The organism is Streptosporangium sp. NPDC049248 (assembly GCF_040678965.1).
GTDB classification, from domain to species: domain Bacteria; phylum Actinomycetota; class Actinomycetes; order Streptosporangiales; family Streptosporangiaceae; genus Streptosporangium; species Streptosporangium fukuiense.
The window spans coordinates 193,253-234,685 of the sequence record NZ_JBFAQY010000011.1; the positions used below are offsets into that span (position 1 = coordinate 193,253).

The following is a 41,433-nucleotide window of genomic DNA, read 5'->3' on the forward strand; positions in this document are numbered from 1 at the left end:
GGCGCGCTGCCCGCCCTCGACTGGACGTTCAACACCACCCACGACAGCGCAGGCGAGCCGTGGGCGAAGATCCTCACCATCTACTACCAGCCGGGCCTGGACGCGCTCACGACGCTCATCAACCTGTCTGAGCAGTCCGTCGTCGACTTCTGCGTGCAGGGCCGCACCCTGCACGTCTACAACGCAGACACCGAGCTGGCCCGCGACCGGACGACAGCACCCCGCGTGGACCTGCTGCTCGGCCGCGACATCCTCAACGCCCCCGACACCGGCACCCTGGAGGACGCCGCGTCCGCCGTGCTCGTCGTCGGTGACGACGGGTTCCGCCAGTCGTACGTCAACAACACCGCAGCGTTGCCGTGGGGCCGGTGGGAGAACTTCATCGGCCAGGGCGGCGTGTCCGACACCGGGACCGCGTTCCTGCTCGCTGAGTCGTCGCTGGCACGCGCCGCGAAGGAGCGGGTGCAGCACACCCGTGAGATCACGCCGCATGCGGCGCGGTGGCTGCCGTGGAAGGACTACCAGCCGGGAGACAAGGTCATCGCGCCCGCGAGCGGCGGCACGCTGGCTGCGCTGCGGGTCCGGCAGATCACCCTCACCAAAGACGCTAACGGCGTGGTCGGCGGCAACGTCGTCCTCAACGACAGGTTCCTGGAGCAGTCGATCCGGTTCGCGCGCCGCACCGCCGGGATCGTCGGCGGCTCGACCGCGTCCGGAGGGTCGGGCGCGCAGCCGGCGCCGCAGACTCCGCGCGGCCGAACGGCGGCCAAACCGGTGGGCCTGATCGTGGATTCGATCGCGTACGTCGATGCGTCGGGGCACGCGCAGGGGCAGATCACCGCGACGTGGGGGCCGGTGCTCCTGGACGTGAACGGCGAAGCGGTCGACATCGACTCCTACGAGCTGTTCATGCGGGACAACGTGATCGGCGCGCCGTGGTTCCTCATCGCGACGACCGAGCCCGACGACACCACGGCGACGTACTCGCCGCTGCTCGTCGGCCAGGAGTACGCCTTCAAGGTCCGCGCCACGTCCCAGGGCGTCAAGGGCGTGTTCTCCGACTCCTACGCCGTGGAGGTTCCCGACGACACGACGGCGCCGCCGGTGCCGACCGCGCCCACGCTGGAGACCCGGCTGGGTGTGATCCACGTGAAGTGGGACGGTCTCGGGGTCGGTGCTACGGCGATGCCCAGCGATTTCCACCGGGTGCGGGTCTGGATGCAGGACCCGCTGGATCCGGGGGAGTCCGAGGTCGGCTACCTGCAAGCGGCCGGATCGATCGTCGTCATCGACCAGCCGTACGGTGCGGACCGCGAGTTCTGGCTGACGAGCGTCGACCACGCCGGGAACGAGTCCGCGGCGAGCGCCACGGCGACGATCGCCGCGGCGGCCTTGGTCGACACCGACGTCATTGGGGAGATCATCGACGGTGAGCACATCATCGACGGCACGATCATCGCCTCCGACAAGGTCACGGCAAGCACCATCACCGGGGCATTGATCCAGGCCCTGCAGATCGACACCGGGCACCTGGCTGCGAACGCGGTCACCGCCAACAAGATCGCCGCCGGGGCAATCACCGCTGCGAAGATCGACGCGCACGCGGTCACGGCCGCGAAACTGGAAGCGATTCTCGCCCTGGCAACCCGGATCGTCGCCGGGGATCCGATCGCCGCCCGGGTGGAGCTCAACTCGACCGGGCTGGCCGCCTACGACGCGGGCGGCACCCAAACCGTTCTGATCTCCTCGACCGGCAGCGTAAGCATCGTCGGACAGCTTTCCTCCGGGACGACCGGCAACCGGCTCGTCATCAACCCGGTCGGGGCGACGCAGCCGGAGATCAGGTTCCATCCGGGCACCGGCACAAACTACAGCCGCCTGTACTCCGACGGGTCGATGTACGCGGGTGAGGCGACGATGGTCATGTCGTCGGGCACGAACGGGGCGGGCACCTCCCGCTCTCAGATCGTGGTGTCGGCGACGGACCTGCGGGTGCACATCTTCGACCCGACCAGCGGGTTGGCGGGCGGTGGCTACCTGTTCGCCAAGCCGGCCGAGCTGGAGGTCGGCTACAACGACGCCTCGGCGAACCTGCACAGGTTCCGGTTCACGTCGGCGGCTGCGCAGTACGCGGGTAAGTGGTCGTACTCAGGCAGCGGGGCCGGGCTGATCATGCTGTCGGCGACGATCAACACGAACACCGGCTACACCTACCCGTTCGGGGTGACGTTGCTGTCGACGCCGTTCATCGTCGCGATGTCGGACTACAACGGCGACAACCGGGCCACCGTGCGGAACCGCACGACGACGAACTTCGGGGTGCAGGTCTACGCGGCCACGACGGTGTCGACCACGTTGATGGTGTGGGCGTGGCGAGCATGAACAGCGGGAGGTGGTGTGGCGGTGCAGGAATGGGCTGTGATCGGCGTGGAGGAGACCACGGACGGCACTGGCCGTATCCCGCTGTGGGTGATCGTGTATGAGGTGCCCGAGGAGGTGTCGGCTGACCGGCGGCAACGCTACATCGTGCCTCACGACCTGCTCGAAATACGGGCGGCCGAGTACGGCCTGTCGAGCGTGGACGACGTCCTGGACGTCATCGTGCATGAGCCGATGCTCGGCGCGGCCCAGGCCGCGGGGGACCTGCCGATGCTCATTCCGGGGGCGGTCGACGCAGGCACAGCTCACGCGCAGGTGACGGAGCAGATCGCGGCGTGCAGGAAGAAACACGGCCGGGTGGCCATGCCCGACGTCAGGCAGCGCACGGCGCGAGCCGAGACGCCTGCGCACCCGCTGCAGAAGATCCGTGACAGCACGCGCATCGACCCGATCCGGACGGCGTCGATACGGCTGGAAATCGACCGACACCGGCTGGCGCAGGAACAGCCCAGCCATTAACCAAGCTCACAAGGGGGAAACAGTGTTCTTCTACATGAACGTAGCGGATGACAATGGCAGTCCTGCTACAGCAGCGCTCGATACGGCGGCCAGCAGTTACTACCGGCAAAATTCGACAGACCTCAGCAACTATGTCCAGTACCAGCCGGGCGTGCCGCCGATCGTCTACACCCCGCAGTTGTTCTTCATCTGCGTACGAGCGCAGCGCAGCGGCCAAAACCCCGAGTGGGCGGTCTATGCCTTCATCTCCAGGGACCAGCCCGGCTGGCCTATCAACATGCATGACACCGTCCTCGCGCCCACGGCGCAGGACATCGCACAGGGGCTCGTCAGCGCGGGACACACGGTGGCGGTGCGACGGTATGACGATTTCCATGTTGCGTTCACCGCGGCGACTGTCCCGCTGGTCTGAGACGCGGGGGTGCGCATGAGCAGCGACTTGACGGTGGACCTGCAGCAGATCGTGGCGGTGCTCCGCCGGAAACACACTGCGGTGGTCGACGAGCTGACGTACGAAAACGCGGTTCTGGCCGCCGCCGTCGAGCAGCTCCAGGAGCGTGCCGGCCAGCTTGAGCAGCAGCTCACCGAGATGAGGGGGCTTGGTGCCTGACATCATCATTCCCGGCACCCCGCAACGGTACGGGCTGCGGCTGGTCGTCTACTCCCCAAACGGACCGCGCCTCGGTGTGCTGCCCGCGCACCTGGGATGGGAGGCCGGGCTGCCGCTGTCCGACGTGTCGTCGCTGCGGCTGGCCTACAGCTCGGCCGCACCCGGCGCCGACCTGCTCGCGCAGCCGTGCGAGATCGCGATGGAGTACTCCGTGCTCGGCGGGGCCTGGATCGAGCCGGAGAACGGCCGCTTCCTGCGGATCAAGCGGTCCGGCGACGACGCCGACCGGACCGGAGCTTGCTCCTACGACATGCCCGGCTACGCCTGGATGCTCAGGAAAGTCGTGTTGTATCCGGCGCTCGGCATGGTGGACGGTAAGCGGCCGTTCGCCGCGGTGAAGCCGGGTGTGATCCTGCGGGCCCTGGTCGACGAGGGCAAGGGGCGCGGCGCGGTGGCCGGGCTGACGGTGAACTTCACCGCGACGCACGACTCGGCCGGCCAGCCGTGGGCCATGACGCTGTCGCTCGGCGTCGAGCCGGGTACCGACCTGCTCGCCCTGCTGATCAACCTCGCGGAGCAGGGCGTCATCGACTGGTGCATGCAGGGCCGGGAGCTGCGCGTCTACAACGAGGGCACCGCCCTGGCCGCCGACCGCGCCAGCGGGCCCGCCCCCGTGGAGCTCCGGCTCGGCCGCGACATCGACAGTGCGCCCGACGACGCCACGCTGGAGGACGCCGCCTCAGCGATCCTGATCATGGGGGAGGAGGGCCTCCGTGTTGAGGTGACCAACCACGCCGCGACGATGCCGTGGGGGCGGTGGGAGACCCACCAGAGCCAGGGCGGGGTGTCCGACACTGGTACGGCGCAACTCCTCGGGCAGCACGCGCTGGAACGCGCGTCCGGGGAGCGGGTGCAGCTCACCCGGTCGATCACGCCGTACGTGGCGCGGTTCCTGCCGCTGGCCGACTACGCCCCAGGTGACTACATTCGCGCGCCGGGCGACCAGGGCGTGATGACCGCGCTGCGGGTGCGGCAGATCACCCTGACGGTCGACGCCTCGGGCGTCATCGGCGGCAACCTGACGCTGAACGACCGGTTCCTCGAACGCGACATCCGGCTCGCCCGGCAGGCGGCGGGCATCCTGGCCGGCGGTGTCTCCTCCGGCGGGTCCGGCAGCGATCCGACTCCGGAGGGCAGCGACCGGGTACCGGCCGCTCCGACCGGGCTGCTCATCTCACCGGCCGCGTACCTGGACGAGGAGGGGTATGCCCACGGTCAGATAACCGTGAGCTGGAGCCCGGTGACGACCGACGTCAACGGCACCGCGCTGGACGTGGACGGGTACGAGCTGATCGGTATCTCCCCGCCGGGGACCGGCGCGACGCGGGTCCTCGCGACCACGCAGAGCACGACCGTCACCTACAGCCCGCTGGAGCCGAAGACGCGCTGGCAGTTCGGCGTGCTGGCCACCAACGGCGGAGTCCGGGGCGCGGTCACAGCGTCGACGGAGATCGTCATCCCCGACGATGAGACGCCGCCACCGGAGCCGTCGACTCCGGTGGTGGACTCCCGGCTCGGTGTAGTGCGGGTGGCGTGGGACGGGTTCACGTCTGCGGGCACCGGCATGCCGAAGGACTTTGCGCGGGTGCTGGTGATGATGCGTGACCCGCTCGACCTCGACGACGAGGGCGCCGCGGTGGAGTGGCTGGACCGGCCGGGTACCGCCGTGGTGCCGGGCCTGCCATACAACACCGACCGCGAGTTCTGGTTGGTTGCGCTGGACCGGTCGGGCAACGTCTCGGGCGAGTCCGCGCGGGTGGTGACGCAGACGCACCCGCTGGTCGACACCGACATGATCGGCGAGGTGATCGACGGGGCCGAGCACATCATCTCGGGGTCGATCCCAGCCGAGGCGAAAATCGTGGCCGGGTCGATCACGGCCAGCCTGATCCAGGCGTTGGCGATCCAGGCCGGGCATATCCAGGCCAACGCCATCACGGCCGACAAGATCGTGGCTGGCGCGATCCAGGCGGCGCACATCGCGGCGAACGCCATCACGGCCGACAAGATCGTGGCTGGCGCGATCACCGCAGGCAAGCTCGACGCTGACGCCATCAACGGCAAAACCATCACCGGATCCATCGTGCGCAGCGCGGCGACCGGCCGCCGCTTCATCCTGGACTCCTCCACACTTGACCTGCGCTTTTATCCGGGCGGCAGCAGCACGAACTACGCCCGCCTGTACGCGGTCGATGGCCTCTACGCCGGCGAAACCACAACGTTCATCACCTCGGGCACGAACTCCGGGGGTACGGCTCGCGCCGAGCTGCAGGTAGCGGCCGGGCTGATCCGGCTGCGCATCCGGGACGCCTCCGGCACCGGAAGCTACGGCGGGGGTCTGGACATCGCCCAGTCCTACGGCCAGTACGGCTACACCGATGGGTTCGCCTCGACCGAGACGTACATCTACACCAACGGCACCGGCCGGTTCTACCTGCGCGGACGGGTCTGGGACACCGCCACAGCCAACCCCTACGACGCCGTGCACGCCGGGTCAGGCACGGTCCCACCGGACTACGGCGGCGTGACGATCAACTACGGGCCGTCCATGGCGTCCAACATGGGGCCGGTCGCGGTGATCCGCGATGGCGCAACCACCGCGAACTTCTACTGGTGCGAGGACCTGTCCAACCAGAGCAGCTTCTCTTTCGCCTGGTCAGCAGGCGGCGGAGTGTGGTCCGGCAAAGGGTTCTACTGGTGGTCGCACCGCCACTAACCAATGAATAGGGGGTAGCCGCTGTGGCGGAAATCTGGACGGTGTGGGACGCGGAGCTGGCTCACACCCCGAGCAGTCTGACTCAGTCAGGCGGGGAACGGCCCGAGCAGCGCGGCGCTCACGACGGCGCGGAGCCGCTGTGGGGGGTGTCGCGGGTACGGCCGGACGGTGTGGCCCACATGCACATCATCCCCCACTCCACGTGGGAGTGGCGGTGCGCGGAGTACGGCGTCGACCCTGACGACATGGACACACTCCTGGACATCGTGCTGCACGAGCCGTGGATCCCGGATCCGAACGATGTGCTGTCGCTGGCCAATCCCGCCGCTGCGGCGGTGCTGGAGGATACGCACGGCCTGCCGACCTGCTGGACGCCGGCCGTCAGCGACACCGTCCGGCTGCAGGCTCAGCTCGCGCGGGTGGAGTCGGTTAAACGGCACCGGGTGCGGATGGAGCCAGAGACCCAGCAGGTACGCCAAGGCGTGCTGGCCTACGTCGGCGTGGACAAGGTCGCGCCCGCGGATCCGCTGGAGCCGATCAAGAGCCTGACCAGGCTGGATCCCGTGCGGGTGGAAAGCCGCCGCCTGGCGCTGAACTGGTATCGCGACAACCTGCAGAAGCCGGCCAGGCCAATGTGGGACAGCAAGCCTGCGGGGGCGTTCGTCGGGCGGAAACCTTGGGGTGGTGTCGCGTGACCGGGATCACTTGGGTGGACGGGTTTGTGATCATCGGGATTGTCGGTACTGCGATCGTGCTGATCTGGAAGGCGGCGGCCGGGACGCTGGCCCGGCTGCGCCGGATATCGCACTTTCTCGACGACTGGAATGGCGAGGCCGCCCGTCCTGGCGTGCCGTATCGGCCTGGATTCCCCGACCGGCTCCAGCAGATCGAGGCCGAGCTGCGGCCCAACCACGGCAGCTCGCTGAGGGATGTGGTGGATCGGCTGGAGCGCAGCGTGCGCCGGGTGGAGGACGGGTTGGCCACGCACCTGGATCAGCATCAGCTCGCCGGGACCATATCGATCGTCAACAACACGTCCGCGGCCGCGGACGGCGCTGGAGGTGGAGATGCCGACGGTCAGGGTTGAGCGGACATCGGACATCAAACGAGGAGGGCGGGTACCAGCATGAGCATCAAGCTCGTCAGTCGCCGCGCGTGGGGGGCGAGGACCCCTACGGCGGCGTATACGAAGATTCCCGGCACGGACGGCGTGAAGGTCCACTACACGGGCGGCCACGTGCCTCCGGCGATCCTCAAGGATCACGAGGAGTGCGGCAAGCTCGTCCGGCAGATCCAGTCGATGCACATGGCGGGTGCGCGCGAGCAGCCATACATCGACGTCGGCTACAGCCTCATCGCGTGTCCGCATCGCCGCGTGTTCGTCGGCCGCGGCGTGTACGCGCTGCCCGCCGCGAACGGGGCCGGCCTGAACACCGGCCATTACGCCGTGCTCGCGCTCGTCGGCAGCCTGGGGTTCACGGAGCCCAACGACGGCCTGCTGCACGCCATCAGGGACGCGATCGAGTACCTGCGTGAGCGCGGCAACGCGGGCAACCAGATCAAGGGGCACCGGGACGGCTACGCGACGAGCTGCCCAGGTGGCCCGCTGTACGCCTGGATCAAGAAGGGCGCCCCGCGCCCGAAATCGCATGGTGACCCTGAGCCCGTTCCGGTCGTTCAGAAGAAGCCCAAGACCACGGAGGCCCTGGTGAAGAACCTGCCTGTTCTCAAGCCCGGTGATGAGCACCGGCACGTCAAGACGCTGCGGGGGCTGCTGTTCGCTCGCGGGTACGAGCCCGCGAACTTGCACAGCACCACGTACGGCAAGGACGAGGTCGACCTGATCGAGAAGATCCGGGCGTTCAAGGACGCCAAGAGGATCCCTTCGGGTGCGGACGACCTGATCTGGGACGCCGCGTGCTGGGAGGCCGCGCTCACCTGACGCTAGCGCTACTGCTGGCGTCTTCTGATTCGTCCCGCCGTGGTGGCGGGCCTGTCCCTTGAGGAGGGGCACATGCACTCTGATCCCCAGCCCACGTACACGCAGCCGGTTGAGGCCAAGGTCAAGGCGATGACACTGGTCAGCTACCTGGCGGGTATCGCTGGTATGGCGGTGCTGCAGACGGTCGCTGACGACCCGTCGATGATCTCGTTCCTGCCCGACTGGGTGGAGATGATCACCTTGCCGCTGCTGCCCACCGGCCTGTCCGCGCTGGCCGGGTGGAAGGCCAAGCACACGCCGCGGCCGGATCTGCCCCTGTCGCAGCGGTAGGGACTCCGCGAGAGAGCTGATTTTTCCCATAACGCGGAAGGTCTCGCGTCTATCCAGACTAAGGTGGTAGCAAATCAAGGCGCCAACCTTGTTGTAGCGTCCAGGACGGGTCATACCTGCCAAGACGTCGAACGAAGAACGCCCCATCCTCCCGCCTCGGGAGGATGGGGCGTTCTTCGTGTTTCACCGGTTGCTGATGCTTACTTCTGGGCTGGGGCGACCTTCCGGTGGCCGCCGCGCGGGCGGAGGGTCACCCTGGCATCGACGAGAATCTTGCGGACGTATCCGTAGCTGCGGCTGACCTCATCGGCGACGGTGCGGATGCTTTTACCGTTGCCGTACAGGCGGACGATGTTAGTGCGGAGCTGGTGGAGCTGCTCGTCGGTCTGCTTCATGGCTCTCCCAGGTAGGGGGTGTGATTGCCTTATCTTGTCGCAAGCACTTTCGATAGTGCGATACCCGCCCCCTTCGAGGGGGCGGGCGTTTTCGCTGGTGCTACACGGTCGACCCGAGGAACTCCTGAACAGCAGGAATGTGCTCGTGGGCGCGCAGTTGACCGTGCAGCTCGGCCAGCGTGCTGGAGCCCCGCGCGGAGTCCACTCCGCCCATGTGCTCCAGAACCTGGTGGGCGCTCTCCAAGGCTGCGTCGACGTCGCCGAGCGCGAGATGAGCTTCGGCCCGCCGCGCCAGATAGATCGCTGTGCCCCGGGCTTCTTTCTCCGTGTCGTATGGGTCGTCGGACGTCACGGCGGCGTCGAAGTGCTGTAGTGCCCGCAGAGGCTCGCCCAAGGACAGTGCTGCACTGCCCGCGACCTGGTGAAGTTCGCCGAGCGACACCCAGTACATGGCGGGCAGATCCTCAGCGGACGGGCCTGCGCGGTCATAGATGGCGAGTGCGGCATCGACCGCCCGATAGGCTGCGGTCGCCTCGCCGGCCTTGGAGTGGGCGCGTGCTTGCCGAGCGTGGAGTATGGCCAGCACCCTCGGGGAGTTGATCTTATGAGACGAGGCCAGGGCGCCGTTGACGAGACCGAGAGCACCATTCGGGTCACCGATGGCGTAGCGGAGGTTAGCCCAGAATGCCAAGATGATGGCCCCGATGGTGTCGTTGCCGGCGCTGGCCGACGACCGCATCGCGGCGTAGAACTGCCTCTCGGCCTCTGCGTTATGCCCAGCGTCGTAAGCACACCATCCGGCCAGGCGTGACGCCTCAGCCGCTAAGGCGTACAGGTCGCGGCCGATGACCTCGGTATATGAGGAGTCCCGCAGAATATTCGTGATCAGGCGCAGTTCGGCGGTCGCGGCGTCGTACGTCTGAAGAGAGCCGACTTGATCGTCCAGATGACGCAAAGCGTCCAGCCGGGTGTCGAACAGGGTGATGACCTGCTGACCAATGCGGCGGCCGGATGTGCTGGCGGTAGCTGACGGGGCAGCGGCCCATTGGGTAAGCATGGCAGCGAGTGTGCTTGTCGATGCGATCAGGAAACCCCGTCGATCCACTGGTCCCCCCACGTTGTCCAACGCTTTCACGGTACCCAGTGGAGTCCACGGAGATTCCAAAATGGTGTCATCGTCGGAAAAAGCCAGTAATAACCAGTCTGGCCAACCACGGCGATGGACCTCCGCTCGGTCGACGCCGAACACGTCGGCCATCGCGATCTGCACGGTTGTCCTCGGCACGGCCTGTCCTGAAGTCCAGCGGGAGACTTTCTCTTTTCGTGTGGCAATTGCATTGCCTCCCGAGGCGCGGTGACGGGCGGAGACCCGTTTCAGGAACGACGCCGCAGTCCAGTGGTTGCGGTCGAGCAGCACGGTGAGCGGATGACGATCCACTACGGCATTCATGCGATCTCCCTCCTGCCCCGAGGGTGTAGTCCCAGTTTCGTTCTTGGCCAGCGAGATGCCAAGGATCATGCCGATAAAAAGCAACGGTAGGCAACTAGAAAGCAACTCAAAGCATCGGTTGACCTCTTCTCGGCCACCAACGCCGAGCGTTCACTAGCAAATGCGACCGCACGACATCTAGCGGAGGTGTCCTCAAACAGCGGTCGTGGCGGCGCCCCGCCTCTGGTCCTCAGACGGGGCGCCGCCCATCTCAGCCCAGGTCCATCAAGGGAGGAAATGTCATGAGGCATGTCCTGGTTACCGGCGGAGCAGGATTCATCGGGTCCCGCCTGTGCGAGACGCTACTCGAACGCGGTGACCGCGTCACCGCGCTCGACAACCTGTCGGCTGGCCACCTGCCCGCGGTCGACGACCTGCGCATGGTCGACAGGTTCGTGCTGCTGCGCCACGACGTCACCGAGCCGTTCATCGTGTCCGACTACGTGGACGCCGTCGTGCACATGGCGACACCCAACGGGCTGGCCGCGATCCAGCGGCGCCCCATCGATACGCTCCGCGCCAACTCGGCGGGCACGATCAACGCGCTGGAGGTGGCCAAGCGCCACGGTGCACGATTCGTGCTGGTGTCCACTGGAGACGTCTACGGCGACCCGCTGGAGCACCCGCAGCGAGAGACCTACCGGGGCAACGTCGACCCTGGCGGGCCGCTTTCGCCCTACACCGAGGGCAAACGGTTCGCTGAAGCCGCCGTGGCCGCTTACCTGAGCCAGTACGGGCTGAACGTCGGAGTAGTTCGCCCCGCCAACATCTACGGCCCCGGCATGAGCTCCACCCACCCGGGGGTGGTCGCGAACTTCATCGCCAAGGCCATGCTCGGGCAGACGCTGACGCTGCAGGGCGGCGGCACCCAGACTCGGACGTTCTGCTACGTCGATGACTTCGTCGCCGGGCTGGTCGCGATGCTCGACTCCCCTGTGATCGGCCCCATCAACCTCAGCTCGTCCGAAGAGGTCAGCATCCGCGAACTCGCCGAGCTGATCGTCAAGGCGGTCGGCACCAGCGCCATCGAGGTCACCGCCGGACGCGACCAGGAGTCCGCTCGACGCTGCCTGGATATCACCCGCGCCCACGAGCTCCTGGGCTGGGAGCCGCAGGTGTCGTTGTCGGAGGGCATCGAGCGCACCGTTGCCTGGGCCCGCACCACGTACATCGGCTGACCGGCATGCCCATGGTTGTGATCCCGGCCGGCTGGCGCACCGCCGCCGGAATCGAACCCGAAGCTCTGCGGTGCGACGCAACGACAGTAGGCGAAGCCGTTACCTGGCTCGTGGAAACCTACCCCGAGTTCGGCCCGCGAGTCCTCAGCGGACCGGACCGGTTGGCGAGCTGGATCAACGTCTACGTCGACGGGCACGACATCCGCGACCTGGGCGGCCTGAACGCCCTGGTGCTGCCCGACAGCGAGATCCTGTTTCTACCCGCGATGGCAGGGGGCTGACATGACGTCCTACAACCCCCCGCCGGGCATGGTGGCCATCCCCGGCGGGCAGGTGCTCATTGGAGCGCCACCGGAACATCTGGACTGGCTCGTCGGAGCGCAGGCGTATCCGCGCCAGTGGTTCGCCGACGAAACCCCCCAGCATCTGCGGCAGGTGCAGCCGTTCTTCCTGGATCGCCACCCCGTCACCAACCGGCTCTTCGCGCAGTTCGTCGAAGTCAGCGGGTACGTCACCGCAGCCGAGGAGCGGGGTTTCGGCCTGGTTTACGGCGCCAACTACTGGGAGGAGCGTCCCGGTGCGAGCTGGCGCCACCCGACCGGTCACGCTAGCAACCTCGCTGGCCGCTGGCAGCACCCGGTGGTCCACATCGTGCGCCGCGACGCTGAGGCGTACTGCGCGTGGGCGGGCAAACGCCTGCCCACCGAGATCGAATGGGAGTACGCGGCGCACGGTCCTCACTGGCGGCCCTGGCCCTGGGGAGAGACGTTCGACGCCTTACGCGTCAACTGTGCCGAGCACTGGGCTGGCCGGCCGATCGCCGACTTGGACGACTGGCGGCGGTGGTGGAAGGACTACCGTGACCGCCACGGTGAGCAACCTGGCACTACTCCGGTCGGTGCCTTCTCACCCCGTGGCGACTCGCCCTTCGGGCTCGCCGACATGGCCGGAAACGTCGCCGAGTGGACCGCTAGCACCTACCAACCGTACGACGTGGCCGTGGACGTGGACCCGATCCTGCACCACGCTCACGGACGCTCTGTAACCGTCCGTGGAGGCGGATGGATGCACTTGCAGTTCCAGGTGCGAACCACCGAACGCATCGCGGGCGATGCCGCCTACAGCACGTGGGCGGGCGGGTTCCGCTGCGCCGCCGACCTCACCATCTGATGTGATTCCCCCGGCTTCCCCTCCGATCACCCCTAGGCTGCCAACCATGCATGCAATCGTCACTGGCGGTGCCGGATTCATCGGCTCCCATATCGTCGACGCCCTCCTCGATCGCGGCGACACGGTCACCGTCGTAGACAACCTGTCCCGAGGCCGCACCGCTCGTCTGCCCGCAGACGTCGACCTGCGGACGATGGACATCACCAACGCCGACGCGATCACGTCCGTGGTCGCTGACACCCACCCTGAGGTGATCTTCCACCTGGCCGCGCAGATCGACGTGCGGACGTCGGTCGCCGATCCGGCCCACGACGCCGCCGTGAACATCAGCGGCACCATCAACCTGCTGGAGGCCGCGCGTACGGTCGGCGCCCGGCTGGTGTACGCCTCCACCGGGGGTGCCCTGTACGGGCAGAACGCCCCTCTGCCCTCGCCTGAGCAGACCCTTCCGGAGCCCGAGGCTCCCTACGGGACGGCGAAGTACTGCGCTGAGCAGTACCTCGCCCTGTTCAACCGTCTGCACGGCACCCAGCATGCCGCGCTGCGGATGGGTAACATCTACGGTCCCCGCCAGGACCCTGCGGGCGAGGCCGGAGTCATCGGGATCTTCTGCGGACGCATCTTCGCTGATGAGCGACCCACTATCTTCGGCGACGGCAAGGCGACCCGCGACTACGTGTACGTGGCCGACGCGGTCGCTGCTTTCCTCGCCGCGGGGGACCACGCTCGTGGCGGGGTGTGGAACATCGGCACCGGCCGCGAGACGAGTGTCCTGCAGCTGGTCGAGCACGTCTGCCGGAGCGCTGGCCGCGACATCGAGCCCGTCTTCGCTGCCTCGCGGGCCGGGGAGCTGCAGCGCAGCGTCCTGGATGTCGCGGCCGCCGAGCGGGATCTCGGCTGGAAAGCCACCGTGCCGATCGACGAAGGCATTCCTCGCGTGTACGCATGGGTTGCCGACGGGCAGTGCGATCGAGCACGCCGGTAGCCCAGCGTTTCCAGAGCGAAGGCCCCCGGCTGGAGTGCCGGGGGCCTTTGCTATGCCCCGGATGCGGCCGAAACCATACACGATTGCCCCATCGCCTCAGCGGGAAGAATCGGGACCGGCCAGGAGGGATCCGCTCGCCACTCAGGCCAGTTGGCCCCGAACACTCCGTGGCGGCTCTCGATCATCGCTACCACCTCGGCGCGGGCGGCCTGCACGCCGCGGTGCTCGGCGTCGGTGATGATGCCCATTCTCCGGCTCTGGTCGTATTCGCCCTGATCTTTCCAGGTCCACCGCGATAGGTCGGGTTCCACGACCAGATCGAGGGCCAGGTCGAAAGTGTCGATTCCCTCGGTGGTGCGCTGGCAGGGGCGTTGAAAATTGACGTACCAGCGGTCCAGGCTGTGATGCTCTGCGTTGAAGTACAGGTTGACGCTGAAGAACGCGCCCTGGGTGGTGATCGAAAGCCAGATGGTGTCTCGCCATGTCCAGCGGCCCAACTCCCACTGCCGCGCGGCGTAGGCGCGTAGCGCTGCATCACGTGATGCGGGGTTACCGGTTTGCAGCCAGTCGATCCATGTGGTTGGAACGAGACTTTGAACGCCTGGCCAGCAGGCCAAGGCGATTTCGCCGCCAGTGTCATGGATGACCCGGTGGGGCATGGCCGTCAACACTCTGCCGGCGTAGGTGTCGCGCCGGATCGCGGTGGTGCCAGTAGGAAACCGGTCTGCTGCGAAGATCGTCATGGGCGCATGATCGCACGCTGAGCAGGCAATACGTCCAGTACGGCTCGCGGCGCGCGAGCCGTACTGTCCAGTTCTTAGGGGAGTTGGGTGAGGGGCATGTTGTCCGCCTTGAACCGCACCCGCCGCTCGTTCGCCACCCGGTGCAGCAGCTCGACTGGCCGGGCCTCGCCATCGCGGGTGACTCGCTCGGCGGTCAGGACCGACGCCCCTGCCCGTAGCCGCAGCGCCTCCACCTCGTCTTTCGTTGCCGTCCGGGAGCCGATGAGTTCCCGGACCCGCGCCGTCACAGGATCGAGAATGCCCGCGGCGATGAGCGCAGCCCAGACGCCGCCGACGACCGTACTAGTGCCGGCCACGGGGGTGTCCTCCACCACGGCGAGCGGGTAGTACGCGGTGTCGAGCATGACGTCCTGGTCGTCCAGGGCCGCGCGCCGGTCACGGCGGACGACGGTCGTGCCGATGCTGATCTGCAGGGCTTGGGCGACGTCGCGGTCTGCGGGGACGCGGGTGACGGAGGTCGCGTGCATGGTGCCAGTGCGCCCGGCGCGTTGGCATGCGGTCTGCCACGGGCCTTGGCCGTTGCCGGGTGGGATGGCCAAGGCGAGGTCGACGTAGACGGGCCGCAGGTCTTGGACGACTAGGCGTCCTCGGACGACGTTGCGGCTGATCAATCCCTCGTCGGAGAGGATTCGGGTGGCGGAGGCCAGGGTGGCGGTCGACGTGTTAAACGTGGCCAGCAGTTCGGCCTGGCTCGGGAGGGTGGAGCCGGGTGGGTAGGCGCCGGTCGCGATGAGGTCGCGGAGCTCGTCCGCGATTTGGCGGTAGCGCACGGGGGCCACGTCGCTCCTCCTGTCGCTTGTCGTCTTGTGATCGCATGCTCTCATAAGTGCGATTGACAAGTGCTCGTGATCTGTTGCATGCTGCTCCCAAGTAGGCCAGTTATTTAAACAACTGATCGTAGCTGGGTATGAAAAAAAGCGACCCCCGGACTGCTGTGGGTACCCAACCCGCACCGGAGGCCGCCGACTCCCAACCAACCCAATCAGTGAGGAGACCGACCATGAAAGGCCCGCGATGGAGAGTATGACACGAAAGAACCGTCTCAGGCGGAGCCTTGCCCCGCGTCTCCGCTTCCTCGCTGACCAGATCACCGAGAAGGGCCTGTGTACCCGCCCCGGAGCCGACCCGGGCCACTGGTTCCCCGAAAAGGAGCCGGGCGGCAACGCCGCCACCAAGCGACGCGCCTACGAGCAGGCCGCCGCCGCCCGCTGCTTCGGCTGCCCGGTTCGCGCCGAATGCCAGGAGGCGGCGCTAGCTGAGGAAGCCGACCTGGCGTCGAAGAAACTCAAGCCGCACGGCATCCGGGCCGGACTTGCGCCCTGGGTCCGCGCCGACATGATCCGCAATGACGCTAGCGAATCTGCTAGCGAGAACGAGGAAACCGCCGCCTGATGAACATCACCCCCGTGTTCGAGTACGTCACCGACAACCCGATCAGCTCGGCCGTCATCGCCGGCGTCGCGGTGCTGGTGCTGGGCTTGACCTACCTCGTCGGCCGCAAGCTCCTGGGCGGGATCGTCCGCGTGGCGCGCCGCTGGATCGCCCCCCGGCCCGCCGAGGACATCCTCACCATCGTGGCCGCGAGCATCGCGACGGGCGTCTCGGCGCAGGGCATGTGGCGGTTCTCCGGTGACGTGCTCGGCTTCGACGGGCTGTTGCAGGTCGGCCTGTTCGCGTTCGTCGAGGTCGCCATGGTGACCAGCGCTGTGCGGGCTCGCCGGAACATGAGGGAGAACCACAAGGCCGGTGTTGACGGCCTGGCCGTGTGGGCGCTGACCGGCCTGTCGGCGGCGCTGTCGGCGATGGACGCGCGCAGCTTCGCCGAAGCGATCTTCCGCATGGCTGCTCCGCTGGTCGCGGCGTGGCTGTGGGAGCGCGGCATGTCGATTGAGCGGCAGCGGCTCACGGGCCGCACCCGGATCAACTGGCGTCTCACCCCTGAGCGGGTGCTGGTCCGGGTCGGCCTGGCCGAGTCCTCTACCCGTACCGCGTCCGAGGTCGACGCCCACCGTCGTCTCACCCGGGTCGCGTTGGCGGCGAAGCGGGCGAGGGCGCTGCGCGAGGCCGGCGCCTCCGACCGCAAGCAGCGCGGCGCGCTGACCAAGCTCGACAAGGCGATGGACCGCGCGGTCGAACACACCGGCCTGGTGCAGGACCTGGCGATGCAGCAGCGGATGCTTGCCCAGATCGGCGCGCTCTACAACACGTCCGCACTGACCGAGCTGCAGCCGCGCTCGTTCTGGCAGCAGCTCGTCGACGACGCGGCTGCGCGGGCCGAGCGCGACCGTGCGGGTGCGGCCGCGGTGGCGGTCTTGGAGAACTTCGCCAACGGCCGCAGTCCGGTTTTCGCTCCGCTTCCTGCTATCGGTTCAGCTGACGTGAATGGTGCGGGGCGGGGTGACACGACACCTCCAGTGTCGCCTTCGGACACGACATCGGACACGACAGGCGACACGACATCCGGAGGCGACAAGCGGGGGCGACAGCCGCGCCCGCCGCGCCGCACTGTCGCCGCCACCCGGAGGCGACACGACAGCACGACAGCCCGGACACGACAGGGCGACACCGGAGGCGACAACGCCCAGCGTGTCGCGAAGGTGGCGCGGTTGCTGACGCGACAGCCGACACCGCAGCAGGGCGACATCGCCAGGCAGCTTGGCGTGTCCATGCGGACGGTGCAGCGCGACATCGAGCGCGCCAAGAAGGAAGGGCTCCTGTCGCCCGGTGACACGACACGACAGGCGGCAGACGACACGACAGGCGGCGCCGCGCCGGACACGACATGACACGACACCGCGAAGGACACGACATGAACCTCGCCCAGCTCAGCATGTGCACGCCGATCTGGCAGGCCGACACCGACGTCACCTCCTTCACCGCGTGGCTGCACTACAACCCGGCCGACCCGTGGTTCGTGCGGATCCACGTCAGCGGCGGCGTCGTCTCCCTGGACGTGCCCCGCGACGTCCTCTTGCAGGGCCTGGAGCAGCCGGCCGCCTGTGAGGACCTGAAGGTTCAACCGTCCGGAGGCCCGATGTGGACGCTGTGGACGCTGCGATGGAACCCCGAGGACCCGCTGACGTTCCGCGTACCGACCGACAACGTCCGCGCCTACTTGGAGGAGACGTTCAAACTCGTCCCGCCCGGCGCCGAAGAGTCCCGGATCGACTGGGACGCCGAGATCGAGGTTCTGTTCGAGGAAGCCCCGGAAGGTGACGTTCCGTGACTTGGCTGCCGGGGTGGTCCGTCACCCACACGGCCCTGACCAGGGCCACTGCGGACGGCCCAACGCGCGCCCGCGCTGCGCAGCGCGCACGCCCGCGCATGCGCCCGCGCGAGGCGCAGCCTACCAAACATCACAGCCAGTAACTAGAAGGAGTTTTCGGGTGGCGAGGGAACGCACCGGCCCGGAGGAGCGGAAGACCGGCCCGGAGGAGCGGAAGGTCTTCCACACTGACCGGATCAACAGCGAGCGCAACGGCGTGCGCCGCATGTGGTGGGCCGCGTGCTGGGTCGCCTCCGAGCTGAAGTACCTCGCCAAACGTGACCCGGCGAAAGCCCATGCGGACGGCCTGCACCTGGCCGAGCAGATGGGGGCCGTCGCCGCCGACCTCAACAAAAAGCACCTCGACTACCTGAACGCGCAGAAGGGAGGCCGTAGCCGTGTATGAGATCGCACTGCCCCAGGACGACGAGGCGGACAACGTCGTCGTCGGCCAGTTCGGCGGAGAGAACCCACCGGCTGAGCCGCCCGCCGAGGTACCCGCCGATCAGGTGTCACCCGGCATGCAGCTCGTCGTCCTGGCCCGGCGTGAGCTGGTGCCCCGCGTCAAGCAGGGATTCAGCGACGCCGTGGTGGGCGAGACGCTGCTGGCCAAGCAGCCCGCGTCGATCCTGACGCTGGTCCGCCAGTACCTGATCGAACCGCCGCCCTACATCCGAGAAGCGCTGATTCTGCGGGTGCCCTACGCCCTGTACGGCATCCCCGTGATCACGGTCAACGTCGTCGGTCAAACCCTGTTCCTGATCATTCGCTACCCGAGCCTGCTGGCCGCAACCGCGCTGATAGCGGGCGTGGTCGTCCTGGTCGGTTTCATCCTCGCCTGAAGAAAGGTCATCCCCTCATGTTGGAAATCCTCGGCGGCCTGGTGCTCGTGGCGCTGTTCCTGACGCCCGCCCTGCTGCTCAGCAAGAAGAAGACCAAGAAGAAGTGGCCCGGGTTCGTCGCGGGCGGGCTCAAGCTGGTCGCCGGGCTCGGCCTGATCCCGCTGACTGTGTGGCTGGTCGACCTGCTCACCGGGTTCGGCCTGCCCAAGGTGGCGGTCGGCGTTGTCGCGCTGCTCGGCCTCGTGGTCGCGGCCTTCGTCGTCGCGATCGGAATGTGGGACGGCAAGATGGACGACCCCGAGCAGTGGAGCATGTTCCTGCTGGCCTGCCTGCTCGTCGCCGTGCTGATGACCGGCGACGAGACCATGAAGTACATCAACGAGCAGTTCAACGGCACCACTGACACGATCAAGGCGAAGATCCAATGAGCGCCGTCATCTTCGCCCTGGTCCTCGCCGGTCTCATCACGGGCGCGACCATCACGGTGCGGCGGCGGCCGGTCTACCGCGCCGCCGCCCGGGGCGCGTGGAAGGCCGGCGCCCGGCAGACCCGGCAGGAGTTCCGCGCCGGGTACGCCCGGACCCGCACTGTCTACGACCGGGCACAGAAGAAGCTCCGTAAGCGCGGCACCCGCCGTGCCCGCGTCCTGTCGTTCGTCCTGGAAACCCTCGGCGTGACGCTCGTCACCGCTGGCGGCGCCGTGTACGGGGCGGCCGTGACGATCGGCGCGGCCGGTCGCGTGGCGCGGGAGGCTACGCGCGGCGCCCGCCGCGAGTACCAGTCGTACCGGGACGCCGTCGAGGTTGAGGCAGTGGAGGTCACCCCCGCTTCTCCGGAGAAGCCCGCCCCGGCCGACCCCGCGCCCGGCCAGCCCGAGACGCCAGCGCAACCGCAAGCATCAGAGCAGGCCGAACCCGAGCAGGACCCGGCCGCCCCTCAACCCCCCAGCACCACCCCCGACCCCGGCGCGACGCCGGACACCACCACGGAAGGAAGTACCACCATGGCTCAGAGCGAGGCCAGCGGCCTGACCAGCTACTCCCAGGCTCACGCCGACATGGCGGCCGAGCTGCAGGACCTCATCAACTCCTCCCAGTCGCTCGCCGGATCGATGAGCGACGTCCTGGCCGACCACTCCGACCTGATCGGCGACACCGCCACCCTGCAGGACCTGCTCGTCCAGGCGCAGAACGTCGCCCAGCAGCTCGCGGACCGCGCGGCCGCCGTCGCCTCCAGCTAACCCCTCGACCGGCCCTGACCGAAGGAGTCCCCTCATGGCCAGCCACACCACCGGCCCCGCCACCGCCCCTCGCCCGATCCCGAGTGTCACGCGCCGCGTCTGGCGACGCGCCAGGCACCACGAGCAGGCCAAGGTCGCGTTCGTCTGGCCGGTGGTGTGGCTGGCCGCCGCGCAGCTCGCCGCCGTGGCCTGCCACGCCTGGCTGGGCTGGAAGCTCGCCGTCGTCCTGGCCGCCGCGGTGTTCGCCGTGGTGCTGGTGCGCTGCACTCGTCGCGGGCAGAAGGCGCCACTGATCCCGCTGGCGGCCGGGACGGTGTGGCTGCTGCTGACCACGGTGGCCGGGCCGTACGGCTGGCCCGCGCTGCTGCTGTGGGTGCCGGGCCTGGCCTGCTCGATGCCGTACTGGTGGGCGCGGTGGGTGGCGATGCACCGCACCGACAAGTCTGCACCGGCTCTCACCCAGGGGCCGGTTGACCAACCCGAGGAGAAGCCTGTGGAAGATGACACGCCCGTGGAAGAGACGCTGGCCGAAGAGGTACAGCAGTGGTGGGCGGCGACCGTCGAGCCGAACCACGCCGCCTACAGCGGGACCCGGCTGGGGGCGGTCGAGCCGGTGCCGTCCGGGTTCGCTGCTGACATCGTGGGCGTGCCGGGCAAGACGCAGACGCATCTGCTGATGCAGCAGAGGGGCGTCATCGCGTCGGGGCGGAAGAAAGCCTTGGACCAGATCGCCGTGGAGGATGCCCGCGACGGCGACTACTCCGGTGCCCGGCTGACGATCATCGACCGGGGCGACAACCTGATGGAGGCGAGGTATTTCGAGGACGAGATGCCTGCCGTCGACTGGGAGACCGGCTTGTTCCGGTGCGGCACGTTCTTCGACGTCAAGCCGGTCCACTGGTCGTTTTGGACGACGACGGGCGGCGCGCAGATGGGCATCAACGCCGGGGGCACCGGCGCCGGGAAGTCCGCGTTCGGCGCGTTGAAGATCGCTGTGGCGCATCAGACCGAGCACGTGGGGGTGATCCTGCTCGACAACCAGGACGGGTCATCGCAGCCCGAGTGGAACGGCCTCACGCACGTTACCCGCGAGGGCGTGGACGCGGTGTGGGAGGAGATCCAGGCGTACGACTATGTGATGGGCCGCCGCGCGCACTACATCGCGCACGCCAAGTGGGTCGACGACAAGGGCCGTGAGCGCACCGGCAAGCCGTTCCTCATCCCCGGCGACCCCGACCTTGGCGGGATGAGCCTGCTGTATTTCGCGATCGAGGAGCTGCCGATGCTGGTCAAGCACCCCGACTACGGCAAGCAGGCCACCGATGTCCTGGCGAACGCCGTGAAGACGTGGCGTAAGCCGGGCGGCGCGGTGGATGTGTTCCTGCAGAACCTCGGCCTGGAGGAGTTCGGCGGCACGAAGGCGTCGAACGCGTTGCGGTCGAACCTCGTGTCGGGTGGCAGCGTCGCGGCGTTCCGCACCGGCTCGTCGGTGGATCACGGCATGGTCGGCCTAAAGGCGGATCCGTCGAAGCTGCCGGAGTTCTTCCAGGGCACCACGAACAAAACGCACGGTCTGGGCTACATCAAGGGCGTCGATGCCCGGCCTGGCGCGAAGTGGCGGTCGTTGACGTTCCGCGACCTGTACGAGGTCGCCAATCGTCCGGCGGTGGGTGTGATCGATGAGATGACGCTCGGCTTCCGCGAGGAATACCAGGAGCTGCGCCGTCGTGGCCGCCAGGTCGAGACGACGCAGCGGCCGGCGTCGCTGGGCGGCGACTGGACGTCAGCGGATGTGGAGGCGGCTGTCGAGCAGATGCTGAAGGCCGGGCCGAAGGATCTCGGCACGCTGTGTCAGGCCGTGAGCAGGCAGCTGACCGGGGTGAAGCTCGGCGAGATCCCCGCGGCCGCGCGGGCGCTCACGAAGGCGGGGGTCGTTCGGCAGAAGAATGACATCTTCCACCTGATCAACGCTTAGAGGGGATTCGATGACGACCGTTTCGACTCACGCAGCCCGGCGGGCCATCCGTGAGATGTGGTGGGCGGTGGTTCCGACGCTGTGGCTGGCGGCCGTGCTGGTGACGGCTACGGTGTGCCGCCCGTCGCCGGGGTCGGGGCTGGTGGCGCCGGTCGTTGTCGTGGTGGCTGTGGCGGTGGTGGTACTGGTCGGCCGTCCGGTCGGGGCGGTCTTGGTGTTGTTCCATACGGGGCTGTTCGCGATGTTCACGTGGGGCGAGGTCGGCGGCCTAGTGCTGCTCGCGTCGACTGTCGTCGCCTTACGAATGCTTCCTTTGCCCATCGTTCCAACCAACCCAACCGAGAGGACCGATCAGGATGATCACCAAGAGGCTGGAGTATGACGAGTCGGTGCCTGCGGAGGAGGTGCTGTCAGTGCCATGCACTGAGGAGCGCTGCTCCGGCTGTCAGGACGAGTGGTGCGGACACGACTGCCATAACCGCTAGCAGTTTCGCTGGCGTAATCTCCCAACAACCCAAGGAGGAAGGCATGAGCGTAACCAGTCGCGGTATGCGTTTCGCGGTCACCCTGGCCGTTCTCGGCTTGGCGGTGGCGTGATGCTGGCTGAAGCGTTCATCGCTCACCTGGTGGGCGACTACGTGCTCCAGTCGCACTGGATGGCGACGGAGAAGGTCAAGAAGTGGTGGCCAGCCATCGCGCACGGCCTGACGTATTCACTGCCGTTTCTGCTGATCACGCGGTCGCCGTGGGCGCTGCTGGTCATCGGCGGGACACACATCGTCCTGGACCACTATCGCGCCGCGAAGTACGTGATCTGGGCGAAGAACCTCATCGCTCCCCGCGCCTTCCGAACCCCCCGGAAGAACGCCTCCGGCAATCAGGGTTTCGCGGCCGAGGTGCCGGGCGGGCTGGCGACGGCTCTGCTCATCGTGGTCGATAACACCATCCACCTGGCCATCAACGCGGCCGCGCTGACCTGGCTGGGGTGATAGTGAAGCTCTGCTTCCACTGGATCGGCGCAGAGGAGCGTCGGTGTGGCGCCACCCCTGCGAGGTTGTTCTCGCAGGGGTGGCGCTGCGCGGAGCACACCCCGGCCGCGATAGCTGGGGGGGCGGAGCCTGGCGCGGGCCGGTACTGCGCTCCGGCGCGGTGCTACTGCAAGGGGTGCCCGTGGTGGAGGCCGTACAACGCCTACGCGTCGCTGGCGGATTCATGGACGACAGACGCACGGCATATCTCGGAGGGGAAAAAAAGAGCTTCGCCCCAACGTCAGGCTGAGGCGAAGCGGACAGTGCAGGAGCAGAAGGACCGGAAGCGGCGGCTTGGGTAGTGACGCCAGCATGATTGCTAGCGTCAGGCGGCAACTTTCGCGCGCCTACGCTGGGCGACGATCATGATTTCGAGGTCGTCGACGGAGAGGCCGCCAGGCCGGTGGGCGCGTTCGGCTGCTGTGCGGGGGCTCAGGGAGTCGCGTTCGGCTCTGGCGAGGGCGAGGAGGCGACCCGCTGATGCTAGCGATTCAGCTCGCGTGATGCCCGCTACGGAAGAGAGGAGGGGAGCGGTGGTCATGAGTCGATGATAGAGCGAAGGTCCTAGACTCCTCGGGTGGGTTCGGTGCGTGAGGTCCCTCCGGGGGGCCCAGAAAAACTTGTTACGAATTTGTCGTGCGTCCTTGAACGCATCACCTACGCCAACGAGGAGAGCGGCTACACCATCGCCAGGGTGGCCACAGACCGCTCCGGCGACCTGCTGACCGTGGTCGGGCCGCTGCTGGGAGCCCAGCCCGGCGAGTCACTGCGGCTGACCGGGCGCTGGACCTCCCACCCCAAGTACGGCAAGCAGTTCGAGGTGTGGTCGTATGCCACCGTGCTGCCCGCCACCGTGCAGGGCATCCGCCGCTACCTGGGCTCCGGGCTGATCAAGGGCATCGGGCCGAGGATGGCCGACCGGATCGTCGAGCACTTCGGCGTCGAGACCCTGGAGGTCATCGAGACCACCCCCGAGCGGCTCGTCGAGGTCCCCGGCCTCGGCCCCAAGCGGACCAAGATGATCGGCGTCGCCTGGGAGGAACAGAAGATCATCAAAGAGGTGATGATCTTCCTGCAGGGGGTCGGAGTGTCCACCTCGATCGCGGTCCGCATCTTCAAGCAGTACGGCGACAACTCCATCACCGTCGTCAAAAGCGAGCCCTACCGGCTGGCCGACGACGTGTGGGGCATCGGTTTCAAGACCGCCGACACCATCGCCCAGGCCGTGGGCATCCCTCACGACAGCCCCGAACGCGTCAAGGCGGGCCTGCGCTACACCCTTTCCCAGGCCGCCGACGACGGCCACTGCTACCTTCCGGCGCCCAACCTCGTCGCCGACGCGGTGAAGATCCTGGAGGTCGCCGCCGAGCTGACCACGCGCTGCCTGCAGGAACTCATCGCCGAAGAAGGCGTGGTCGCCGAGGACATCCCGGTCGGCGACGGCACCGTCCCCGCCGTCTACCTGGTGCCCTTCCACCGCGCCGAACTGTCCCTGGCAGGCGCCCTGCGCACCCTGCTGGCCTGCGAACACGACCGGCTGGGGGTCTTCGGCTCCGTCGACTGGGACCTCGCGCTCAAATGGCTGCGCACCCAGACCGGCGCCGACCTGGCCGAGGAACAGGCCCACTCGGTGCGGCTGGCGCTGACGCAGAAGGTCGCGGTGCTGACCGGAGGCCCGGGCTGCGGCAAGAGTTTCACCGTGCGTTCCATCGTCACCCTGGCCCGGGCCAAGAAGGCCAAGGTGATCCTGGCCGCCCCCACCGGCAGGGCGGCCAAGCGCCTGGCGGAGCTGACCGGTCATGAGGCCACCACCGTGCACCGGCTGCTGCAGCTACGCCCCGGCGGGGACGCCACCTTCGATCGCGACAACCCTCTGGACGCCGACCTGGTCGTGATCGACGAGGCCTCGATGCTGGACCTGCTGCTGGCCAACAAGCTGGTCAAGGCCATCGCCCCGGGCACGCACCTGCTTTTCGTGGGCGACGTCGACCAGCTGCCCTCGGTCGGCGCCGGCGAGGTGCTGCGCGATCTGCTGGCCGCCGAGGAGGAGATCCCCCGGGTACGGCTGACCCACATCTTCCGCCAGGCCCAGGAGTCGGGGGTCGTCGTCAACGCCCACCGGGTCAACACCGGCCTGCACCCGGCCCTGGAGGGCATGAGCGACTTCTTCCTGTTCCCGTGCGAGGAACCCGAGGAGATCGCGGCGCTGACCGTGGACGTGGTCGCCAACCGCATCCCGCGCAGGTTCGGCCTCAACCCGCGCCGCGACGTGCAGGTGCTGGCCCCGATGCACCGGGGCGCGGCCGGGGCGGGCAACCTCAACCACGCGCTGCAGGAGGCGCTGACCCCCTCGCGCGAGGGCATGCCCGAGCGCCGCTACGGCGGGCGGGTCTTCCGGGTCGGCGACAAGGTCACCCAGCTGCGCAACAACTACGAAAAGGGCGCCGCCGGGGTGTTCAACGGCACCGTGGGCCTGGTCGTCGACATCAAACCCGACGAGCACAAGCTGACCGTGCTGACCGACGAGGAGGAGAACGTCGAGTACGCCTTCGACGAGCTGGACGAGCTGGCCCACGCCTACGCGGTGTCGATCCACCGCTCCCAGGGCAGCGAGTACCCGGCGGTGGTGATCCCGCTGGCCACCAGCGCGTGGATGATGCTCCAGCGCAACCTGATCTACACCGCGATCACCCGGGCCAAGAAGCTCGTCGTCATCGTCGGCTCCCGCCGCGCGCTGGCCCAGGCGGTGCGCACCCGCGGCGCCGGACGCCGCCACACCAGCCTCACCCACCGCCTGCGCCGATCCTAGAGGGCGGTCTCCGCCAGGCCGGTGACGCCCAGCAGGCGGGCCAGGGCCTCCCGCCCCGCGGCGGTGACGGCCAGGGCGCGTCCCGAGCCGATCCGGCCGACCCAGCCACGCTCCAGCGCGGTCGCGCACAACAGGGCCCCGGCGGTGCCGGCCAGGTGGTGGCGGCGCTCGGTCCAGTCCAGGCAGGGCCGGGCCAGCGGGCGGCGCCCGCCGACCGGCAAACAGACCCCCAGCTCGGTGGCGAACCATGACAGCCCGGCGTCACTGACCGCGAAACCGGTGTCCTGGCGCAGCAGACGGCGCGCGAGAAGCGCGTCGGTGATCGTCACCCCGAGCCGCCCGGCCAGGTGGTCGTAGCAGGTGCGCCCGGCCGCCAGGGCCCGGGTGGCGCTCGCGGCACGCAGCGTGGCCGGCCGCGCACCCGCCTCGGTGCCGGCGTGGGCGGCCAGGTCCTCGACGAGCTGGGCCACGTCCGGCCCGGCCAGGCGCACGTACCGGTGGCGTCCCTGCCGCTCCTCGGCCAGCAGCCCGCCGCCGACGAGCCGCGACAGGTGCTCGCTGGCGGTCGAGGCCGCCACGCCGGCGTGGGCGGCCAGCTCTCCGGCGCTCCAGGCGCGCCCGTCCAGCAGCGCCAGGCAGAACCTGGCGCGCGTGTCGTCGGCGAGCAGGGCGGCCAGCGCGGCGAGCGGAACCGGGGGACCGAAAGTCATATGCCCATCATCGGCCCGGGAGGCTTCGGCGTCGGCCGAAGCCTCCCCCTTCACCGATCAGGGCCCGCCGTGCCGCCCGCCTCTGACTCCTGGTCAGGATTTTTCCTACTTTAGGAAGAGACCGAAACGTTACCAAACCGGTCGCAACCATGTTCAGTCACCATGCATCTCCTATTAGTGTTTTAAGGGCAGTTTGCTGTAGTGGGGGAGAGAAATTGTGCTGACCGTGGAACGCCACAGGACGCCACTGGCCGCTCTGGCCCTGGCGACCGCGGCGGTGCTGGCCACCGCCTGCTCTACCGGGGCGGACACGAAGGCCCCCGTGGCCGGGCCGGGCACCGAGGCGCCCAGTACCCCGGCCGCGCCGGAGATAAAGATCAGCCCCGCCCAGGGCAGCAAGACCGTGCGCCCGAACAGGAAGGTCGTCGTCAGCGCCTCCAGCGGCGCACTGGAGGAGGTCACCGTCAAAACCGGCGGCCAGGTGCTGGAGGGCGACTTCGACGCCGAACGCACCAAGTGGACCTCCACCACCCCCATGATCCCCGCCAGCGACTACACCGTCTCGGCACGCGCGGTGGACGGCACGACCGCCAGCAGTTCCTTCCGGACGCTCAAGCCCGAGCACGAACTCGAGGTCGCGGACGTGACCCCGGCGATCAAGGGGGAGAAGGTCGGCGTGGGCGCACCGATCATCGTCACCTTCAACCAGCAGATCGCCAACAAGGCCGGAGTGGAGAAGGCCCTGAAGGTCACCTCGGAGAAACCCTCCCAGGGAGCCTGGCGCTGGATCAACGACACGACCGTGATCTACCGCACCGCGAAATTCTGGCAGCCTCACCAGAAGGTCACCTTCACCGCCCGCCTCAAGGGCGTCCAGGGCGGCAAGGACATGTACGGCGTCAAGGACATGACCAAGGTCATCCACATCGGCGCGGCCCAGATCGCCACGATCGACACCCGCAAGCACAAGATGATCGTCAAGCGTGACGGCAAGGTCGTGCAGACCATGCTGATCAGCGCGGGCAACGCCAGCACCCGCGAGTACACCACCACCAGCGGCATCCACCTGGCGATGGGCAAGGCCAACCCCGAACGCATGATCTCCCCCGGCCGCAAGAAGGGCGATCCCGGCTACTACGACCTGATGATCAACCACGCGGTCCGCTTCTCCAACAGCGGCGAGTACGTGCACGCGCTGAACAACGTCTGGGCCCAGGGGCGCCAGAACGTCAGCCACGGCTGCATCAACTCCCGCCCCGACCAGGCCAAGTGGTACTACGACCAGGTCCAGCGCGGCGACGTGATCACCATCACCGGCACCGACCGCAAGATGGAGTGGAACAACGGCTGGGGCTTCTGGCAGATGCCGTACACGCAGTGGAAGAAGGGCAGCGCCCTGGCCTGACCCCGCGACCGACTGCGCGGCCAACCCCCGCACCGGCGCCACCGCGTCCCCCGGACACGGACGGTGGCGCCGGCGGCCGACGACCCGCTCTGGGAGAACGACGTACTCTTCGAGCGCGTCGTCGAAGCCCGCACCGCGAAGACTAGAGCAAGGTGAGCTGGGCCCGGCGGGGCAGCGCCAGCGGCAGGGGCTGCTCGGGCCGCACCCGGCCCATGCCGTAGCGGGCGGCCAGCTGCAGGACCTGATCGGTGACGCGACGCACGTAGCCGGCCTCGGCATCGGCCCCCTTGGCGTACAGCTCACCGTAGCGAGGTACCAGCGCCGGATGGTGCTCACCCAGCCAGGCCAGATACCACTCACGAGCCCCCGCGGGCAGGCGCAGCACGTGCGGGACCAGGCTGACGGCCCCGGCGTCGGCGACCCGGCGCACGGTGGCCGCGAGCTGGTCGGGGGAGTCGGTCAGCAACGGCAGGATCGGCGCCATCGCCACCCCGCACGCCACCCCCCGCCCGTTCAGCTCGGCCACCAGCTCCAGGCGCTTTTGCGCACTGTGGGCACCGGGCTCCACACTGCGGCGGATCCGGTCGTCGACGAAGGCGACCGAGACGACCACCCCCGCCCCCGGAGTGGCGGCCAGCAGGTCGGCGTCGCGCAGGATCAACCGGCTCTTGGTGTGCACGGTGAACGGCGCCCCGGCCTCGCGCAACACGGTGACCAGGCCGGGCATCAACCGGTAGATGTCCTCGGCCCCCTGGTAGCAGTCACCGCCCACCCCCACCGTGACATGCTCGCCGTCCCAGCGCGAGGCCAGCTCCGCACGCAACCGCCGCACGATGTCGGTCCGCACCACGATCCGCGAATCGAAGTCACCACCGACGTCCAGCCCCAGATAGCGATGCCCCCGGCGCACCGAGCAGTAGCGGCATGCCTGGGCACACCCCCGGTACGGGCTAAGGCCCCACCCCTCGGGCGTGCGCTCCAGCGCGGTGCGCGCCCGCACCTCGTAGCAGGTCAGCGCCCCGTGCACCCTGACCAGCGCGGAGCGCTCGATCCGCGGCCTGGCATCGGGCGGCACGTCGAGCAGGGAAGGCGCGTCCCATCGCATACGGCTCAGTGGAACACGCTTTCGACACCACCCGCAAGTGAACCCCGACACGGCATCGCCGCGCTCAGCGACTTCCCTCACCACATACCGGCCGACGACGCTCGGCCCGCCTCACTGAGATCGTAGGCCCATGAGCCGCCCAGCCGGCTCCGAGCTGTTGACCGCGCCAGGCCTTACCGGTGACCAGCGGGCTGTCGTCGATCGAGGTCCGTACGTGCCCGGGGCCGCCGCTCGGGCCGCTCACGACCAGGCCGCCCCTCACGCGAGAAGACCCTGTGGCGGCTGCCGCACGAGACCGCCGGACGACCGGCACGGCCCCGGAACACCGGGCCGGATGAAATGATACGTTCGTGCCGATTTTGGGGGAGTGGTCATGGCGTGGTTGATCCTGACTGGGGCGATCATCGCCGAGATCGCGGCGACCACCGCCCTCAAACTGAGCGACGGCTTCGCCCACAAAGGCTGGGCCGCCCTGGTCGTCGCCGGCTACGCCGCCGCCTTCATCCTGCTGGCCCAGGCACTGAAACTGCAACTGGAGGTCGGCACCGCCTACGCGGTCTGGGCCGGAGCCGGCACCGCGGCCATCGCCGCGATCGGCGTACTGTTCCTCGGCGAGACGATCAGCCTCGCCAAGATCGCGGGCATCGCCCTGATCATCGGCGGAGTCGTGGTACTCAACCTGGCCGGCAGCCCCCACTGACCCCCCGCCGCGAATAACGCCTCGCCCGCCACCGAACACCTGACCTACCCTGACCCGGTGCTGAAACCCACCTACCCCATCCGGACCGGCCGCCTGGCCCTGCGCCCCTACACCCCGGCCGACCTCGACGCCCTGCACGCCATCCAGTCACTGCCGCAGGTGACCCGCTACCTGTACTGGGAACCACGCAGCCGGGAGCAGACCCACGAGGCACTGCAAACCAAGATCACCCAAACGGAGCTGCTCGAGGAAGGCCAGATCCTGACACTGGCGGTGGAACTGGCCGCCACCGGCGAGCTGATCGGCGACGGCATGCTGATCTGGCACAGCCTCACCCACCGCAGCGGGGAGATCGGCTACGTCCTGCACCCCGCCCACCACGGCAAGGGGTACGCCACCGAGACGGGCCTGGCCCTGCTGGAGCTGGGATTCGACGGCCTCGACCTGCACCGGATCATCGGACGCCTGGACGCCCGCAACACGGCCTCGGCCCGCGTACTGGAGAAACTGGGCATGCGCCGCGAGGCACACCTGATCGACAACGAGATGGTCAAGGGCGAATGGACCAGCGAACTCGACTACGCGATCCTGCAGCGGGAGTGGCGCGCCCGGCAGTGACGCCCCCCGCCTCCGGTTGAAGAACACCCCGCCCGCAGGGCACCATGTCTGCGATGACCATCTTGCACCTGGCCCTGGCCGCCGACTGGGACGCCGCCCTGCGAGCGGGGGAGTACCGCATCTCCACCCTCGGCCGCACCCTGGACGAAGAGGGCTTCATCCACGCCTGCGCGAGCCACGAACAGCTACGCGGCGTGGTGGAGCGCTTCTACCGCGACGTCACCACCCCCCTGGTACTGCTCAGCGTCGACCCCCGCGGACTGGACGTGCGCATGGAGGTGCCCGCCGACTCACCCGAGGCCTTCCCGCACATCTACGGGCCGATACCGGTCACCGCGGTGACCTCCGTCGCGCCCTTCGCCCCACCCGGCCCCGGCCCGCACCGTCCGCACGACGCCAACCAGGCCGACGCACCTCGAACGGAGCCATGACAGCAGTAAGCTGCGCGCCATGACCGACGTACCCGGACCGACGATCCGCACTCTCGACTCGACGGTCGTCTACACCAACCCCTGGATGAGCGTGCGCGAGGACCGCATCGAACGCCCCGACGGCTCCCACGGCATCTACGGCGTGGTGGACCAGATCGACTTCGCCCTCGTCCTGCCTATGGAGAACGACGGCTTCCACCTCGTGGAGGAGTACCGCTACCCGGTACGGCGGCGCACCTGGAACTTCCCCCAGGGCGGGGTCAAGGACAGCCCCTCGCCCCTGGTCACGGCACACACCGAGCTGACCCAGGAGACCGGTCTGCGAGCCGCCTCGATGACCCATCTGGGCCGCCTGGACAACGCCCACGGCACGACGGGTCAGCACTTCGACATCTTCCTGGCCACCGACCTGACCGCGGGCGCCCCCGACCGTGAGCACACCGAGCAGGACATGCGCCAGGAATGGGTCTCACGGACCGAACTGGAGCGGATGATCCTGCGCGGCGCGATCACCGACAGCGGCTCGATCGCGGCCTACACCATGTTCCTGCTGCGCGGGGCGGCCTGAGAGAGCGGCCAGAGCCGGGCCGCACCGTCGCCGACCGGCCGCAAGACGCCCGACCACCATGGAGACGCCGCACCGAAGAACCACCGCGATCCGGTCGTTTCCAGCACGCACACGATGACCTTGGGACGATACGCTTGACTCATGTCGAACCCGATCGTCATCCTCCTTCTGACGGCGGTCGTCGTGGCGGTGGTCATCGCCCTGATCGTCCTCACGGTGCGGGCGGCACAGCACCCCAGAAACACCCTGGTCGGGGGTGGGATCAGCCCCGAACTCGTGGAACAGGCCCTGGAGTTGAAAGCCACCGGCCAGATCGACCAGGCCGTCTTCCTGGTCCGGGGCGAGACCGGCATGAGCCACCGCGCCGCCGCCCGTTTCGTCAGGAAGCTCACGCCGCCCCCTCCGCACTGACCTTTCCGTCTTCCCGCCGCAAAAAGGGAGCGCTCCCACGGAAAACACCTCCCACACAGGCCCGCCCCCGAACTGTTAACGCAAACACTCAGATACGCTTGGAGTAACTTCGACAAGGCGGACAGGGTGACCCAGCAGGTATCCGGACAAACGTTCTCCGAACGGCCCAGAGCCGCCGTCATGGAAGACGTCGCCGCGCGCGCAGGCGTCTCGGCCATGACCGTCTCCCGCGTTCTCAACACCCCGGAAAAAGTACGCCCCGACACCCGCGCCCGCGTCCTGGACGCGGTACGCGAACTCGGCTACCGCCCCAACTTCGCCGCCCGCTCGCTGGTCACCGGCCGCTCGGGCGCCCTGGGGGTCGTCAGCTTCGACACCACCCTCTACGGCCCGGCCTCCACCCTGCACGGCATCGAACAGGCCGCCCGCACCCACGACTACCTCGTCACCATCGTCAACGTCACCACCCTCAACCGCCGCTCCATCGCCGAGGCCGTCAACCGGCTGCGCTTCCAGTCCGTCGACGGCGTCGTCATCGTCGCCCCCCACGAATCGGCCGCCGACGGACTACACCACCTGCCACCCGACCTGCCCGCCGTCGTGGTCGGCGCCCGCGAAAGCCTCCCCGTCCCCGTCGCCGCCGTCGACCAGGCGGCCGGAGCCGTACGAGCGACCAGACACCTGCTCAGCCTCGGCCACAACACCGTCTGGCACCTGTCAGGCCCCGAAGACTGGATCGACGCCAGCGCCCGCGTCGAAGGCTGGCGCTCGGTCCTGACCGCCGAAGGCCGCCAGATCCCCGACCCCCTGCGCGGAGACTGGAGCGCACGCTCCGGCTTCGACCTGGGCAGGCAACTGGCCCGCGACCCCGAGGTCACGGCCATCTTCGCCGCCAACGACCACATGGCCACCGGCGTACTGCGAGCCCTGCGCGAAGCCGGCCGCCGAGTCCCTCAGGACGTCAGCGTGGTCGGCTTCGACGACGTCCCCGAGGCCCCCTACCTGTGGCCACCACTGAGCACCGTACGACAGAACTTCACCGAGGTCGGCCGCCTGGCCTTCCGGCTGCTCCTGGAACGTATCGACGGCCGCACCGTCACCCCGCACCGCATGATCGAACCCGAACTCGTCGTCCGCGAGAGCACCGGTACCCGCCCACCCGGCTGACCTCCGGGCAAGAGGCCCCCTCAGACCTTCCCGAATTCACCAGGGGTTAGACATCGCCGAGCGCCCCCGACGACGACCACGGGCCGGCGACGAAGCGCACGATCCGATCGCGTCCGGGCAGACGAGAACGACAGGAGGCCCAGTAGCCCCGTCGAAGAATCCAACGGATACAAGCTCCAAGACCAGTACACGAAAGGACCGGCCGGCGTCACAGCCCTCGCCCCGCCTTGCGATGACGACAGGCAGACCACGTGCGCCCGCCGATTCAACAGGCGTCGATATCGAGGACCTCGCCGTGAAACCACCCTTGATCTCGGGGGAGAAGCAAAGCGGCGATAAGCAACAATCGCCACATGACAGCACCACTCACCGGCGCGACCCGCCTCCCCGACGGCACCTGGATCCGCGGCCGCGGACTTCGCAACCCCACCCCCGTCGGCCCGGCCCCCGACACAGCGCTCTACCTCGGCTCCACACGCCTTCGCCGCCGCCACCAGAACACCCTGAACTGGCCCCACGAATGGATCCGCTGGCCGGACTTCCTGCTACCGACGGACCAGCACGCGGCCGCCCGCTCCATCACCCACCTGCACGAACAGGCACGAACAGGCCTCGGCGCCGAAGTCGCCTGCGGCGGGGGAGTAGGCCGCACCGGCACCGTCATGGCCTGCCTGGCCACCCTCACCGGCCTGCCCCCTCAAGAGGCCATCGCCTGGACACGCGAGCACTACCACCGCCGGGCGATCGAAACCCCCTGGCAACGCCGCTGGGTGACCTGGTTCTCCAGACATACCGACTCAAGGCCGCCCACACAGTGACGGAACATGACGAGCAGCGGGCTCCACAGAGCGGCTTGCCGTGACTTCTCGTTCGAGCGCGACGGCCTGAAGCGACTACTCACCTAACTTCGATCCGGCACTGAAGCGGATACCGAGGTTCTTCGCACACCAGGGCATTCGTCAACGGCCAGGTGCGTGTGGCTCAGGCGCAAAGTGTGTGAAGCGGTCACGGATCGCGACAGAGGGCTATGTCCGGGACTGATCGCGATCGAGTAACGGTACGCGCATGAATGCGGCCGCTCGGTGATGATCGGGTTCGACCAAGAACGTGATCGTCAACAAGCGGCCGCGGAGTTCATTGTGCAGCATGCCGAACCCCCGGCAGGCGAAGCCTGCCTGCAGGTCTTCTTCCCCCACCTGACCGAGCTGGTCGTGGAAGAGCTCGTCGATCGCAGCGGCTATGTGCTGATCCAGGCACGGACCGGCGGAGCGCCCGCCCTCTGTCCAGGATGCCGGGCGCCGTCGACCCGGCTGCACGGACATTACCGGCGACTGCTGCAGGACCTGCCGACCGGCGGCCGCCAGATCCTCATCAACCTGACCGTACGCCGCTTAAAGTGCGGCAACCCGACCTGCCAGGTACGAACCTTTGCCGAGCCGATCAGCAGCCTGGCCAGGCGACATGCCCGCAACACCTCCCTGCTGCGGCGCATGCTGGAGCGGTTCGCGCTCGCGCTGGCCGGGCGGGCCGCCACCCGATTGCTGGGCCTGCTCGGCGTCACGGTGTCGAGGGACACACTGATCCGGCTGATCCGCGCCCTGCCCGATCCCGAGATCGGCCAGGTCACGGTGCTGGGGGTCGACGACTGGGCGAAACGGCGCGGGCACTCCTACGCCACCTTGCTGGTCAACGTGGAGACCGGCCGCCCTATCGACGTCCTGGACGACCGCCAGGCCGACACCTTCGCCGCCTGGCTGCGCGAGCATCCCGGCATCGAGGTGATCTGCCGGGACCGGGCCGGCGCCTACGCCGAGGGCTCCAGAACCGGGGCACCGGACGCGATCGAAGTGGCTGATCGCTGGCATCTGTGGAACAACTTATGCAAAGCAGCCGAGGCCGCCGTCCGAACGCACCGCAGTGACCTGACAGAGCCCGAGCCCGCGCCGGGGCCCGCCGCGCCAGCGGTGATCGAGCCCAAGGCTCGGCCCGAGTCACACACGGCGGCCCGAACCCGGGAACGTCACGCCATCGTCCGTGAACTCGCCGAACGCGGCATGACGATCTCGGCGATCTCCCAGCGGCTGGGTCTGGACCGCAAGACCGTCCGCAAGTTCGCGAGCGCCGCCACCGCCGAACACCTCATCAACGGACCGCGCTCCCGGACCCGTTCCTTCGAGGAATTCGTCCCCTATCTGCGGCAACGCGTCACCGAAGACGAGATCATCAATGCCGCTCAACTGTATGCCGAACTCCGCGAGCGCGGCTATCGCGGCAGCCGCCGCACCGTCCGCCGCTACTTAGAGCCTCTGCGAACCGCGGTCACCGCCCCCGATCTCCCACCGCCACCTCCCACGGTCCGTGAGACCACCCGCTGGATCACCAGCCACCCCGACCACCTCACCAACGATGAGAACACCCGGCTCAAAGCCGTCCTGGCTCGCAGCCCGCATCTGAGCGCCCTGGCCAGGCACGTCACTACGTTCGCCCAGATGATGAGCGAACGTAGTGGACAGACGGATCTCAAAGCCTGGTTGGCCGCCGTTGACGCCGACGACATCCCCCAGCTGCACTCCTTTGCCCGGGGCATCGAGCGTGACCTGGACGCCGTCACCAACGGCCTGTCCCTGCCCTACTCTTCTGGCACGGTCGAGGGCAACGTGACCAGGGTGAAGGCCCTCAAACGCAGCCGATATGGCCGCGCCAACCTCGACCTCTTACGAAAGATCATCCTCTGTAGTCACTGACGGAATCACAGTCGGTCACGACGTCACACACTTTGCGCCTGAGCCCTCCGTGGTTCTGGCGCACTCACTGCTCACTGGGGAGCGACAGCGCGCCGTGACGAAGGCGCCGGATCACGGGCGGCGCTGGCGGGCGTCGCCGACAGAAGGGGCGGTGCGGCGGGCCGAGACCCCCGCCGCCCCGCCTCGTGCCGTCGGCCGTCAGGCGGCCGGGTCCAGCTCAGCGGCGTGGTCGGCCGCCCACTGCGCGAGCGTCCGGCCCTTCCTTCCGGTCACCTGCTCGAACGCGGGCGAGACCGCCGGGGGCTCCTCCGCGTACTCGGCCTGGTAGCCCAGTATGAACTCGGCGACCTCCATCGGAAGTCCGCCCTCGATGTAGGCCCGGCGAGCCTGCCCGTACGTCAGCCCCTCGAACGCGATCGCACGGCCGAGCCCGGCGCCGATCGCCTCCGCCTGCTGCCGGTGGGTGAGCGCCTGTGGCCCGGTCAGGTCGTACGCCCGGCCCGCGTGACCGTGCTCGAGCAGGGCGATCGCCGCGACGTCGGCGATGTCGGCCTCGTGGATCGGCACGCCGATGCCGTCGGGGTAGGCGTTGCGGACCAGGTTCTCGGTCCGGATGGACTCGCCCCAGACGTCGAGCTTGTTGACGGCGAACTCGCCGGGCCGTACGTGGGTCCAGGCCGCCCCGGACTTCTCGACGATCTGTTCCACCGCGTGCAGCGTCTCGTAGAAGCCGGCTCGCCGGCTCGTGACGCCAGAGCTGGTCAGGGACACGATCCGGGCGGCCCCGGCCGCCACGGTGCGGCTGACGAATGCTTGCGCCAGGTCGGTCGCGTGCTCTGGATCGAAGAGGCCCGCGATGAGGAACACGCCCTGTACCCCGTCGAACGACAGCTCGCCCGGACGGTTCAGGTCGCCCTTGACGACGTCGACGCCGTCGGGCAGCCCGGCGGCCTCCGGGTTGCGGGTGAGCGCCCGCACGGGTCGTCCGGCCGCGACGAGCCGATCGACCACGTGTCTGCCCACGGTGCCGGTCGCTCCGGTCACGAGGATGGTCATGGAGAACCTCTCTCTGTGGAAACGAACGATGGGTGCGGGCCCGCTGCCGAGGACAGTAGGACAGGTCCGGCCAGCCTCGCACATGGAACGTTCCCACCTGGGCGTTTGCGGCAGTTCGATCAGAGGCTCAAACGTTGAGAGACACCACCTCGTCGTCGGAGCTCTGCACGGCACACCCCCAACCAGCCAAGGAATGGCGCACGTCCGGGCCGTACCGGCCGGTGCGCATTCGGGTGTACGCCGACAGCTGGGGGGCTCTGAGCCCCGACGAGGGCGGGGAGTGCGTCCCCGCCCTCACGCATTCAGGCGAAGGGGGAGGCAAGGCAACACCGAAGGTCGCTGCACTGTTGCTGAATCTCATCGACATTTCTTCGCCCGTTGAGCCGCTGGCGTTGCTCAAACCCGTGAACGTTTGTTGCTGCTTCTGACCGACGCAACCATGGACGCCCACGCCGAGTTGCTCGGGGCGGGCATCCGCCACAGGCGGCTGTCACCCGAGCAGGTTTGACCTGCGTGCCCAGTGTTTACGGCGGCGGGGTGCCGTGCGGTGTGGGTGTTCAGGAGGGCGCCGAGCGTGGGCGCAGGTCCACGATGTCCAGGCCAGGCGGGCCCACGGCGCCGGTTCCGGAGATGACGATCTCGAAGTAGCCTTTCGCTTCGAGGCCGCCTGGGCCGCTGCTGCCATCTCCGTTGTTCTGGGTGAAGAACGTGCTGCTGCCGACCGGCTTCTGGGGAAAGTAGGTGAGGAGAACGCCCTGCCCGGCCCAGGAGTCGTGGGAGGGGCCGTTCCACCATTCGTAGGCGGTTGCGGCGTGCGAGAAGGTGCTCAGTAAGAAGGCTGTGGGGGATTCGTCGCTGTAGTTGTCCTGCCCTTGGAACCAGCAGTGCGATCGCGGATCGATCTCTTTTGCATCCGACGTGTTTGCATCCGGCGCGTAGGACTCGCACCTGATGTCGATGTAGACGATCTGGCGTTCGTGCGAACGGACGAAAGCTTCGAAGGCGGCCGCACCGGTCTGCGTGGTCGCGTCGGCTCTCAGCCTTGGGATATCAGTGACGGTGTACCGGTAGACGCCATACCCGGCAGCCGCGGGGAGCAAGACCACCGCGAGCGCCACGAGGGCGCGGCCTGTGCGCCAGCGTCTGGCGAGCCTGCCGGCGTCCTTGAGATCGTCGGCGAAGACGATCGCGGCGGGGTCCCGGGCGCTTGCGAGATCGCCCTGGTTCTCCCGGGGCGCCACCAGGCGCCAGCCCCTACGGTGGGCGGCCTCGAACTTGTCCTCGATGTCGCCCACGTGGGTCAGCCGGCCGTTCTCGTCGATCGCCCTGGCGTGTGATCCCGTCCGACTTCCCACCGTGGGCCACGATTTACGGGCACTTCGCGCGCTGGGCGCGGCAGGGGGTGGTCAGCCAGATCCGGGACCAGCTGCGCCGCGCGATCCGGCTGTGCAAGGGTCGCTGTCCTAGTGCGGTCACCCTCATCGTCGACTCGCAGTCGGTGAAGGGATCGGAAACGGTCAGCAAGGCCACTCGCGGCTTTGACCCGGCAAAACGCATCAATGGGAGGAAGCGACATCTTGTGGTCGATCCGGATGGGCTTCAGCGTTATCTAGCGAGGAACCCCGGGTGTTCACGCCCGGGAGGAATCGCTTCCCGGTCCTGGGGTTGTGAACGTCCGGTCGTTGGTCCGGGCGCTCCTGGTTTTCGATGTATTTCTTGACAAGGCGCAAAAGGGCGCCGCCGCGGGAGGCGGCGACGTAGGACGGAGACCGCAAGCGGCCGCCCCGCAGATACCTGCGGACAGCGGGATACTCCTTGCGCAGCAGGCGGGCCGAGACGCCCTTGAGGGAATCGACCAGGGCCGCAAGGACGACCTTGGGCGGGCAGTCGACGAGCAGGCGGACATGGTCGCGCTCGCCGTTGAACTCAACAAGCCGCACACCTCGATCATGATTTCTTCGCAGCGGCGCGGCGGTTCGCCGGTGAAGACCCCGCACCGATACCCGGGTGTGAAGACCGAATACGCGCAGCGTGCGGACAACGGTTCGGCCCCGGCCCCGGCGCAGGTCGGATTCCTATCACGGTGACATGGGCCAAAGGATAGTTTGGGCGTTGTGAAGCTGGTGGTGCAGGTGAGACTCCTGCCGACGCCCGAGCAGGCGGCGGCGCTGGAGGCGACCTTGCGCGCGGTCAACGCCGCGGCCACCTGGGTGGCGGCGCTCGCCCACCAGCGGCGGGTGTTTCGCAACTACGACCTGCGCCGGCACGCCTACGGGCAGATCAAGGACGACTACCGGCTGGCGGCTCAGGCCGCGCAGCATGTCGTCAAGAAGGTCGCCGACGCCTACGCCACGCTGCACGCCAATATCCGCAACGGCAACGTGGGCAGGCCCGGTTCCGCGCGGCGCGAGCGGGCCCTGGCCACGCCGATCGTCTTTCGCCCCGGCGCGGCCCACCCGTTCGACGACCGCTGCCTGTCCTGGCAGTTGGACGCGCGCACAGTGAGCATCTGGACGATCGCCGGGCGGATGAAGAACGTGGCGTTCACCGCCTCTGCCGAGCAGCTCCAGACGTTGGCCGCCCACCGCAGGGGCGAATCGGACCTGTTGTACCGCGACGGTATGTGGTTTCTCATCGCCACCTGCGATATTCCCGACCGGCCGGTCGCCGCCCCGGACGGATTCCTGGGGGTGGATCTGGGGATCGCGAACATCGCGACCACCAGTGGCGGGGTTCGCCACAGCGGCAAAACCCTGAACGCGGTCCGCCACCGTCACCGCGAGCTGCGCCGCCGTCTGCAGGCCAAGCAGACCACATCCGCCAAACGGCTGCTGAAGCGGCGTCGCCGGGCCGAGGCCCGGTTCGCCGCGAACACCAACCACATCATCGCCAAACGCATCGTGACCGAGGCTGCACGCACCGGGCAAGGCATCGCCCTGGAAGACCTCCAGGGCATCCGTGACCGGGTACGGCTCCGCAAGCCCCAGCGGGTCACGCTGCACTCATGGAGCTTCCACCAGCTCGGCTCCTTCATCGCCTACAAGGCCGCCCGCCAGGGCGTCGCCGTTGTCCACGTCGATCCGGCCTACACCTCGCAGGCCTGCTCGGCCTGCGGGCACGTGGACAAGAGGAACCGGCCCGGCCAGGCGACCTTCTCCTGCACGTCGTGCGGCTTCGCTGAGCACGCCGACGTCAACGCGGCCCGCAACATCGCCTCGCGCGGGGTGGCGGGCTGGGCAGTGAGTCACGCTGCCGACGACGCGGCCTGAACCGTCGAACCCATCGACGGCGAGGAGCTGCAAGCTCGGTCGTTTACGGCCGAGAAGCTGACGTGATGGTGATAGTCACCCCGGCCGACACCCCCGACCGGGACTGCGCCCGCGAGCTGCTGTTCCGGCTGCGCCTGACCCATCCCGAGATCACCCTGGTCTGGGCCGACTCCGCCTACGCGGGATCGCTGATCGAGTGGGCGCGCACCTTCTTGGACCTCACCGTCAAGGTGGTTTCCCGGCCGCGCGGCGCCCAGGGCTTTGTCGTGCTGGCCAAACGCTGGGTGGTGGAGCGCAGCCTGTCGTGGGTGCTGCGCGCCCGCCGCAATATCCGCGACCATGAACGGCTGCCGCAGCACAGCGAAATCATGATCACCTGGTCGGCGATCATCCAGATGACGCGCCGCCTCACCCGCAGCTCCCGCGCCAGGACCTCCTGGGGAAGGGTTTCGTGACCGCGCCGGTGCGGGCTAACCTGTCTCACAACCCAGCAAACGAGACAGCCTGATCCGCAGCCATGCGACCACGAAACCCCTTTGGTGAGCGTCCTCATGGGATCTCGAACCGAGCAGTGCCTGAACTGCGAGGCGCCGCTGCCCCCTCCAGCGGACCGCCGCGGAGGATGGCCCCGCAAGTACTGCTCCGACGCCTGCCGGTGGGCTTTCGGCCGCACGCGCGCCAGACGCTGGCGCCCCCTTACCCAGCGCCACCAACGCCAGGACGACACCCGCAAGCAGCGCCGTCACATCCGCGACCAGGCCGAACGCCTCGCACAGGCAGCCGGGAAGCTTGCCCTGGACCTGCACGCCGAAGACCTCGCCCCGCCCACTCAGCAGACCGGCTGGAAGCCTGGGCCCATCGCCGGCTACACCGCCGCCGCCCTGCCCCTGCTCGCCCAGGCCCGCGCCGTCCTGGCCGCCGCCGCCGTCGCCGCCGACCGAGCGACCGGCGCCACCTGGGACGAGATCGCTGCCGTTCTGGATGTCAGCCCCGACACCGCCGCCCGCCGCTACCAAGCCTGACCGCACCCCCGTGAACGCAACCGACGACAGCTGCGGCACCTGGACGTTCATCACCCACCACGCCCACGTGCTGATCGCGATCGCTCGCGCTCCAGAGGCACGGATCCGCGACATCGCTGTCACGCTGGGCATCACTGGCTATGTACGTGAGTTGCGGAGGCGTTTGTTGCTGGGGCAGGGAAGGCGGCTTCGTGTGGTGAGGGGTGATGTCGCCGAGTTTTGACGGCAGTGGGGTTCTTGCGGTGGGAGAGTCGGTGCGCTTCTCCCGTTTGGGGGCCCCATGCGCATATCGGCGACCAAGGTCGAGCTGTATACGGCGATTCGCAACGTTTGCCCTGTCCGCTACCGGCACCTCGGGGCGATGTCCCCCGTCGATATGTCCGCGCGTTCGGGGGCACGGCCAACGCGACTCCGAGCCGTCGTTCCGTCGCGAGGGAGCGGCCAACGTGCCAGGATAAATCACGTCAAGCCGTAACTCGCGTGGGCCGGTAT

The 41,433-nt window shown here is 68.3% G+C and carries 45 protein-coding genes and 2 pseudogenes (1 of these 47 running past the window's edge); 38 read left to right on the plus strand and 9 right to left on the minus strand.

Going from position 1 to position 41,433, the window contains the following annotated elements:
• The 9 genes from AB0K21_RS22115 to AB0K21_RS22155 all read left to right on the plus strand — a co-directional run.
• Positions 1 to 2,382 carry the 3' portion of a fibronectin type III domain-containing protein gene (locus AB0K21_RS22115; RefSeq protein WP_364152622.1) on the plus strand. It extends 426 nt beyond the left edge of the window, so 2,382 of the gene's 2,808 nt are visible here — the last part of the coding sequence; the start codon falls outside the window, past its left edge; it ends in the stop codon at positions 2,380 to 2,382.
• Positions 2,383 to 2,397: 15 nt separating this feature from the next.
• On the plus strand, positions 2,398 to 2,898 hold the full coding sequence (locus tag AB0K21_RS22120) for a hypothetical protein (protein ID WP_364152625.1): 501 nt from the start codon (positions 2,398 to 2,400) through the stop codon (positions 2,896 to 2,898).
• A 22-nt stretch (positions 2,899 to 2,920) separates the two neighbouring features.
• Positions 2,921 to 3,310, plus strand: a complete 390-nt coding sequence (locus AB0K21_RS22125; RefSeq protein WP_364152628.1) for a hypothetical protein — start codon at positions 2,921 to 2,923, stop codon at positions 3,308 to 3,310.
• A gap of 15 nt (positions 3,311 to 3,325) precedes the next feature.
• Entirely contained in the window at positions 3,326 to 3,508 is a 183-nt protein-coding gene (locus AB0K21_RS22130; protein ID WP_364152631.1) for a hypothetical protein, read from the plus strand.
• The gene (locus AB0K21_RS22135) at positions 3,501 to 6,284 is read left to right on the plus strand and encodes a fibronectin type III domain-containing protein (protein ID WP_364152634.1); all 2,784 of its coding nucleotides are present in this window, start codon (positions 3,501 to 3,503) and stop codon (positions 6,282 to 6,284) included. The genes AB0K21_RS22130 and AB0K21_RS22135 overlap by 8 nt, the downstream gene beginning before the upstream one ends.
• Before the next feature lie 23 nt (positions 6,285 to 6,307).
• A complete protein-coding gene (locus AB0K21_RS22140; protein WP_364152637.1) occupies positions 6,308 to 6,979 on the plus strand; it encodes a hypothetical protein in 672 nt (223 codons plus the stop codon).
• On the plus strand, positions 6,976 to 7,371 hold the full coding sequence (locus AB0K21_RS22145; protein ID WP_364152639.1) for a hypothetical protein: 396 nt from the start codon (positions 6,976 to 6,978) through the stop codon (positions 7,369 to 7,371). Before AB0K21_RS22140 ends, AB0K21_RS22145 begins: the two co-directional genes overlap by 4 nt.
• Before the next feature lie 39 nt (positions 7,372 to 7,410).
• Positions 7,411 to 8,226: an N-acetylmuramoyl-L-alanine amidase gene (locus AB0K21_RS22150; RefSeq protein ID WP_364152642.1), complete on the plus strand. Its 816-nt coding sequence runs from the start codon at positions 7,411 to 7,413 to the stop codon at positions 8,224 to 8,226.
• Between the two features lie 72 nt (positions 8,227 to 8,298).
• Positions 8,299 to 8,556: a hypothetical protein gene (locus tag AB0K21_RS22155; protein ID WP_364152644.1), complete on the plus strand. Its 258-nt coding sequence runs from the start codon at positions 8,299 to 8,301 to the stop codon at positions 8,554 to 8,556.
• A 200-nt stretch (positions 8,557 to 8,756) separates the two neighbouring features.
• On the opposite strand, the gene AB0K21_RS22160 is transcribed toward AB0K21_RS22155, so the two are convergent.
• Both AB0K21_RS22160 and AB0K21_RS22165 read right to left on the minus strand, forming a co-directional pair.
• On the minus strand, positions 8,757 to 8,951 hold the full coding sequence (locus AB0K21_RS22160; protein WP_364152647.1) for a helix-turn-helix domain-containing protein: 195 nt from the start codon (positions 8,949 to 8,951) through the stop codon (positions 8,757 to 8,759).
• A 100-nt stretch (positions 8,952 to 9,051) separates the two neighbouring features.
• Positions 9,052 to 10,401, minus strand: a complete 1,350-nt coding sequence (locus AB0K21_RS22165) for a tetratricopeptide repeat protein (protein ID WP_364152650.1) — start codon at positions 10,399 to 10,401, stop codon at positions 9,052 to 9,054.
• 281 nt (positions 10,402 to 10,682) lie between these two features.
• Here AB0K21_RS22165 and AB0K21_RS22170 point away from each other — a divergent pair, with 281 nt between their 5' ends.
• The 4 genes from AB0K21_RS22170 to AB0K21_RS22185 are packed head-to-tail and all read left to right on the plus strand — an operon-like array spanning position 10,683 to position 13,773.
• On the plus strand, positions 10,683 to 11,618 hold the full coding sequence (locus AB0K21_RS22170; protein WP_364152653.1) for an NAD-dependent epimerase/dehydratase family protein: 936 nt from the start codon (positions 10,683 to 10,685) through the stop codon (positions 11,616 to 11,618).
• Between the two features lie 5 nt (positions 11,619 to 11,623).
• Positions 11,624 to 11,899 carry a MoaD/ThiS family protein gene (locus AB0K21_RS22175; protein ID WP_364152656.1) on the plus strand — a complete coding sequence of 92 codons (276 nt, stop codon included), beginning with the start codon at positions 11,624 to 11,626 and terminating at the stop codon, positions 11,897 to 11,899.
• 1 nt (position 11,900) lies between these two features.
• On the plus strand, positions 11,901 to 12,788 hold the full coding sequence (locus AB0K21_RS22180; RefSeq protein WP_364152659.1) for an SUMF1/EgtB/PvdO family nonheme iron enzyme: 888 nt from the start codon (positions 11,901 to 11,903) through the stop codon (positions 12,786 to 12,788).
• Positions 12,789 to 12,834: 46 nt separating this feature from the next.
• Positions 12,835 to 13,773 carry an NAD-dependent epimerase/dehydratase family protein gene (locus AB0K21_RS22185; RefSeq protein WP_364152662.1) on the plus strand — a complete coding sequence of 313 codons (939 nt, stop codon included), beginning with the start codon at positions 12,835 to 12,837 and terminating at the stop codon, positions 13,771 to 13,773.
• A 50-nt stretch (positions 13,774 to 13,823) separates the two neighbouring features.
• Here the strand turns inward: AB0K21_RS22185 and AB0K21_RS22190 are convergent, their stop codons facing one another.
• Together AB0K21_RS22190 and AB0K21_RS22195 are read right to left on the minus strand one after the other, a co-directional pair.
• On the minus strand, positions 13,824 to 14,516 hold the full coding sequence (locus AB0K21_RS22190) for a DUF402 domain-containing protein (RefSeq protein WP_364152665.1): 693 nt from the start codon (positions 14,514 to 14,516) through the stop codon (positions 13,824 to 13,826).
• A 74-nt stretch (positions 14,517 to 14,590) separates the two neighbouring features.
• The gene (locus AB0K21_RS22195; protein WP_364152668.1) at positions 14,591 to 15,346 is read right to left on the minus strand and encodes a GntR family transcriptional regulator; all 756 of its coding nucleotides are present in this window, start codon (positions 15,344 to 15,346) and stop codon (positions 14,591 to 14,593) included.
• A 253-nt stretch (positions 15,347 to 15,599) separates the two neighbouring features.
• Here AB0K21_RS22195 and AB0K21_RS22200 point away from each other — a divergent pair, with 253 nt between their 5' ends.
• The 11 genes from AB0K21_RS22200 to AB0K21_RS22250 all read left to right on the plus strand — a co-directional run bounded on the left by AB0K21_RS22200 (position 15,600) and on the right by AB0K21_RS22250 (position 25,735).
• A complete protein-coding gene (locus AB0K21_RS22200; protein ID WP_364152671.1) occupies positions 15,600 to 15,968 on the plus strand; it encodes a WhiB family transcriptional regulator in 369 nt (122 codons plus the stop codon).
• On the plus strand, positions 15,968 to 17,362 hold the full coding sequence (locus AB0K21_RS22205) for an HTH domain-containing protein (protein ID WP_364152674.1): 1,395 nt from the start codon (positions 15,968 to 15,970) through the stop codon (positions 17,360 to 17,362). The genes AB0K21_RS22200 and AB0K21_RS22205 overlap by 1 nt, the downstream gene beginning before the upstream one ends.
• Positions 17,359 to 17,802: an SsgA family sporulation/cell division regulator gene (locus AB0K21_RS22210; RefSeq protein ID WP_364152677.1), complete on the plus strand. Its 444-nt coding sequence runs from the start codon at positions 17,359 to 17,361 to the stop codon at positions 17,800 to 17,802. Before AB0K21_RS22205 ends, AB0K21_RS22210 begins: the two co-directional genes overlap by 4 nt.
• A 160-nt stretch (positions 17,803 to 17,962) precedes the next feature.
• Positions 17,963 to 18,247 carry a hypothetical protein gene (locus AB0K21_RS22215; protein ID WP_364152680.1) on the plus strand — a complete coding sequence of 95 codons (285 nt, stop codon included), beginning with the start codon at positions 17,963 to 17,965 and terminating at the stop codon, positions 18,245 to 18,247.
• Positions 18,240 to 18,683, plus strand: a complete 444-nt coding sequence (locus tag AB0K21_RS22220) for a hypothetical protein (RefSeq protein ID WP_364152683.1) — start codon at positions 18,240 to 18,242, stop codon at positions 18,681 to 18,683. The genes AB0K21_RS22215 and AB0K21_RS22220 overlap by 8 nt, the downstream gene beginning before the upstream one ends.
• Before the next feature lie 17 nt (positions 18,684 to 18,700).
• Entirely contained in the window at positions 18,701 to 19,111 is a 411-nt protein-coding gene (locus AB0K21_RS22225) for a hypothetical protein (protein ID WP_364152685.1), read from the plus strand.
• Positions 19,108 to 19,923, plus strand: coding sequence for a hypothetical protein (locus tag AB0K21_RS22230; protein WP_364152688.1), 816 nt, complete (start codon positions 19,108 to 19,110; stop codon positions 19,921 to 19,923). Before AB0K21_RS22225 ends, AB0K21_RS22230 begins: the two co-directional genes overlap by 4 nt.
• 151 nt (positions 19,924 to 20,074) lie before the next feature.
• Positions 20,075 to 21,898, plus strand: coding sequence for a hypothetical protein (locus AB0K21_RS22235; protein ID WP_364152691.1), 1,824 nt, complete (start codon positions 20,075 to 20,077; stop codon positions 21,896 to 21,898).
• A gap of 10 nt (positions 21,899 to 21,908) precedes the next feature.
• Positions 21,909 to 22,280: a hypothetical protein gene (locus tag AB0K21_RS22240; protein ID WP_364152694.1), complete on the plus strand. Its 372-nt coding sequence runs from the start codon at positions 21,909 to 21,911 to the stop codon at positions 22,278 to 22,280.
• A 214-nt stretch (positions 22,281 to 22,494) separates the two neighbouring features.
• Positions 22,495 to 22,887 carry a DUF3307 domain-containing protein gene (locus tag AB0K21_RS22245; RefSeq protein WP_364152697.1) on the plus strand — a complete coding sequence of 131 codons (393 nt, stop codon included), beginning with the start codon at positions 22,495 to 22,497 and terminating at the stop codon, positions 22,885 to 22,887.
• A 670-nt stretch (positions 22,888 to 23,557) separates the two neighbouring features.
• Complete coding sequence (locus tag AB0K21_RS22250) at positions 23,558 to 25,735, plus strand: ATP-dependent RecD-like DNA helicase (protein ID WP_364152700.1); 2,178 nt, start codon at positions 23,558 to 23,560, stop codon at positions 25,733 to 25,735.
• Here the strand turns inward: AB0K21_RS22250 and AB0K21_RS22255 are convergent.
• Positions 25,732 to 26,445: a winged helix-turn-helix domain-containing protein gene (locus tag AB0K21_RS22255; protein ID WP_364152703.1), complete on the minus strand. Its 714-nt coding sequence runs from the start codon at positions 26,443 to 26,445 to the stop codon at positions 25,732 to 25,734. The two genes, AB0K21_RS22250 and AB0K21_RS22255, sit on opposite strands and share 4 nt — an antisense overlap.
• Positions 26,446 to 26,662: 217 nt before the next feature.
• Between AB0K21_RS22255 and AB0K21_RS22260 the strand changes: the two genes are divergently transcribed.
• On the plus strand, positions 26,663 to 27,850 hold the full coding sequence (locus tag AB0K21_RS22260; protein WP_343981474.1) for an Ig-like domain-containing protein: 1,188 nt from the start codon (positions 26,663 to 26,665) through the stop codon (positions 27,848 to 27,850).
• 142 nt (positions 27,851 to 27,992) lie between these two features.
• Here AB0K21_RS22260 and AB0K21_RS22265 read toward each other — a convergent pair whose 3' ends face one another.
• On the minus strand, positions 27,993 to 28,955 hold the full coding sequence (locus tag AB0K21_RS22265; protein WP_343981471.1) for a radical SAM protein: 963 nt from the start codon (positions 28,953 to 28,955) through the stop codon (positions 27,993 to 27,995).
• A 373-nt stretch (positions 28,956 to 29,328) separates the two neighbouring features.
• Here AB0K21_RS22265 and AB0K21_RS22270 point away from each other — a divergent pair, with 373 nt between their 5' ends.
• The 8 genes from AB0K21_RS22270 to AB0K21_RS22305 all read left to right on the plus strand — a co-directional run bounded on the left by AB0K21_RS22270 (position 29,329) and on the right by AB0K21_RS22305 (position 35,594).
• Positions 29,329 to 29,655 carry an SMR family transporter gene (locus tag AB0K21_RS22270; protein ID WP_364152707.1) on the plus strand — a complete coding sequence of 109 codons (327 nt, stop codon included), beginning with the start codon at positions 29,329 to 29,331 and terminating at the stop codon, positions 29,653 to 29,655.
• A gap of 57 nt (positions 29,656 to 29,712) precedes the next feature.
• Positions 29,713 to 30,273, plus strand: a complete 561-nt coding sequence (locus AB0K21_RS22275) for a GNAT family N-acetyltransferase (RefSeq protein WP_343981465.1) — start codon at positions 29,713 to 29,715, stop codon at positions 30,271 to 30,273.
• Positions 30,274 to 30,326: 53 nt separating this feature from the next.
• Positions 30,327 to 30,704 carry a DUF952 domain-containing protein gene (locus AB0K21_RS22280; protein ID WP_343981463.1) on the plus strand — a complete coding sequence of 126 codons (378 nt, stop codon included), beginning with the start codon at positions 30,327 to 30,329 and terminating at the stop codon, positions 30,702 to 30,704.
• A 19-nt stretch (positions 30,705 to 30,723) separates the two neighbouring features.
• Entirely contained in the window at positions 30,724 to 31,272 is a 549-nt protein-coding gene (locus tag AB0K21_RS22285) for an NUDIX hydrolase (RefSeq protein ID WP_343981460.1), read from the plus strand.
• 141 nt (positions 31,273 to 31,413) lie between these two features.
• Positions 31,414 to 31,683 (plus strand): hypothetical protein, encoded by a 270-nt coding sequence (locus tag AB0K21_RS22290; RefSeq protein WP_343981457.1) that lies wholly within the window; start codon positions 31,414 to 31,416, stop codon positions 31,681 to 31,683.
• 180 nt (positions 31,684 to 31,863) lie between these two features.
• Positions 31,864 to 32,850 (plus strand): LacI family DNA-binding transcriptional regulator, encoded by a 987-nt coding sequence (locus AB0K21_RS22295; RefSeq protein WP_343981454.1) that lies wholly within the window; start codon positions 31,864 to 31,866, stop codon positions 32,848 to 32,850.
• Positions 32,851 to 33,203: 353 nt separating this feature from the next.
• Positions 33,204 to 33,668: a protein-tyrosine phosphatase family protein gene (locus tag AB0K21_RS22300; RefSeq protein ID WP_343981451.1), complete on the plus strand. Its 465-nt coding sequence runs from the start codon at positions 33,204 to 33,206 to the stop codon at positions 33,666 to 33,668.
• Positions 33,669 to 33,989: 321 nt separating this feature from the next.
• Positions 33,990 to 35,594 (plus strand): ISL3 family transposase, encoded by a 1,605-nt coding sequence (locus tag AB0K21_RS22305; protein ID WP_343981448.1) that lies wholly within the window; start codon positions 33,990 to 33,992, stop codon positions 35,592 to 35,594.
• Between the two features lie 198 nt (positions 35,595 to 35,792).
• Here AB0K21_RS22305 and AB0K21_RS22310 read toward each other — a convergent pair whose 3' ends face one another.
• Positions 35,793 to 36,650, minus strand: a complete 858-nt coding sequence (locus AB0K21_RS22310; protein WP_343981445.1) for an NAD(P)H-binding protein — start codon at positions 36,648 to 36,650, stop codon at positions 35,793 to 35,795.
• Positions 36,651 to 37,207: 557 nt separating this feature from the next.
• Positions 37,208 to 37,945, minus strand: coding sequence for a hypothetical protein (locus AB0K21_RS22315; RefSeq protein WP_343981441.1), 738 nt, complete (start codon positions 37,943 to 37,945; stop codon positions 37,208 to 37,210).
• On the opposite strand from AB0K21_RS22315, the gene AB0K21_RS22320 reads away from it, so the two are divergent.
• Positions 37,858 to 38,370: a transposase gene (locus tag AB0K21_RS22320; RefSeq protein WP_364152716.1), complete on the plus strand. Its 513-nt coding sequence runs from the start codon at positions 37,858 to 37,860 to the stop codon at positions 38,368 to 38,370. The genes AB0K21_RS22315 and AB0K21_RS22320 overlap by 88 nt on opposite strands.
• Here the strand turns inward: AB0K21_RS22320 and tnpA are convergent.
• Positions 38,339 to 38,616, minus strand: a pseudogene (tnpA, locus tag AB0K21_RS22325) (IS200/IS605 family transposase); the annotation flags it as partial. The gene AB0K21_RS22320 and the pseudogene tnpA overlap by 32 nt on opposite strands.
• Before the next feature lie 148 nt (positions 38,617 to 38,764).
• Here tnpA and AB0K21_RS22330 point away from each other — a divergent pair.
• From AB0K21_RS22330 to AB0K21_RS22345, 4 genes and pseudogenes are all read left to right on the plus strand, one after another.
• Positions 38,765 to 39,919 carry a transposase gene (locus AB0K21_RS22330; RefSeq protein ID WP_364152719.1) on the plus strand — a complete coding sequence of 385 codons (1,155 nt, stop codon included), beginning with the start codon at positions 38,765 to 38,767 and terminating at the stop codon, positions 39,917 to 39,919.
• A gap of 62 nt (positions 39,920 to 39,981) precedes the next feature.
• Positions 39,982 to 40,338: pseudogene (locus tag AB0K21_RS22335) on the plus strand (transposase); the annotation flags it as partial.
• 132 nt (positions 40,339 to 40,470) lie between these two features.
• Positions 40,471 to 40,941, plus strand: coding sequence for a hypothetical protein (locus AB0K21_RS22340; RefSeq protein WP_343976892.1), 471 nt, complete (start codon positions 40,471 to 40,473; stop codon positions 40,939 to 40,941).
• Between the two features lie 10 nt (positions 40,942 to 40,951).
• Positions 40,952 to 41,164, plus strand: coding sequence for a hypothetical protein (locus AB0K21_RS22345; RefSeq protein ID WP_343976889.1), 213 nt, complete (start codon positions 40,952 to 40,954; stop codon positions 41,162 to 41,164).
• Positions 41,165 to 41,433: the final 269 nt, after the last annotated feature.

Excerpts from the sequence above, each read along its gene's own strand:
- AB0K21_RS22265 (WP_343981471.1), bottom strand. The coding sequence starts at position 28,955 with ATGCGATGGGACGCGCCTTCCCTGCTCGACGTGCCGCCCGATGCCAGG.
- AB0K21_RS22160 (WP_364152647.1), bottom strand. The coding sequence starts at position 8,951 with ATGAAGCAGACCGACGAGCAGCTCCACCAGCTCCGCACTAACATCGTC.
- AB0K21_RS22130 (WP_364152631.1), top strand. The coding sequence starts at position 3,326 with ATGAGCAGCGACTTGACGGTGGACCTGCAGCAGATCGTGGCGGTGCTC.
- AB0K21_RS22180 (WP_364152659.1), top strand. The coding sequence starts at position 11,901 with ATGACGTCCTACAACCCCCCGCCGGGCATGGTGGCCATCCCCGGCGGG.
- AB0K21_RS22300 (WP_343981451.1), top strand. The coding sequence starts at position 33,204 with ATGACAGCACCACTCACCGGCGCGACCCGCCTCCCCGACGGCACCTGG.
- AB0K21_RS22165 (WP_364152650.1), bottom strand. The coding sequence starts at position 10,401 with ATGAATGCCGTAGTGGATCGTCATCCGCTCACCGTGCTGCTCGACCGC.
- AB0K21_RS22225 (WP_364152685.1), top strand. The coding sequence starts at position 18,701 with ATGTTGGAAATCCTCGGCGGCCTGGTGCTCGTGGCGCTGTTCCTGACG.
- AB0K21_RS22155 (WP_364152644.1), top strand. The coding sequence starts at position 8,299 with ATGCACTCTGATCCCCAGCCCACGTACACGCAGCCGGTTGAGGCCAAG.
- AB0K21_RS22150 (WP_364152642.1), top strand. The coding sequence starts at position 7,411 with ATGAGCATCAAGCTCGTCAGTCGCCGCGCGTGGGGGGCGAGGACCCCT.
- AB0K21_RS22190 (WP_364152665.1), bottom strand. The coding sequence starts at position 14,516 with ATGACGATCTTCGCAGCAGACCGGTTTCCTACTGGCACCACCGCGATC.
- AB0K21_RS22340 (WP_343976892.1), top strand. The coding sequence starts at position 40,471 with ATGGGATCTCGAACCGAGCAGTGCCTGAACTGCGAGGCGCCGCTGCCC.
- AB0K21_RS22210 (WP_364152677.1), top strand. The coding sequence starts at position 17,359 with ATGACACGACACCGCGAAGGACACGACATGAACCTCGCCCAGCTCAGC.
- AB0K21_RS22240 (WP_364152694.1), top strand. The coding sequence starts at position 21,909 with ATGACGACCGTTTCGACTCACGCAGCCCGGCGGGCCATCCGTGAGATG.
- AB0K21_RS22280 (WP_343981463.1), top strand. The coding sequence starts at position 30,327 with ATGACCATCTTGCACCTGGCCCTGGCCGCCGACTGGGACGCCGCCCTG.
- AB0K21_RS22245 (WP_364152697.1), top strand. The coding sequence starts at position 22,495 with ATGCTGGCTGAAGCGTTCATCGCTCACCTGGTGGGCGACTACGTGCTC.
- AB0K21_RS22295 (WP_343981454.1), top strand. The coding sequence starts at position 31,864 with ATGGAAGACGTCGCCGCGCGCGCAGGCGTCTCGGCCATGACCGTCTCC.
- AB0K21_RS22310 (WP_343981445.1), bottom strand. The coding sequence starts at position 36,650 with ATGACCATCCTCGTGACCGGAGCGACCGGCACCGTGGGCAGACACGTG.
- AB0K21_RS22175 (WP_364152656.1), top strand. The coding sequence starts at position 11,624 with ATGCCCATGGTTGTGATCCCGGCCGGCTGGCGCACCGCCGCCGGAATC.
- AB0K21_RS22170 (WP_364152653.1), top strand. The coding sequence starts at position 10,683 with ATGAGGCATGTCCTGGTTACCGGCGGAGCAGGATTCATCGGGTCCCGC.
- AB0K21_RS22290 (WP_343981457.1), top strand. The coding sequence starts at position 31,414 with ATGTCGAACCCGATCGTCATCCTCCTTCTGACGGCGGTCGTCGTGGCG.
- AB0K21_RS22285 (WP_343981460.1), top strand. The coding sequence starts at position 30,724 with ATGACCGACGTACCCGGACCGACGATCCGCACTCTCGACTCGACGGTC.
- AB0K21_RS22255 (WP_364152703.1), bottom strand. The coding sequence starts at position 26,445 with ATGACTTTCGGTCCCCCGGTTCCGCTCGCCGCGCTGGCCGCCCTGCTC.
- AB0K21_RS22205 (WP_364152674.1), top strand. The coding sequence starts at position 15,968 with ATGAACATCACCCCCGTGTTCGAGTACGTCACCGACAACCCGATCAGC.
- AB0K21_RS22185 (WP_364152662.1), top strand. The coding sequence starts at position 12,835 with ATGCATGCAATCGTCACTGGCGGTGCCGGATTCATCGGCTCCCATATC.
- AB0K21_RS22270 (WP_364152707.1), top strand. The coding sequence starts at position 29,329 with ATGGCGTGGTTGATCCTGACTGGGGCGATCATCGCCGAGATCGCGGCG.
- AB0K21_RS22200 (WP_364152671.1), top strand. The coding sequence starts at position 15,600 with ATGACACGAAAGAACCGTCTCAGGCGGAGCCTTGCCCCGCGTCTCCGC.
- AB0K21_RS22230 (WP_364152688.1), top strand. The coding sequence starts at position 19,108 with ATGAGCGCCGTCATCTTCGCCCTGGTCCTCGCCGGTCTCATCACGGGC.